The organism is Variovorax sp. 10N412 (genome assembly GCF_056394985.1).
Map to the genome: position 1 here is coordinate 113,194 of NZ_JBFTIO010000004.1, position 55,272 is coordinate 168,465.

At 64.6% G+C, this 55,272-nt stretch carries 64 protein-coding genes (2 of these 64 cut by a window edge); 49 read left to right on the top strand and 15 right to left on the bottom strand.

Annotated features, from left to right (window positions below; genetic code table 11):
- From AC1DJH_RS12485 to AC1DJH_RS12585, 21 genes are all read left to right on the top strand, one after another.
- Positions 1–313, top strand: the 3' portion of a protein-coding gene (locus tag AC1DJH_RS12485; protein WP_478185901.1) for a DUF2169 family type VI secretion system accessory protein. 1,022 nt of this gene lie to the left of the window's left edge; only the last 313 of its 1,335 coding nucleotides appear in the window; the start codon falls outside the window, past its left edge; its stop codon occupies positions 311–313.
- Positions 310–666, top strand: a complete 357-nt coding sequence (locus AC1DJH_RS12490; protein ID WP_435436276.1) for a DUF4150 domain-containing protein — start codon at positions 310–312, stop codon at positions 664–666. The genes AC1DJH_RS12485 and AC1DJH_RS12490 overlap by 4 nt, the downstream gene beginning before the upstream one ends.
- Before the next feature lie 36 nt (positions 667–702).
- A complete protein-coding gene (locus AC1DJH_RS12495) occupies positions 703–1,983 on the top strand; it encodes a hypothetical protein (protein WP_478185902.1) in 1,281 nt (426 codons plus the stop codon).
- Between the two features lie 25 nt (positions 1,984–2,008).
- Positions 2,009–2,491 (top strand): hypothetical protein, encoded by a 483-nt coding sequence (locus AC1DJH_RS12500; protein WP_478185903.1) that lies wholly within the window; start codon positions 2,009–2,011, stop codon positions 2,489–2,491.
- A gap of 25 nt (positions 2,492–2,516) precedes the next feature.
- Positions 2,517–3,545: a hypothetical protein gene (locus AC1DJH_RS12505; protein ID WP_478185904.1), complete on the top strand. Its 1,029-nt coding sequence runs from the start codon at positions 2,517–2,519 to the stop codon at positions 3,543–3,545.
- 512 nt (positions 3,546–4,057) lie between these two features.
- Entirely contained in the window at positions 4,058–4,540 is a 483-nt protein-coding gene (locus tag AC1DJH_RS12510; RefSeq protein ID WP_435436280.1) for an Hcp family type VI secretion system effector, read from the top strand.
- A 111-nt stretch (positions 4,541–4,651) separates the two neighbouring features.
- Positions 4,652–7,825 (top strand): type VI secretion system Vgr family protein, encoded by a 3,174-nt coding sequence (locus AC1DJH_RS12515; protein ID WP_478185905.1) that lies wholly within the window; start codon positions 4,652–4,654, stop codon positions 7,823–7,825.
- Positions 7,826–7,851: 26 nt separating this feature from the next.
- Positions 7,852–8,289 (top strand): hypothetical protein, encoded by a 438-nt coding sequence (locus AC1DJH_RS12520; protein WP_478185906.1) that lies wholly within the window; start codon positions 7,852–7,854, stop codon positions 8,287–8,289.
- A 23-nt stretch (positions 8,290–8,312) separates the two neighbouring features.
- Complete coding sequence (locus AC1DJH_RS12525; RefSeq protein WP_435484577.1) at positions 8,313–8,756, top strand: DcrB-related protein; 444 nt, start codon at positions 8,313–8,315, stop codon at positions 8,754–8,756.
- Positions 8,757–8,770: 14 nt separating this feature from the next.
- Positions 8,771–13,258 (top strand): RHS repeat-associated core domain-containing protein, encoded by a 4,488-nt coding sequence (locus AC1DJH_RS12530; RefSeq protein ID WP_478185907.1) that lies wholly within the window; start codon positions 8,771–8,773, stop codon positions 13,256–13,258.
- 7 nt (positions 13,259–13,265) lie between these two features.
- On the top strand, positions 13,266–13,730 hold the full coding sequence (locus tag AC1DJH_RS12535) for a hypothetical protein (RefSeq protein ID WP_435484575.1): 465 nt from the start codon (positions 13,266–13,268) through the stop codon (positions 13,728–13,730).
- Positions 13,731–13,787: 57 nt separating this feature from the next.
- A complete protein-coding gene (locus AC1DJH_RS12540; protein WP_478185908.1) occupies positions 13,788–14,285 on the top strand; it encodes a hypothetical protein in 498 nt (165 codons plus the stop codon).
- 34 nt (positions 14,286–14,319) lie between these two features.
- Complete coding sequence (locus AC1DJH_RS12545) at positions 14,320–14,862, top strand: hypothetical protein (RefSeq protein WP_478185909.1); 543 nt, start codon at positions 14,320–14,322, stop codon at positions 14,860–14,862.
- A 4-nt stretch (positions 14,863–14,866) separates the two neighbouring features.
- Complete coding sequence (locus AC1DJH_RS12550; protein WP_435484572.1) at positions 14,867–15,334, top strand: hypothetical protein; 468 nt, start codon at positions 14,867–14,869, stop codon at positions 15,332–15,334.
- 23 nt (positions 15,335–15,357) lie between these two features.
- Positions 15,358–15,693 carry a hypothetical protein gene (locus AC1DJH_RS12555; protein ID WP_478185910.1) on the top strand — a complete coding sequence of 112 codons (336 nt, stop codon included), beginning with the start codon at positions 15,358–15,360 and terminating at the stop codon, positions 15,691–15,693.
- Positions 15,694–15,702: 9 nt separating this feature from the next.
- Positions 15,703–16,029, top strand: coding sequence for a hypothetical protein (locus AC1DJH_RS12560; protein WP_478185911.1), 327 nt, complete (start codon positions 15,703–15,705; stop codon positions 16,027–16,029).
- A 17-nt stretch (positions 16,030–16,046) separates the two neighbouring features.
- Positions 16,047–16,511, top strand: coding sequence for a hypothetical protein (locus tag AC1DJH_RS12565; RefSeq protein ID WP_478185912.1), 465 nt, complete (start codon positions 16,047–16,049; stop codon positions 16,509–16,511).
- On the top strand, positions 16,511–17,011 hold the full coding sequence (locus AC1DJH_RS12570; RefSeq protein WP_478185913.1) for a hypothetical protein: 501 nt from the start codon (positions 16,511–16,513) through the stop codon (positions 17,009–17,011). Before AC1DJH_RS12565 ends, AC1DJH_RS12570 begins: the two co-directional genes overlap by 1 nt.
- An 18-nt stretch (positions 17,012–17,029) precedes the next feature.
- Positions 17,030–17,476 carry a hypothetical protein gene (locus tag AC1DJH_RS12575; RefSeq protein ID WP_478185914.1) on the top strand — a complete coding sequence of 149 codons (447 nt, stop codon included), beginning with the start codon at positions 17,030–17,032 and terminating at the stop codon, positions 17,474–17,476.
- Positions 17,477–17,544: 68 nt separating this feature from the next.
- Entirely contained in the window at positions 17,545–17,913 is a 369-nt protein-coding gene (locus AC1DJH_RS12580) for a hypothetical protein (protein ID WP_478185915.1), read from the top strand.
- 247 nt (positions 17,914–18,160) lie between these two features.
- Positions 18,161–18,433, top strand: a complete 273-nt coding sequence (locus tag AC1DJH_RS12585) for a hypothetical protein (RefSeq protein WP_478185916.1) — start codon at positions 18,161–18,163, stop codon at positions 18,431–18,433.
- Positions 18,434–18,482: 49 nt separating this feature from the next.
- Here the strand turns inward: AC1DJH_RS12585 and AC1DJH_RS12590 are convergent, their stop codons facing one another.
- A complete protein-coding gene (locus AC1DJH_RS12590) occupies positions 18,483–19,382 on the bottom strand; it encodes a LysR substrate-binding domain-containing protein (protein WP_435484565.1) in 900 nt (299 codons plus the stop codon).
- A gap of 140 nt (positions 19,383–19,522) precedes the next feature.
- Between AC1DJH_RS12590 and AC1DJH_RS12595 the strand changes: the two genes are divergently transcribed.
- From AC1DJH_RS12595 to AC1DJH_RS12610, 4 genes are read left to right on the top strand one after another with little or no spacing between them, the layout of a single operon-like run.
- On the top strand, positions 19,523–19,960 hold the full coding sequence (locus AC1DJH_RS12595) for a carboxymuconolactone decarboxylase family protein (RefSeq protein WP_435484564.1): 438 nt from the start codon (positions 19,523–19,525) through the stop codon (positions 19,958–19,960).
- A gap of 45 nt (positions 19,961–20,005) precedes the next feature.
- Positions 20,006–21,463: an efflux transporter outer membrane subunit gene (locus AC1DJH_RS12600; RefSeq protein ID WP_478185917.1), complete on the top strand. Its 1,458-nt coding sequence runs from the start codon at positions 20,006–20,008 to the stop codon at positions 21,461–21,463.
- 28 nt (positions 21,464–21,491) lie between these two features.
- Positions 21,492–22,715 (top strand): EmrA/EmrK family multidrug efflux transporter periplasmic adaptor subunit, encoded by a 1,224-nt coding sequence (locus AC1DJH_RS12605; RefSeq protein ID WP_478185918.1) that lies wholly within the window; start codon positions 21,492–21,494, stop codon positions 22,713–22,715.
- An 11-nt stretch (positions 22,716–22,726) separates the two neighbouring features.
- Positions 22,727–24,259 carry an MFS transporter gene (locus AC1DJH_RS12610; RefSeq protein ID WP_478185919.1) on the top strand — a complete coding sequence of 511 codons (1,533 nt, stop codon included), beginning with the start codon at positions 22,727–22,729 and terminating at the stop codon, positions 24,257–24,259.
- A 245-nt stretch (positions 24,260–24,504) separates the two neighbouring features.
- Here AC1DJH_RS12610 and AC1DJH_RS12615 read toward each other — a convergent pair whose 3' ends face one another.
- Positions 24,505–25,941, bottom strand: coding sequence for an HNH endonuclease (locus AC1DJH_RS12615; protein WP_478185920.1), 1,437 nt, complete (start codon positions 25,939–25,941; stop codon positions 24,505–24,507).
- 269 nt (positions 25,942–26,210) lie between these two features.
- On the opposite strand from AC1DJH_RS12615, the gene AC1DJH_RS12620 reads away from it, so the two are divergent.
- The 14 genes from AC1DJH_RS12620 to AC1DJH_RS12685 all read left to right on the top strand — a co-directional run bounded on the left by AC1DJH_RS12620 (position 26,211) and on the right by AC1DJH_RS12685 (position 39,102).
- A complete protein-coding gene (locus AC1DJH_RS12620) occupies positions 26,211–28,586 on the top strand; it encodes an AAA family ATPase (RefSeq protein WP_478185921.1) in 2,376 nt (791 codons plus the stop codon).
- A gap of 2 nt (positions 28,587–28,588) precedes the next feature.
- Complete coding sequence (locus AC1DJH_RS12625) at positions 28,589–29,653, top strand: 5-methylcytosine restriction system specificity protein McrC (protein ID WP_478185922.1); 1,065 nt, start codon at positions 28,589–28,591, stop codon at positions 29,651–29,653.
- 352 nt (positions 29,654–30,005) lie between these two features.
- The gene (locus AC1DJH_RS12630; protein ID WP_478185923.1) at positions 30,006–31,346 is read left to right on the top strand and encodes a tyrosine-type recombinase/integrase; all 1,341 of its coding nucleotides are present in this window, start codon (positions 30,006–30,008) and stop codon (positions 31,344–31,346) included.
- Between the two features lie 91 nt (positions 31,347–31,437).
- Positions 31,438–31,755: a hypothetical protein gene (locus tag AC1DJH_RS12635; protein WP_478185924.1), complete on the top strand. Its 318-nt coding sequence runs from the start codon at positions 31,438–31,440 to the stop codon at positions 31,753–31,755.
- Positions 31,756–31,785: 30 nt separating this feature from the next.
- On the top strand, positions 31,786–32,187 hold the full coding sequence (locus AC1DJH_RS12640) for a hypothetical protein (protein ID WP_478185925.1): 402 nt from the start codon (positions 31,786–31,788) through the stop codon (positions 32,185–32,187).
- Between the two features lie 545 nt (positions 32,188–32,732).
- Positions 32,733–33,005: a hypothetical protein gene (locus AC1DJH_RS12645; RefSeq protein ID WP_478185926.1), complete on the top strand. Its 273-nt coding sequence runs from the start codon at positions 32,733–32,735 to the stop codon at positions 33,003–33,005.
- A gap of 98 nt (positions 33,006–33,103) precedes the next feature.
- Entirely contained in the window at positions 33,104–34,012 is a 909-nt protein-coding gene (locus tag AC1DJH_RS12650; RefSeq protein ID WP_478185927.1) for a hypothetical protein, read from the top strand.
- Entirely contained in the window at positions 34,009–34,707 is a 699-nt protein-coding gene (locus AC1DJH_RS12655; RefSeq protein WP_478185928.1) for a DUF6475 domain-containing protein, read from the top strand. Before AC1DJH_RS12650 ends, AC1DJH_RS12655 begins: the two co-directional genes overlap by 4 nt.
- Complete coding sequence (locus tag AC1DJH_RS12660; RefSeq protein ID WP_478185929.1) at positions 34,704–35,504, top strand: helix-turn-helix domain-containing protein; 801 nt, start codon at positions 34,704–34,706, stop codon at positions 35,502–35,504. Before AC1DJH_RS12655 ends, AC1DJH_RS12660 begins: the two co-directional genes overlap by 4 nt.
- A gap of 92 nt (positions 35,505–35,596) precedes the next feature.
- Positions 35,597–35,830 (top strand): helix-turn-helix domain-containing protein, encoded by a 234-nt coding sequence (locus tag AC1DJH_RS12665; protein ID WP_478185930.1) that lies wholly within the window; start codon positions 35,597–35,599, stop codon positions 35,828–35,830.
- Position 35,831: 1 nt separating this feature from the next.
- The gene (locus tag AC1DJH_RS12670; protein WP_478185931.1) at positions 35,832–36,620 is read left to right on the top strand and encodes a hypothetical protein; all 789 of its coding nucleotides are present in this window, start codon (positions 35,832–35,834) and stop codon (positions 36,618–36,620) included.
- Complete coding sequence (locus tag AC1DJH_RS12675; RefSeq protein ID WP_478185932.1) at positions 36,617–37,531, top strand: terminase small subunit; 915 nt, start codon at positions 36,617–36,619, stop codon at positions 37,529–37,531. The genes AC1DJH_RS12670 and AC1DJH_RS12675 overlap by 4 nt, the downstream gene beginning before the upstream one ends.
- Positions 37,528–38,490, top strand: coding sequence for a hypothetical protein (locus AC1DJH_RS12680; protein ID WP_478185933.1), 963 nt, complete (start codon positions 37,528–37,530; stop codon positions 38,488–38,490). The genes AC1DJH_RS12675 and AC1DJH_RS12680 overlap by 4 nt, the downstream gene beginning before the upstream one ends.
- A 105-nt stretch (positions 38,491–38,595) precedes the next feature.
- Positions 38,596–39,102: a hypothetical protein gene (locus AC1DJH_RS12685; protein WP_478185934.1), complete on the top strand. Its 507-nt coding sequence runs from the start codon at positions 38,596–38,598 to the stop codon at positions 39,100–39,102.
- A 414-nt stretch (positions 39,103–39,516) separates the two neighbouring features.
- Here AC1DJH_RS12685 and AC1DJH_RS12690 read toward each other — a convergent pair whose 3' ends face one another.
- Complete coding sequence (locus tag AC1DJH_RS12690; RefSeq protein WP_478185935.1) at positions 39,517–39,720, bottom strand: hypothetical protein; 204 nt, start codon at positions 39,718–39,720, stop codon at positions 39,517–39,519.
- On the opposite strand from AC1DJH_RS12690, the gene AC1DJH_RS12695 reads away from it, so the two are divergent.
- Positions 39,710–40,027, top strand: coding sequence for a DUF6691 family protein (locus AC1DJH_RS12695; RefSeq protein ID WP_135148873.1), 318 nt, complete (start codon positions 39,710–39,712; stop codon positions 40,025–40,027). The two genes, AC1DJH_RS12690 and AC1DJH_RS12695, sit on opposite strands and share 11 nt — an antisense overlap.
- Before the next feature lie 7 nt (positions 40,028–40,034).
- Here AC1DJH_RS12695 and AC1DJH_RS12700 read toward each other — a convergent pair whose 3' ends face one another.
- Both AC1DJH_RS12700 and AC1DJH_RS12705 read right to left on the bottom strand, forming a co-directional pair.
- Positions 40,035–41,396, bottom strand: coding sequence for a chloride channel protein (locus tag AC1DJH_RS12700; RefSeq protein ID WP_478185936.1), 1,362 nt, complete (start codon positions 41,394–41,396; stop codon positions 40,035–40,037).
- Positions 41,366–42,316 carry a LysR family transcriptional regulator gene (locus AC1DJH_RS12705; RefSeq protein WP_055839817.1) on the bottom strand — a complete coding sequence of 317 codons (951 nt, stop codon included), beginning with the start codon at positions 42,314–42,316 and terminating at the stop codon, positions 41,366–41,368. Before AC1DJH_RS12705 ends, AC1DJH_RS12700 begins: the two co-directional genes overlap by 31 nt.
- A 120-nt stretch (positions 42,317–42,436) precedes the next feature.
- Between AC1DJH_RS12705 and AC1DJH_RS12710 the strand changes: the two genes are divergently transcribed.
- From AC1DJH_RS12710 to AC1DJH_RS12750, 9 genes are all read left to right on the top strand, one after another.
- Positions 42,437–43,552, top strand: coding sequence for a YeiH family protein (locus AC1DJH_RS12710; RefSeq protein ID WP_478186100.1), 1,116 nt, complete (start codon positions 42,437–42,439; stop codon positions 43,550–43,552).
- Positions 43,553–43,618: 66 nt separating this feature from the next.
- Positions 43,619–44,671, top strand: coding sequence for a YncE family protein (locus tag AC1DJH_RS12715; protein WP_082448433.1), 1,053 nt, complete (start codon positions 43,619–43,621; stop codon positions 44,669–44,671).
- Between the two features lie 10 nt (positions 44,672–44,681).
- Entirely contained in the window at positions 44,682–44,747 is a 66-nt protein-coding gene (locus tag AC1DJH_RS12720; protein WP_457401411.1) for a hypothetical protein, read from the top strand.
- A 36-nt stretch (positions 44,748–44,783) separates the two neighbouring features.
- The gene (sorA, locus tag AC1DJH_RS12725; protein ID WP_055839820.1) at positions 44,784–46,055 is read left to right on the top strand and encodes a SorA family sulfite dehydrogenase catalytic subunit; all 1,272 of its coding nucleotides are present in this window, start codon (positions 44,784–44,786) and stop codon (positions 46,053–46,055) included.
- A 9-nt stretch (positions 46,056–46,064) separates the two neighbouring features.
- A complete protein-coding gene (locus AC1DJH_RS12730; protein ID WP_055839823.1) occupies positions 46,065–46,745 on the top strand; it encodes a c-type cytochrome in 681 nt (226 codons plus the stop codon).
- A 66-nt stretch (positions 46,746–46,811) separates the two neighbouring features.
- The gene (locus tag AC1DJH_RS12735; protein ID WP_055839826.1) at positions 46,812–47,132 is read left to right on the top strand and encodes a high-potential iron-sulfur protein; all 321 of its coding nucleotides are present in this window, start codon (positions 46,812–46,814) and stop codon (positions 47,130–47,132) included.
- Positions 47,111–47,533, top strand: coding sequence for a DUF305 domain-containing protein (locus AC1DJH_RS12740; RefSeq protein WP_082448434.1), 423 nt, complete (start codon positions 47,111–47,113; stop codon positions 47,531–47,533). Before AC1DJH_RS12735 ends, AC1DJH_RS12740 begins: the two co-directional genes overlap by 22 nt.
- Before the next feature lie 31 nt (positions 47,534–47,564).
- The gene (locus AC1DJH_RS12745; protein ID WP_055839832.1) at positions 47,565–48,959 is read left to right on the top strand and encodes a YncE family protein; all 1,395 of its coding nucleotides are present in this window, start codon (positions 47,565–47,567) and stop codon (positions 48,957–48,959) included.
- Positions 48,956–49,558, top strand: a complete 603-nt coding sequence (locus AC1DJH_RS12750; protein ID WP_156362734.1) for an Nmad2 family putative nucleotide modification protein — start codon at positions 48,956–48,958, stop codon at positions 49,556–49,558. Before AC1DJH_RS12745 ends, AC1DJH_RS12750 begins: the two co-directional genes overlap by 4 nt.
- Here the strand turns inward: AC1DJH_RS12750 and AC1DJH_RS12755 are convergent.
- The 10 genes from AC1DJH_RS12755 to AC1DJH_RS12800 form a co-directional block, all read right to left on the bottom strand.
- Positions 49,531–50,367, bottom strand: a complete 837-nt coding sequence (locus tag AC1DJH_RS12755; protein ID WP_055839838.1) for an anti-sigma factor family protein — start codon at positions 50,365–50,367, stop codon at positions 49,531–49,533. The two genes, AC1DJH_RS12750 and AC1DJH_RS12755, sit on opposite strands and share 28 nt — an antisense overlap.
- 1 nt (position 50,368) lies before the next feature.
- Complete coding sequence (locus tag AC1DJH_RS12760) at positions 50,369–50,893, bottom strand: RNA polymerase sigma factor (RefSeq protein WP_055839841.1); 525 nt, start codon at positions 50,891–50,893, stop codon at positions 50,369–50,371.
- Positions 50,894–50,929: 36 nt separating this feature from the next.
- Positions 50,930–51,307 (bottom strand): COG4315 family predicted lipoprotein, encoded by a 378-nt coding sequence (locus AC1DJH_RS12765; RefSeq protein WP_055839844.1) that lies wholly within the window; start codon positions 51,305–51,307, stop codon positions 50,930–50,932.
- A 79-nt stretch (positions 51,308–51,386) separates the two neighbouring features.
- Positions 51,387–52,112, bottom strand: a complete 726-nt coding sequence (locus AC1DJH_RS12770) for a 2,3-bisphosphoglycerate-dependent phosphoglycerate mutase (RefSeq protein ID WP_168389250.1) — start codon at positions 52,110–52,112, stop codon at positions 51,387–51,389.
- A gap of 185 nt (positions 52,113–52,297) precedes the next feature.
- Complete coding sequence (locus tag AC1DJH_RS12775) at positions 52,298–53,089, bottom strand: ABC transporter permease (RefSeq protein WP_055839847.1); 792 nt, start codon at positions 53,087–53,089, stop codon at positions 52,298–52,300.
- Positions 53,086–53,700, bottom strand: coding sequence for an ABC transporter ATP-binding protein (locus AC1DJH_RS12780; protein WP_055839850.1), 615 nt, complete (start codon positions 53,698–53,700; stop codon positions 53,086–53,088). The genes AC1DJH_RS12775 and AC1DJH_RS12780 overlap by 4 nt, the downstream gene beginning before the upstream one ends.
- Before the next feature lie 35 nt (positions 53,701–53,735).
- The gene (locus AC1DJH_RS12785; RefSeq protein WP_055839853.1) at positions 53,736–54,095 is read right to left on the bottom strand and encodes a DUF190 domain-containing protein; all 360 of its coding nucleotides are present in this window, start codon (positions 54,093–54,095) and stop codon (positions 53,736–53,738) included.
- 57 nt (positions 54,096–54,152) lie between these two features.
- Positions 54,153–54,593 (bottom strand): hypothetical protein, encoded by a 441-nt coding sequence (locus tag AC1DJH_RS12790; protein WP_478185937.1) that lies wholly within the window; start codon positions 54,591–54,593, stop codon positions 54,153–54,155.
- Positions 54,593–55,021 carry a hypothetical protein gene (locus AC1DJH_RS12795; protein ID WP_201781861.1) on the bottom strand — a complete coding sequence of 143 codons (429 nt, stop codon included), beginning with the start codon at positions 55,019–55,021 and terminating at the stop codon, positions 54,593–54,595. The genes AC1DJH_RS12790 and AC1DJH_RS12795 overlap by 1 nt, the downstream gene beginning before the upstream one ends.
- Positions 55,018–55,272, bottom strand: the end of a protein-coding gene (locus tag AC1DJH_RS12800; protein WP_055839859.1) for a voltage-gated chloride channel family protein. Its footprint extends 1,083 nt past the window's final position; 255 of the gene's 1,338 nt are visible here — the last part of the coding sequence; its start codon lies beyond the right edge, outside the window; the stop codon is at positions 55,018–55,020. Before AC1DJH_RS12800 ends, AC1DJH_RS12795 begins: the two co-directional genes overlap by 4 nt.

A 55,272-nucleotide genomic window follows, 5' to 3' on the forward strand; every position in this document is an offset into this window, starting at 1 on the left:
GCCGGACGCATGCATCGCGCTGTGGAACCTGACCGACCCGGCCGTCACGCCCGACGGCCACCTGCGCGTGACGCTGCCCGGCCATCGCGCGCTGGTGCTGCTGCGGCTGGACAACGGCGTGCTGCTCCCCCTGCCCATGGTGACCGACACGCTGCTCGTCGATGCCGAGGGCCTTGCGCTTTCGCTGGTGCACCGCGTGTGGCTGCCGTCCGATGCGCCGGTGCGGGTGATCGAGGCGCGCTTCGAGACCGACCCCGCCGCGCCGCTGGTTCGCGCGGCATCGCCCGCCACGGCCCTGGAGCCCGCGCCATGAGCGCCAACGTCGCTGCACGCAAGCAGGGCGGCTGGAAGGTCGTGAGCCTGGCGCCCGACGTCTGCAAGACGCCCATGGGCAGCGCCATTCCGCCCGTGCCCTACCCCGTGACGGCGCAGCTCGACAGCACCACCGCCGTGGCCCGCAGCGTGCGCGCCAACGGGCACCCCGTGGTGGTGTACGACATGAGCGTGGTGCCCACCACCCTCGGCGACGCGGCGGGCGCGGCCAAGGGCGTGAAGAGCGGCACGGTGCAGGGCAAGTGCTACCCCCTGGAGCACAGCGGCACCGTGCGCGCCGAGGGCAAGCTGTTCGTGCGGCACGACGACCTGTTCTGGATGAACGGCCAATGAAGGCGCCGTTGCGCGAACGCGCTCGCAGGAGGCGCCATGGGCTTTCGTGAAGGCTGGTACGCCACGCCGTCCCAGGGGCCGCAGTCGTTCCAGTATTTCAAGACGCCCGAGCTCGTCACGGCGCAGGGCTACTTCTCGGGCAACGACCAGGTCCTGCAGTGGGGCAGCGAACAGTTTCCGCAGGGCCAGCCCGGGCGCTGGACACCCGAGCTGCAAGCGCTCGACAAGACGACGACACCGAACGACTGGTGGGACAACCCCGAGACCAAGGACGAGCCCAAGCCCAAGCCCAAGCCCAAGCCCGTGCCCTCGCCGGACGCCGCACTCGCGACCAGGGCCGGTGGCACCAATGCCAACGGCAACACCGTGGGCCCGGTCGTCGGCGAAACGCCGTCCACGCAGGTGCCGGCGCGCCAGGCCAACCCGCCGGTCGAGCCCGAAACGCCGAAGGAAGAAAGCTGGTGGGGCAGCTGGGGCAGTTCCATCACGCACACCGTGCTGGACGTGGGCGGCGTGATTCCCGTGGTGGGCATCTTCTCGGACGGCGCCAACGCGGCCATCTACGCGGCCGAGGGCGACTATGTGAACGCCGCCATCTCCGGCGCATCGGCCGCGGCCAACCTGGTGCCGGGTGGCGGCATCGCGGCGAAGGCGGGCAAGCTCGCGCTCAAAGGGGCGGTGAAGGGAGGCGAGCGCGCGGCTGTCAAGGAGGCCGAGAAGCTGGTGGCCGAGCGCGTGCTGAAGCGGGAGGCCGAAGAGGCCGCCGAGGCCACGGCAAAGGCCGGCGCCAGAAAGACAGGCAAGAAAGCCGAGGCCGAGGCCGGCGGGTCGAAGAAGAAGGACACCCAGGTCAAGAAGAAGCCCAAGCCCAAGCCGAAGTGCGGGCAGAAGGGCCCCTACAGCGACCGCGCCAAGCACGACAACGAAGGCGTCAACTGGGACCACGTGCCCTCGCAGAAGGCGCTGCTGGAGCGTGCCGCCGACATCAAGGGCGCGCCGCTCACCAAGGCCGAGAAGACCGCCATCGTCGACAGCGCGCCGACCATCGCCACGCCCGCCGCGCTGCACCGCGACCACAGCGAAACCTATGGCGGCCGGCAGCACCAGACGGTCGACGGCCTCAAGCGCCCCATGCGGGACGCGCAAGACCTGCAGCGGGCCGCGAAGGAGAACACCGACAAGATCCTCGCGCAGATCGACAAGTACGACCCCGGCTGCAAGGGCAAGTACCGCGAGGCCGCCGAGGAGATCACCCGCATGACGCACGACGAATGGACGAAGTGGCTGAAGAAGGCCATGAAATCGGCTAGAAAATGACCGCCAACGCACAGGAGCGCAACGCATGACACTGAACGACCTACTGCCCCTGCTCGGGCACTCCGAACTCGACGCGAACCTCGAGCGGCTTCTGAAATCCGCCGGCGCGAGCGTTCAGTCGCTCTCCGCCAAGACGCTGCGCACCGAAGGCTCCGACGCCATCGAGCTCAAGGCGCTGGGGCTGGAGCTGGCCTTCTGGGAGCGCGAGGGCTACGAGCGCAAGGTGGGCGCCCCCAAGGACGCGGGGCAGGCGATCTTCGTGGCAGCCTTTGCCTACGGCCGCGCCAGCAAGAGCTTCAAGCCCTATGCGGGCCCGGTGCCGTTCAGCAGCGGCCCCATTGCCACGCGCGAAGACGCGCTGCGCGAGTTCGGCACGCCCGAGCTCACCGAGGAAGACGACGACGTGGTCGAGTGGGACCAGTGGACCCGGCAAGGCCTGCAGCTTCGCGCGACCTACCAGGACGACACCTCGCTGTGGAACCTGTCGTTCTCGGTGCCCTTCAAGTAGTGCCTCGCGCGCTACGGTGCTGCCGATGACCCGCCCGCCTCACGACTTCAACATGGCCTTCGACACGCCCGGCGACCTGCTGGGCCACGCCTGGGAAAGCGCGGGCGTGCAGGCGCTGGTCCAGGGCTGGGAGCAGCTCGGGTGGATGAACGACGAAGACCTGAACCAGGCGCGTGCCGACCACCGCCTGTGCCTGATGGACCGGGGGCGCGGCATCTACCTGTTCTTCACCGATGCGGACCGCCACGAGGCGCGCTACGGCGCGCCTTGCAGCAAGGGCAGCCTGGTGCTGAGCCGGGTCTCGCTGCTGCTGCACTTCAACGCGCCATGGACCCCGTATGCGGGGCGCTTGCCGCTCGCGCTCCACGCCGGGGACATTGCCGGCGACGTGCTGCAGCGCCTGGGTCCGCCCGCCGAACTGTGGCGCGTGGGGCTGAACGTGTCGAAGGCCCGGTGGTCGTCGCCGCTCGCCGATGTGGAGGTGAGCTTCGAGCGCGGCACTGGCCGGCTGAGGCTGGTGACGATGACGCGGCCGCGCGTGGCACCCGCGCTCGCGCGTGCGGTGCCCTCGCCCGAACAGTTCGCGCAGCAGTTCGGCCGCCCGCTGGCCGAACTGCAGCACGACGCGCGCTTTGCGCCGTTCGCGCTGGGCAGCAAGGCTCGCGAGATTGCCACGTACGGCGAGGCCGATTGCGCGCGCGAGCTCGGCATCGAGCTCTACTTCAAGCCCGGTGCCGACATGGCCGACGCAGTGCCCGCCGCCCCTCGCAGCGCCGAGCCCTGCCTGAGCGGCGTGCGCTACCGCGCCGACCTCGACTTTCAGAGCAGCGGCTACACAGGCCCCTTGCCGTGGGGCCTGCTGATGAGCGACACGCTCGACGTGGCAACGGCGAAGGCCGCGGCGCGCCCGTTCAGGCAGGTGCTGGACCCCGACGACGGCTACCAGCTGTGGCGCACCGACCTGTGCGACGTGCATGTGCTGCACAGCTTTCTGGAAGACCGCATCTACCGCGTCACGCTGCTGGCGCACGGGTGCTACGAACAGGCCGCGTGACACGTCTGCAGTGCTTGTGCAGTGACGTCTGCAGAGTCTGTAGTGCTTTTTGCGCATTACTTTCGGCACTGGCCGCGCCCCTGCGCATCGCCTACCGTTCGGGCCTTGCAAGCCCGAGTGCGCGCCGACCACCACCACCCCACGCGCCCTTTGGCTCATCGCGTCTTCGCAAGACGCGGCAACTTAAAACTTATTGTTTTGTTTCGCGCACGCGCTGAAAAAATCGACAAAAAAGATCAGCGTCACGCGTCGATAAAACAGGAAAAGTTTGTTAAAAACCGAACGCCATGTCACGCATGCGTTGCGATTCGAGCGAACGGACAGTGGGCAAGAATGAATTCGAAGGCGCGATGTAACGCTAAAGCGTTGCGCCTCGCAAAGGGCCCCGTGCCGCTGTGTCACCAGCACCCGGGTGCCGTCAAGGTTTGTTTTAGCTGTCGTCTTCCTGCAAGGGAAGGCGGCTGGTTCCACAGTGCCCGGCCGGGCACGCAACAACTGAGGGAGTTGATCTCATGGCAGTAGACATGTTCATGCGCGTCGAAGGCGCAGGCGGCGAATCCAAGGACGCGAACCACAAGGAGTGGAGCGACATCAAGTCCTTCGCCTGGGGCGCGACCCAACCCGGCAACATGGTCAGCGGCGGCGGCGGCGGCGTGGGCAAGGCCAGCTTCAACGACCTGCAGGTGCTCGCGCGCATCGACAAGGCCGCACCCTCCGTGCTGAAGAACTGCGCCAGCGGCAAGCACCTGTCCAAGGTCGAGGTGTCGGTGTGCAAGGCCGGCGGCTCGCAGATCGAATACACCCGCGTCACCCTTGAGGAAGTGCTCGTCACCTCGGTGCAGTACACGGCAGAGCAGGGCTCCGACGTGGTGCTCGTGCAGTACGCCTTCCAGGCCGCCAAGGTCAAGCAGCAGTACTGGGAACAGACCGACAAGGGCGGCAAGGGCGCCGAGACGGTGCTGGGCTGGAACATCAAGGAAAACAAGGAAGCCTGAGGCTGCCTTCGTTGCGTTGATGCCTCGCGCCGCGGCATGACCGGGCGCGGGGGCGGTGGCATTGCAGTTGCCTTTGCACGCCGCGCGTGTTGTCCAGGGAGCAGTACAAGAATGAATCGAAGCTTCATCGCCCACAGTGCGTGGGGCGAGCGCCTCAAGTTCCGTTCGATGACGGGGCAGGAGCGCATCTCCGCACTGTTCGAGCACCGCGTGCGGCTCGTCGGCGACGTGCCCAACATCCCCGCAAAGAGCATGCTGGGCGAGGACATGAGCATCGAGGTGAACCTGGCCACCGAGCTCGGCGGCCCCGGCAAGCGCTTCCTGAGCGGGCAGGTCACGCGCTTTGCCTACGTGGGCAAGGACGACGGCGACATGTGCGTCTACGAGGCCACGCTGCGGCCCTGGCTGTGGTACGCCACGCGGCGCTCCGACTTCAAGATCTTCCAGTTCAAGACCGCGCCGCAGATCCTGCAGGAAGTGCTCGCGCCCTACGGCTTCGCCATCGATGCGCGCCTGAGCGGCAACTACCGCACCTGGGAGTACTGCGTGCAGTACTCGGAAAGCGACTTCAACTTTGTCAGCCGGCTCATGGAGCAGGAGGGCATCTACTATTTCTTCTCGCACACGCAGGGCAGCCACCAGCTGGTGCTGTGCGACGGTGCCGACTCGCACACGAGCCTGCCTGCCGGCCCGGTGAAGGTGCCGTACCACGCGGGCGTGCTGGCCGCGCAGATCCTGGAGCAGGACTTCATCGACACCTGGGCCCACGCCGAGGACATTGCCTCGGGCAACTTCGCGGCCGACGACTACGACTTCAAGAAGCCCAACGCCGAGATCGACACCGTGCGCCAGCAGCCGGCCGGCCACAGCCGCGACAGCTTCGAAATCTACGACTGGCCCGGCGGCTACACCGAACTGGGCGACGGCGAGAACTACGCGCGGCTGCGGCTGGAGCAGATCGCCGGGCGGCGCGAACTCGTCAGCGCCGAAGGCAACCTGCGCCACATGGCGCCGGGCTACCTGTTCGAGCTGGCGCGCCACCCCAACGCCGAAGACAACCGGCGCTACCTCATCGAAGCCGTGCGCTACGACTTCCAGGAGAACGCGCTGCGCGTGGCCGGCGCGGTGGACGCGGCCTACAGCGAATCGACCAGCAGCACCAGCTACCGCCAGACCTTCGAGGTGCTGCCCGACAGCGCGCCCTACCGGCCCGCACGTGTCACGCCCCGGCCGCGCACCACCGGCCCGCAGACCGCCGTGGTGGTGGGGCCCGCGGGCGAAGAGATCCACACCGACGAGTACGGCCGCATCAAGGTGCAGTTCCACTGGGACCGCTACGGCCAGCGCGACGAGAACGCATCGTGCTGGATCCGCGTGTCGCAGACCTGGGCCGGCAGCAACTACGGCGCCATGCACATCCCGCGCATCGGGCAGGAGGTGATCGTCGACTTTCTGAACGGCGACCCCGACCATCCGATCGTGACGGGCTGCGTCTACAACGCCGCGCAAATGCCGCCGTGGGAGCTGCCGCGCCACAAGACCCAGACCGGCTTCCAGACGAACTGGAGCAAGGGCGGCGGCGGCAAGCACATGCTGCGCTTCGAGGACAGCGCGGGCACCGAGCACATCGAGCTGTCGACCGACCACGGCAACACCCACCTGCACATGGGCTACCTCATGAACCAGGGCTCGGGCGTGCAGCGCAGCTACGGCTTCGAGCTGCGCACCAACGAGTGGGGCTCCATCCGCGCCGACAAGGGCCTGCTGCTGACCACCTACACGCAGGACTACGCGCAGCGCACCTCGCGCGACAACCCCGACGGCCATGCGCACATGGGCGCCACGCTGGCGCAGAGCAATGCGCTGATGCAGGCCTCGGGCCAGGCCGTGGCGGCCACCAAGGCGCTGGTCGGCGCCATGGCGCAGGGCAAGAACCAGACGCTCAAGGGGCTGGTGCAGGGCGTGCAGTCCGCAGGGGGCGCATCGCAGGCCGTGGCGGCGCTGGCCGCCGGCGGCCTGGGCGAGGCGGGCGTGTCCGACAATGCCGACCCCGCAATGGCCGACGCGCAGCAGATGCTCGACCTGTCGCGCAAGATCGACAAGCCCGTGGTCTCCATCGTCAGCCCCGAGGGGCAGACCATGATCAGCCCCAAGCCCATCGTGCTGAGCTCGGGGCAGAGCGTGTCGGTGCGCGCCAGCTCGGCCATGACGCTGACCACCGGCGCGCAGCTCACGCAGCTGGTGGCCGGCGGCATGCTCACGCAGGTGAGCGAGGGCGGCCAGGTGAACGTGGTGACGGGCGGCGACATCGTCTCGCATGCGAGCGCCGGCGCCATCAACCTGGTGTCGAAGGCCGACGCCTCGGTCACGTCCACCGAGAGCAACGCCAACGTCACCGGGCGCAAGTCGGTGGTGATCCAGGCGGCCGACCAGGACGTGTTCGTCACCGGCAAGACCAGCATCTCGCTGATCTGCGGCAAGGCCTCCATCGTGCTGCTGGCCGACGGCACGGTGCAGATCAACGGGGTGAAGGGGCTCGTCAACTTCACCGGCGAGCTGGACCAGCGCGGCGGCAAGATCTTCCTGAACTGCGAGGCGCCCATCGGCAGCCAGGCCGAGGAGGCCGTGATGGAAGACGGCGTGCCCGTGGCGCCCGCGGCCGCCGTCACATCGGCCGAGGCCGCCGAGAAATCCGCGCCTGCAGCCGCGCCGCCGGGCTACGTCACCACCGGGCTGGGCAAGGGCGTGGACGCCATCGCGGCCCGCTCGCCCACGCTGCAGCGGCAGCTCAGGTACTTGAAGAGCCACGGCTGGAGCATCGGCTACGGTCCTGCGGGCGGCGGCACCTATGCCGACACCAACTCGCGCGGCAAGAAGATCGTGATCGACAGCAACAGCGCCGACAAGCCCTACACGGCCGCCGCCTCGCTGTCGCACGAGGTCGGGCACGCGATGTACTCCTACGGCTTCAAGCCCAACACCTCGTCCAAGACCGCCTTCGTCAACAGCATGCTGGGCTCCGAGGGCGAGGCCGCGCTCAACCAGATCCAGGTGCGGCGCGAGGTGTGGCGCGCCGCCAAGGTCGACATTCTGCAAAGCGCCGACCCGCAGAACGTGGCCGCCTTCAACGAGGCCTACAACATCCTGAACAAGGGCGGCACCCGGGCGGCCGCGCGCGCCGCCGCCGGCCGGTACTACGGCACGCTGAGCACATCGACCACCGGCCAGCAATACACGCAGTACTACGGCGACGCCTACGACAGGCGCTTTGCCGGCGGGCACTAGGCCATGACATTCCAGGAGACGCCCCCGTGAACCCGACGGCAATGACCCTGTGGCAAGCGATCGATGCGCTGGCCGCGCAGATACCCTTTTCCGCGCAGAAGGTCGGCCACACGCTGTCGACCACCTTCAACGACACGCACGCCGCGGGCAGCGACGTGTTCCAGTTCTTCGAGGGCACGCCGGTGCGCCTGGCGGACGGCACGGAGCTGTCGCGCATCGACCTGCGCATCAAGCGCGAAGGGCCGCACCCGGGCTTTCTGGTGCTGGACCTGCAGGGGCGCTGCGTGCCGCTGGCCGAAGTGCGGCAGCACCATGCCGCGCTGGAGATCACCGACGTGCCGCGCGGCCGCTCGCTCGACGAGTCGACCAGCTACACCGCCACGCTCGGCTGGGGCCGGCTGTCGTTCGGCTTCACCGAGCGCAACCCCGACTGCCTGGCCCACGTGGCCTTCGACCCGGCCTAGCGCACACCCAGAAAGCAGCTCGAATGAAGTACCACATCCAGGAAGGCCGGTTTGACGTGCCCGACGACGGCCGCATCGACCGCTCGATGAACGTGCTGGCCATGCCCGACGGCGCGGGCACCACGCTCATCGTGAGCCGCGATGCGCTGCGGGCGCAGGAGAACCTGGCGCAGTTCGTCTCTCGGCAGATGAACGACCTCACGCGGCAGGTGAGCCAGCTGAAGGAGCTGTCGCGCGACGAGATTGCAGTCGGCCCCGCCGTGTTGAACCTGCGCGCCATCGAACTGGCGACCCAGTTCAAGCAGAACGGCCAGGCCCTGTACCAGCGCCAGGCCGTGTTCCTGCTGCCCAACGAGCGCGACGGCAAGGCAGTGCTCATCCTCACGGCCAGCAGCCCCGTGCCCTTTGACGCCGAGGCGCTCGCGCTGTGGCAGCGCACGCTCGCGAGCTTTGAACCGAGGGCGTGAAGCGCGCATGACCCATGGCCGGTAAACCCGCGGCGCGGCTGCACGACCCCATTGCCCACACCAACGCCCACGCGCGGTTCTGGGCCAAGTTCGCGGGCGGGCTGATCGGCGGCATTGCCGTGGGCTTCGCGGTGGGCGTGGCCGCCGCCGCGGTGGTCGGCACCGGCGGCCTGGCGGGGCCCTTGGTCGCGGGTGCGATCGTGGTGGGCGCGCGCATGGCCGGCGGCTACGTCGGCGCGAGCCTGGGCGAATCGATTGCCGATGCGCTGGTGCCCGAGACGCTCACCGTCACCGGCATGGTCACCAGCGCCTCGCTGGACGTGTTCATCGACAGCAAGGCCATCGGGGCGGCACGCGCGTCGCCCGACATGCCCATGGACACGGTGAGCTGTGCCAAGGACTCGCCGCAAGTCCTGCTGGCCGAGGGCGCGGAGACCGTGTTCGTCAACAGGGGCGTCGCCTCGCGCAAGGACGACCAGACCGAATGCGGCGCCAAGGTGAGCGAAGGCTCGCCCACCGTCTTCATCGGCGGGCCGACCGCGCGCGTGCGCGAGGTGGCCGACGAGGTGCCGCTCATCTCCAAGGTGCTGGTGACCGTGTTCAACCTGGTCATGATCTACCGCGGCCTGCGCTGCCTGCCCAAGCTTGCGCGCCAGGGCAAGAACGCGCTGCCCTGCCTGATCGAAGGCGCGGTGGGGCTGGGCATGGGCATCCACGGCATGGTCAGCTCCTTCGGCAACCCGGTGCACGCGGCCACGGGCGGCAAGTTTCTGGGCGGCGAGAGCGAGCTCGACTTCACCTTGCCCGGGCCGCTGCCCATTGCGTGGCAGCGCTTCTACAGCAGCCACGACCTGCGCCGCGACGGCGCGCTGGGGCAGGGCTGGAGCCTGCCTTATGCGATGGAGCTGCGGCTGGGCCACGACGCCGCTGGCCAGCCCACTGTCACGCTCATCGACGAGCAGGGCAGGCCGCTGGTGCTGCCCGACATCGAGCCCGGCGAGCGGCAGTACAGCCTGCGCGACGGGCTGGACCTGTGCCGCACCGAGGGCGGCCACTACTTCATTCACGTGCCCGGTGGGCTGTTCTTCCTGTTCGAGGCGCAGGCCGAAGACCACCCGCGCGCGCAGACGCTGAAACTCGCGCGGCTCGAAGACCGCAACGGCAACTTCATCGACCTGCGCCACGACGCGCAAGGCCGCCTGAGCCAGCTGAGCGACAGCACCGGGCGCCTGCTGGCGCTCGACTACGCGGGCGACAGCCGGCGGTTGAGCGGCGTGCGCCTCGCGGCGGGTGCGCCCGGCGAGCTGCCCGGCCTGCTGGTCGCCTACCGGCACGACGCCGAAGGCCGCCTGCTCGACGTGACCAACCGCAACGGCGAGGTGGTGCGCCGCTTCGGCTATGACGCCCAGGGCCTCATGAGTTTCCATGCTGATGCGGCGGGGCTGGAGTGCCACTACGAGTGGGGCGGTGCAGCCGAGGATGCGCACGTGGCCCGCCACTGGACCAACGACGGCGAGAGCTACACCGTGCGCCGCATGCCGCCCGCCGCGGACGATGCGCTGTCCCATGGCCAGACCCTGGTCGTCGACCAGCTCGGCCGCGAGTTCACCTGGCACTGGAACGCCGACCAACAGGTCACCGACTACATCGACGCGCTGGGCCGGCACTGGCAAGCGCAGTACAACGAACTTCGCCAGCTCGTCGCCATCACCGAGCCCGGCGGCGCCACCACGCGCTGCGCGTACGATCCCATGGGCTTCGTGAGCAGCCGCACCGACGCGCTCGGCCGCACCCAGAGCACCGGCTGGACCGAGTTCGGCGAGCCCTGGCGAGAAACCCTGGCCGACGGCAGCGCGTGGACCTATGCCTACAGCGACCAGGGCAACCTGGTGCGCGAGACCGATCCGCTGGGCCACACCACCGAATACAGCTACGACCGGCGCGGCCTGCCCATCGTCATCACCGACGGCAAGGGCGGCACCAACCGCATGGCCTGGAACGAGTGCGCGCAGCTCGTCGCGCTGACCGACTGCTCCGGCAAGACCACGCGCTACGCCTACGACGGCTGGGGCCATCTGCAGACCGTGACCGACGCCGCGGGCCAGCGCACACGGCTGACCCACGACGCCATGGGGCGGCTGCTGTCCGTTTCGCAGCCCGACAACAGCCACCAGTCGTTTCGCCATGACGCGGCCGGCCGCATCGTGGCCGCCACCGATGCGCTGAGCCGCAGCACGCAGTTCGCGCTCGGCCGCCGCGGCCAGCCGCTGGCGCGGCAGGACGCCGAAGGCCGCCGCATTGCGTGGCACTACGACAGCGCCCAGCGGCTGCAGTCGCTGGTCAACGAGAACGGGCTGCACTTCGAATTTGTGCGCGACGCCGCCGACCGGGTGGTGGAAGAGCGCCGCGTGGGCGGCACCCGCGTGCTGGTCGACTACGACGCCCAGGGCTGGCCGGTGCGCATCACCCACGTGCCGGGCATCGGCGACGACGACCTCGCACTGGGCAATGGGGACGGCGATGGCGACGGTTCCGAACCGCAGCGCGCGGCCGGCCCCTTGCGCACCGAGCTGCTGCGCGACCCCGTGGGCCGACTGGTCGAGAAACGCACCGCGAGCCACCACTACAGGTACCGCTACGACGCGCTCGACCGGTTGACCCAGGCCGTCAAGCTGGAGGTGGTGCGCGCCGGTGCACCCGACGAACTGCGCGCGCTGCATCGCACCGAGTTCGCCTACGACAAGCTCGGCCGGCTGGTCGCCGAGACCGCCGTCGACGAGCTCACCGGCGAAACGCACAGCCTGAGCCACACGCACGACGAGCTGGGCAACCGCACGCAGACGCTGCTGCCCGCGCTCGATGGGCACGCGGGGCAGCAAGGCGTGCAGCGCGCGCTGAACTACCTGTACTACGGCTCCGGCCACCTGCACCAGGTCAACCTGTCGCAGCAGCGCGGCGAAGCGCCTGCGGTGCACCAGCTCATCAGCGACATCGAGCGCGACGACCTTCACCGCGAGGTGGGGCGCAGCCAGGGCGCGCTGCACACCCGCTTCGCGCTCGACCCGCTGGGCCGCCGCGCCGCGGCATGGTGCCGGCCCGGCGCGTTGAACACCGCCTTCACCCCCCGCGACAACGCCTGGCGCCAGGCCATCGACAACGCCGGCACGCCCGAGGCCCGCCTGCTCGACGGGCTGATGAAGGAATACAGCTACGACCCCGTGGGCGAACTGCGCCAGAGCCGCCATTCGCTGCAGGGCACCACCGCGCACCGCTACGACGCCACGGGGCGCATCGAAGAGAGCGTGCGCAGCGCGGCCAACAGCGAACGCTTTGCCTACGACCCGGCCGGGAATCTGCTCGACGCCTCGCTCGCCGGCCTGGCGCCGCGCGGCGCCGCGCCGGCTCATATGCCCGGTTATGTGCGCGACAACCTCGTGCGCGTGTTCGAGGACAAGCGCTACAGCTACGACGGCCACGGCCGGCTGGTCCGCAAGCTGTCGGGCAGGCACACCGCGCAGCGCTTCGAGTGGGACGACGAGAGCCGGCTGGTGGCCGTGCACACCACGCGGCGCCCGAACACGCCCGAGGCCACCACGCAGGTCACGCGCTTCGACTACGACGCGATGGGGCGGCGGGTGGCCAAGCACGATGCGTTCGGCAGCACGCGGTTTGTCTGGGAGGGGATGCGGCTCATCGAGGAGCGCCGAGGCGCGCAGGTGGTGAGCTATGTGTACGAGGCGGACAGCTATGAGCCGCTGGCGCGGCTCGATGCAGAGGCCGAGCACGTCCAGAGCGCCTCGGTCGCACAGGTCTTCCACTTCCACAATAACCTCGCCGGCCTGCCGGAGGAACTGAGCAACAGCGACGGCAACCTATGCTGGCGCGCGAGCTATCGAACCTGGGGGGCGACAGTTACCGAGCACTTGGAGTTCACGTCGCTGAATGGCCGACCTGTCAGCGCTGCCGAGGAAACAACGCAAGCCGTCGCGCAGAACCTGCGCTTCCAGGGCCAATATCTCGATCGGGACACCGGGCTGCACTACAACACCTTCCGGTTCTACGATCCGGACATCGGGCGGTTCATCAGTCCGGACCCTATTGGTCTTTTGGGCGGGAACAACCTGCACGGCTATGCGCCCAACCCCGTCTCATGGATCGACCCCTGGGGCTGGGCACCCAAGGCGCCGTTGTCGCTGCCCGACGGATACAGAGGGAGAATCGACCGATTCAATACGGGTGCCGGCTCGTCTTTTGAAGTGCATGTGTACAAACCCAACGGTCAGGAGGCTGGCATCTACGGACCGGACGGCTTCTTCAACAAGCACGGGACCGTCGGGACCGACGTGAAAGTCACCCCGAAGGTCTCCAACGCTTTGAACGGCATCGCGGTCGATGAGTTGAGAAAGATGGGAAAGCTTCCCGCCAGGGGAACGCCCAACAGCCGCATTGCGGCCAGAGAATATTCGGCACGCGTGCGCAAGAGCGGGCTCGCAGGATGTTGATCAAGCTATGAAAATTATCAAGTTCAGTGAAACCACCGATGGCTACTCGATGGACAGTTCCGCCTACCCGGCTTACGTGCAGCAGGTACGCAGCGTGGTGCCACGGGACGCCCTTGAGTTCATGAGCGCGGCGTGGCATTACGACCACCGCGACGAGCGGTGCCCACACGATGCCAGGCTGGAGCAACTGCTAGTCCGGGAGTTCGAAGACGGTGACTTCCGGGCGAACGATATCGAGATTCACTTGGCCGGGGCTTATGGGAAACGCATCACGCTGCACTACAGCGACGTGCAGTCTTACGCAGTCGAAAAAACCAAGAGCGAATGGCCTGCGGCCGACTGTTCGCACGGCGATTGGCTGATCGACGAAGTGCTGCTGCTTGAGGACGGCTTTCTGGGCCACGAAATCGTCTTCACGAACTCGGTAATCAAGATCAAGCACAAGGATGTCAAGTACGCAGTGGCCCCATGACGTTGATGCCGCTTCAGGCCTTCGCGAACACCCCATGCGTACCCGACGCCGCGGCTCATGCATATCGAATTGAGAGCCTGTCCCCTGCGGCTGGCTCGGGAGCTATCGCCTCGTGCCTATAACCCCGACGAGGACGATGTGCGATCCATCGTGATGGATGTCTGCGACGTGCTCGATGGGTCCGCGGAGTTCCTGATCGCCGGGTTCGGTCAGGCCCGATGGCCTGTGGATGTGCGTACAGATCTCGCCGTATTTTTAGAGCAGCTGCCCGATGCGGTGCAAGCGCTTCGGGCGCGAGAGCGCGCAGTGATCGATTTGTACGAGCAGGGCATCGAGCGGACACTCGAATTTCTCCCGCAACGCGACAGATGTGCAGTTCGCTGTGTCAGCCGAACCGATTGGACCCCGTACCCGGAAGTCGAGGAACTGGACATCAAGGCGCTCGAAGACATGCTGCTTGCCGTGTGCACCGAGTTCCTGAATGCGCTCGGGCAACTGGCACCCTCCCTGGCCGCCCATCCATGGATCGTCGAGTGGCGGCGAGCCATGGAATGAACACGTTCGGCGCGCGAACCAATACAGGAAAGAAATGAACGGTCCGGATGCTTTCCCTGAAGAATGGCGCTCTGCGCGTGAGGCGGAAAGCCTGTCGCTCGCGCGCAGACACGACCTCAAGGCACGGAGCGACTTCAAGGAAATCATCCTTCTGGCCTTGAGCACGTTGTCCGAGCAGGATGCCGCGCTGAGGTTTCTGAGGGACGATGCCCTCGGGCTGAGCGATGCGCAACTGATCGACATTGCCCCGGTAGTCATGGACATTGCCGTGGACGGAAACATCGACAACCTCGTCACGGCAAGGGCCGTGCTGCAGCAGTACGCGTCTCATTTTCTAGACAGCCGAAAAATTGTAGAGATGACCTTGGATCGCCGACTCGACGGCTATCTTGCGAGCGAAGACGGTTTTCTGTATCGGAGGCTGGCAGAGCTTTTGGTGGCTGCCGATTTCCCGGATGCTCTGGCTAAGCTGATGTCGGTCTGCAAGGACAGCAGCAACCCGGACATTGCCGAGATACACGACGATCTCCTGAAGTCCATTGCGCACCGGCCACGCCAAACCCAAAGAAAGGCGTAAAGCGTTGAAGCAAACCATCGCCGCGCATCTCGACCTGCTGCACTACCTCGAGCGAGGCGCTGTGCATCTGGCCGCTGGCATGAGCACGTCAGAAGAGACAGCATGCGCGCAAGAGTCCGACGAGCAATGGCGCACGGGGGCAGGGGTCGTCTACACCTTCGATTACGACGGCTGGAGCCTCAACCTCCACTTCGACCCCGAAAAGAATTTCTCGCACGACACCATCGACTTCTTCGGCCATTGCGATCTGCCCGGTTTCTCGGACATTGCCGGGCCCTCGCAGGCTGCCAGCGCCTTCGAGGGCGCGACACGCTTCGACCTGGGCGACGAGCAGGTGGTGCTGCTTCCCTCCAGTGTCACGGTCCATTTCCGCAAAGAGGAGGGCGACGTGCAGGTGCTGACGAAGATTGCCGGCGCTCTGCTTCCGCACGGCGCGCTCGCTGACTACTACCGCTCGATGCAGCGGCGTTGAGTGCGGCCACCATGCAAGCGCCCATGACGCTCGAAGAACTGCGCGAGGCTGCGGCAAAGCTGCCCACCATCTTTTCGCTGCACGAAGAGTTGCGCCTTATACGTGGCCTGCGGGCACTGGACCTGGCCGACATCGAGAAAGACCTGCCTTCTTTCATCGCACTCGTCGAAGCCGTTCAGAGGTCGCATGCGGACAACGGAATTTTCGAGATGCGTGAAGCTGAAGAAGCGCAGACCATCGGCTTTTTCAACTGGCTCAAGACGCTCGAGACCAAGCTGGGTGTGCCGCTGACCAGCTACGCCGACGGGCTGGACTTAACGTGTGCCGAACTGGCCAGGACCATGCCCCGACGACAATAGCGGGGACCCATGCTCGACATCTACTTCGTCCCACCTTCATGCAGGGCCATGCCCAGGGATCCGCGCGGGCTGGCGCTTGCGGGCGCCATCGACTTCGATGCGCATCGCGCCTTGGCCGCTGTGTTCGACCAATGCAGGCAAGCGGGCGCCAACCTCACGTACTTCGACGACTCGCTGCTGCGCCCCGAGCAGGTCGTGACGATGCAGCGTGTGTTCGACGCGAACACCGGCGCGCTTGGCGCAAATCGCGGGCAGATCGCGGCGTTCAAGGCGATCCGCGGGATTCTTGACCGCGCCGCAGAACAGGGCATGGGGCTTGCGGCGTTCCGCGACTGAGGCCGGAGACGAGCAGCTTGAAGATCGTCCAGTTTTCCGAGACCGCAGACGGCTACGCAATGGACAGCTCGGGCTACCCCGCCTACGTGGCGCAGGTCAGGCACCGGGTGCCGGCGGATGCCCTCGCGTTCATGAGCGCGCCGTGGCACTACGCGCACAGGGACGAGCGATGCCCGCACGACGCGCGCCTGCACAAGCTGGTTGTGCAGGAGTTCGAAGAAGGCGAGCTTCGAGCGAGCAGCATCGAAATTCACCTCGCTGGCGCGTACGGCAACCGGCTCTTGCTGAGCTACAGCGACGTGCAGTCGTATTCGGTGGAGAAGACGAAGAGCGATTGGCCCGCAGGCGACCGGTCGCATGGCGATTGGCTGGTCGACGAAATGCTGGTTCTGGAAGATGATTTTCTGAGCCATGAGATCGTCTTCACGCACGCCGTGATTCGCATCAAGCACCGGGACCTGAAGTACGCGGTGAGCCCGTGATGTCGATGCTTCCACCGTTCATCCTGGATGCGACAGCGCAGCCCATCGGCTGCGTGCGGGACTATGCAAGGTTGGTCGCCGGCCTGGGCACTGCGCTGTCGAACGCTTCGGGCGTAGCGTTCGTTCTGGACGACGACATGAACTACAACGCCGCAAAGTCGCTGACGTGCAAGCTGTCGGGCCAGGACGCGGTGTTGAAGAGGCGCTTCGAATTCGAAGTTCGCTTCTACATCTCGTCGAAGGCGCCGCTGTTTGCCGTTTACTGCTTCGACAGCAAGTGGGGCATGGTCGACCAAGGCAATGTCAATCACCCGATCGATCCGGCGAGGTTGCCCGAAGCGGCGAGGGCTTCGATCGACAAGGGCCGGGCCGTGCTTGCGGCGCAGGGTCTGCAAGAGGTGGCGCACGCGTATTTCTTTTTGCCTGCACCGGGCTGCACCACGCAGCTCGACGGCTTGCCGGCGACCGTGTTCGAAAGCCTGTTCGCCGAAATCGTTTGACCGGCCCCTGCACTTGCCATGACGCCGACCATCCAGAAACTCGAAGCCTTCGCCGCAGCAAGAGACTTCGAGCCGCTGCCCGATGCACCCACTCGCGAGCTCGGTGATGTGCTCGACGCGTTCGGCGCGGCCCATGTGCACGCGACAGGCCACGGCCCCGCCAACGATCTCTACGCGCACCTTGTCGAATGCACATTCGGCCGTGCCTTGCAGGCGCGGTTCTTCATTCGCTTCGACCTTCGGGTCTTCGTGGTGCTGCCCTATGCGCTGTCAGGCGGCGCGTGGCAGCTCAGCGCGGGCCATGCCGAACTGCACGCGCTCTGCACGCCGCTCGTGAAGGTGCTCGAAGCGCGGCAGTTCGAGCAAGTGGCGTTCGAGGCTGCGATGCAGCCGCTGTCGGGCACCATGCTGCTCAAAGGTTTCGTCGACAACACCTTGATGGCCTATTTCTTCGAGAGCCTTTGAGGCGCGGCCGATTTCCAAGAGAGCGATGTTTCGAGCGAGGGGCATCTCCAATCTGGACGGAAGCAACAATGAACCGCAGAGCACCAAGGCCGCCAAGCGACCCAGACCAGCATGTCAGTGCCGCCATCCAGCGCATTCTGGACAACAAGAACGACGAGGTCGAAGGCACCTTCTGCCATGCGCTGTTCGAAGAAGGCTTCTTCGACGATGCGCTGCTCGCCGCACTCATCGACGACATGGAACTTGTGCTGGGCCAGGACGCGGTGAGCCCCGCGCATGGCAGGGTCATCAGCTGGGTGGTGCTCAGCACGTCGAAGTGCTTCTTCTCGCACTTCGATGCCAACGATCTCTACAAGATCAAGAACTTCGACGAGGCGCTTTACGCGCGATGGTGCGACCACCATTTCGAGCGCTTGCGCGGTCTGATGACCCGCTAGCCCACGGGCCCATGTTTTGGTTTCCGGATACGGGCAAAGTTGCGCGATTGCGCATTTCTTCGCTGCCCCGAGGCTTCCATTGCGCCGCTTCTCTTCATACATTGGATGACCGCCGCGCCTCACGGCGGGACATCGAAGCACCATGCAGCGATGTCGATGTGAGGCACAAAAGGCGACGGCCAAGGTGCGCGAACACCCTGACCGTCTGACCACTCAACGTGCAGATCTTTGGTAAGGAGCACATCAAATGGCTGATCGAATTATCGCCGGGCAAAACACGCCCTCATCCGACGACACCTCCCACGGGCCCGACGCGTCGGACATTCTTGAGAACAAGTTGACCCAACTGCAATCTCTGCTGAGTTGCTGCTACGGCGACTGGAGCGAGTGGTTCGAAGGCATAGGGGAGCGGCACCGGGACAACATCATGTGGCTCGCGTCCGATCTGGCGGACGACATCGCCCGGCTTGCCCAAGAGGTCTTGAAGCGCCTCAACGCGGTGGACCAGCCAAGGGCCTGAGGCCATCGGCGTGCGGCAGGCGTCCTCGATGCTGAGGTTCGCCTCCGCATCAGGCCATTGCGGTCGGAATGTGCTGCACGAGGTGGTCCACCAGCGACCGCACCGAGGGCAGCATGCCGCGGCGGCTCACGTAGACCAGGTGAATCGACTGCTCTGCCGTGCCCCAGTCCTTTGCCACCCGCACCAGCGCGCCGCTCTCGAGCCCGCGCCATGCAATGCGCAGCGGTAGCAACGCGATGCCCACGCCGCCCGCCGCGGCCTCGAACTGCACCGTGTAGTCGGAGCAGAGCAGCCGGGGCCGGTGCTGCAGCTTCGCGGTCCTGCCGTCGGTGGCGACCAGGTTCCAGCTTTGCTCGGCGCCATCGTGCAGCCCGCTGATGGTGTGCTGCGCCGGCACCTGCGCGGGTTCGACGATCGGCTCGCGTTCCGCCAGGTAGGCCGGGCTCGCCACCAGCACCATGCGCCCGGACGCGATGCGCCGGGAGATCAGGCTGGGGTCTTCCAGGCCTGCGTCGCGCACGCGCAGCGCCACGTCGACCCGTTCCTCGATCAGGTTGACCAGCCGGTCCGTGGGGTCGATCTCGACGCGCACATGGGGCTGCTGGCGCATGTAGTCCGCCACGATGCGGGCCAGGTAGAACTGCGCAATGGAGACGGGGCAGGTCATGCGCACCGTGCCCGACGGCGCCGCGCGCAACTGCTCGACCGCCAGGCGGGCCGCGTCGGCCTCGACCATCATCGCCGCGCAGTGTTGGTAGAAGGCCTGCCCCGCCTCGGTGAGGGACAGGCGCCGCGTGCTGCGCTGGATCAGCCGCACGCCCATGTGCTCTTCGAGCAGCGAAACGCGCCGGCTGAGCTTGGACTTGGTGATGTGCGTCACGCGCTCGGCGGCGCTGAAGCCACCGTGCTCCACGATGAGGGCGAAGTACCGCAAGTCGTTCAGGTCCACGGGGCTGTCCTGTTTTTCGTCCTAGAAATAGAACAATCCTTCATGAAATGGCTGTCTTATCAAGGATTGCTGCCATCCGTATCGTAGCCTCATCAGCAACCGGCCCTGCCAACCAGGGCACTTTCAAAGGAGCTACGTTCATGGACCCCCGCCTGAATTTCTACAAAGCCGGCCCCGAAGCCATGAAGGCGATGAGCGCGCTGGAGCAGCGCATCGCCAAGTCCGGCCTCGACAAGCCGCTGGTCGAGCTGGTGCGCCTGCGCGCCTCGCAGATCAACGGCTGCGCCTATTGCATGGACCTGCACAGCAGCGACGCGCTGAAGGCGCACGAAGACCCGCGCCGGCTTGCAACGCTTGCCGTCTGGCACGAGTCGCCGTTCTTCAGCGACCGCGAGCGCGCGGCGCTGGCCTGGACCGAAGCGGTGACGCTGGTCGCCGAGACCCATGTGCCCGATGCCGTGTGGGACCAGCTGCGCCCGCAGTTCACCCCCGAAGAAATCGTCGACCTGACCTTGCTGGTCGCAACCATCAATGCCTGGAACCGCTTCGCGATCGCCTTTCGCAAGCTGCCCGCCTGAAGCGTCACCGACGCATCCGCTCGACAACCGCCACGAAAGACCGCCATGAAAGCCACTGCACTCGCCTCTGCTCTCAGCCTTGCCCTTGCAGCAAGCCTGCTGACGGCCTGCGCCAGCACCGGCAACCTGGAGACGCACGGCAAGCCGCTGGCGGTGAATGACCTGGCCGCGCAGCGCAGCCTGGCCGCCGCGCCGCTGTCCCCTGCGGCCTGGCCGCAAGACGACTGGTGGGCGCCATGGGGCGACCCGCAACTCGACCAGCTGATGCGCGACGCGCTCGACGGCCAGCCGAGCCTGCGCATCGCCGATGCCCGTGTGCGCCAGGCGCAGGCCGTGGCCGGCGTTGCCGGCGCCGCGCTGCTGCCGCAGGTGAACGCCACGCTCAAGGGCACGCAGCAGCGCTTCAGCGAGAACAGCATCTACCCGCCGGCCCTGGCCGGAAAGGAGCGGTCGATCAATGACGGGCAGATCGGCGCCAGCTACGAGCTCGACTTCTGGGGCAAGAACCGCGCCGCGCTCGATGCGGCGCTCGACCGCGCCCACGCCGCGCAGGTCGACGCGCAGGCGGCGCGCCTGGTGCTGACGACGGGCATCGCCCGTCTCTACCTGCGCCTTGACACGGCTTACGCGCAGCGCGACCTGGCCCGCGACACGCTGCGCCATCGCCAGGAGATCCTGGCGCTGGTGAAGCGCCGCGTGGCGATGCAGATCGACTCCGCCCTGGAGCAGACCCAGGCCGAAGCGGCGCTGCCCGCGGCACGCGCCCAGATCGCCGCGCTCGAAGAAGCGATTGCGCTGGCCAACAACCAGATCGCCGCCCTGCAGGGCAAGGGCCCGGACGCCGGCCTCGCCATCGAGCGGCCGCATCTGGCCAGCGTCGGGCCGGTGGCGCTGCCGACCGACCTGCCCGCCGAGCTGCTGGGGCGCCGCCCGGACATCGTGGCCGAGCGCTGGCGCGTCGAGGCGACCACGCAAGACATGGCGGTGGCGCGCGCGGGCTTCTACCCCAACGTCACGCTGAACGCCTTCGTGGGGTTCCAGAGCATCGGGCTGGCGGACTTTCTTTCTGCAGGAAGCCGCATGCTGGGCATCGGGCCCGCCATCTCGCTGCCGGTGTTCGACGGCGGCCGGCTGCGCGCCAATCTCGCGCTGCACCAGGCCGACCACGACGCGGCCATCCAGACCTACAACGCCACGGTGATCGCCGCGCTGCACGACGTGGTCGCGCAGCTGGTGTCGCTGAAATGGTCCGCCGACGAAAGCGCCGAGCAGGACCAAGCGCTCACCCTCGCGCGGCACGCCTACGAACTCGCGCAAGACCGCTATCGCAGCGGCCTTGCGAGCTACCTGCAGGTGCTGGCTGCCGAAACCCAGGTGCTCGCGCAGCAGCGCCAGGTCATCGATTCCGCCGGCCGCCAACGCGAGTTGCGGCTCAACCTGATCCGCGCGCTCGGCGGCGGCTACGTGCCGGCCGCTTCGCCTGAACCGCACGCTGCGTCCTGAAGCCACCCTTTCCTGAAGGAACACCGCCATGAATGCCAACCTGAATGAACCGGTCGCGGCCTCGCCCGTGCCATCCCCCGCGCCCATCCCCACACCTGCACCCGCACCGTCGCCCGTGCCCAACGCGGTCGCCAAGCACCGCTTCTCGCCCGCCCTCGCGGCAGGTGCCGCGGCCGTCGCGTTGGGTGCCGTCGTGGCGGTCTACGCGGCCTCGCTCGGCCTTCACGGCGAGACCACCGAAGACGCCTTCGTCAACGGCAACGTGGTCACGGTCACGGCGCAGGTCGGCGGTGTGGTGACGGCGATCGAAGCCGACACCACCGACCACGTCATCGCCGGCCAGCCGCTCGTCCGCCTGGACGATGTGGACGCACGACTCGCGCTCGACCGCGCCAAGGCAGGGCTGGCCCGGGCGGTTCGCCAGGCGCGTGCGCAGGTCGCGGCCGCGGGGCAGGCGGGCGCGACCGTCGAACTGCGGCGGGTCGAGTTGTCGCGCGCGTCGGCCGACCTGGCGCGGCGCCGCGAGGTGTTGGCCAGCGGTGCCATTTCGGGCGAGGACGTGCAGCACGCCGAGGAGGCGATGCGCGCAGCCCAGGCCGGGCTCGACGTCGCGCGTCAGCAGCACACCGGCAGCACGGCGCTGGTCGATCGCACGTCGATCGACACCTACCCCGACGTGATGGCCGCCGCCGCGCAGGTGCGCGATGCGGTCATTGCCGCCGCCCGCACCGAAGTGCCGGCGCCGGTGAGCGGCCTGGTCACCAAGCGCACCGTGCAGCTCGGGCAGAAGATCAATCCCGGCGTGGCGCTGATGTCGGTCGTGCCGCTGGACCGTGTGTGGGTCGACGCAAACTTCAAGGAGTCGCAGCTGCGCGACATCCGCATCGGCCAGCCGGTGGCCCTGACGGCCGACGTCTACGGTCGCGGCGTTGTGTTCCGGGGCACGGTGATCGGGCAGGACGCCGGCACCGGCGGCGCCTTTGCGCTGCTGCCCGCGCAGAACGCGACCGGCAACTGGATCAAGGTGACCCAGCGCGTGCCGGTGCGCATTGCGCTGGACCCTGCGCAGATGGCGGCGCATCCACTGCAGTTGGGGCTGTCGATGAAGGTCACGGTCGACACGAGCCAGCGCAACGGGCTGCGGTTTGTCGACGCCGGCGGGGCCGACCACGCCGACCGCAGCGACGTGCTCGGTACGCCGCTCGCGATGGCCGACGCCGAAGTGCGCGCCGTGATCGATGCCAACCGCTGAAAGCCGAGGCCATGAACAACAAGACAACTTCCAACGGCCTGCTCTACGCGACCATCTTCCTGCTGTCGCTGACCGAGTTCTTGCAGGCCGGCATGACGGCCTTTGCCGCCGCGCCCATCATGGGCGAGCTGGGCATCAGCCCCGAGGAATTCAGCCTGGTCGCGGCGGTGTATGCGAGCGTCGCGATCTTCGCGATCTCGATGCAGCGCTGGTTCGTCGAGCGCATCGGCGCCCGGCGCTTCATGCAGATCAGCGCCGCGATCTCGGTGCTGGGCTCGCTGCTGTGCGCCACGAGCGTGGACTTGCAAAGCTTCCTGGCGGGCCGGGCCTTGATGGCGCTCGGCGGGGGTGTCTTCTTCACTGCTTGCCGCTTGATCATTCACCACACGCTGGCCGGTCCGAAGCGTTTCGTCGGCATCCGCTGCCTGGCCAGCGGCCTGGCCATCGGCATCGCCGCGGCGCCATGGCTCGCGTCGATCAGCGTCGCGCATGAGACCTGGGTTGCAATCTACGGGTTGCTGGCCGCACTTGGCGTTGTGGTATTCGTGCTGGCCGGTGTGGCGCTTCCCGCAGCGCCGATCGGCCCGGCGCACACGCGCTCGCAGGCCGGCCCGTTTGCGCAGCTGCTGCTGATCGGCTCGAGCTTCTTGCTGTTCTATGCGCTTCAGCGTTCGTACTACGACTTCTATGGCAACGCGTCATCGGTCGCGCTCATTTTTTTCGCCGCCATTGCCGGCCTGCTTGCCTGGCTGTGGCACCAGCACCGCAGCGAACGGCCGCTGCTGCGCGTTCGGCAGATGCTGCGCCTGCGCTACTTCGTCGGCCTTGGGCTGTTCTTCTTCGCCTACCTGATGCTCGGCGCGAACAACTACGTGGTGCCGATGATGTTGCAGGGCACGCTGGGTTTTGCGTGGGAGACGGTCGGGCACATCGAGGCGCTCGGCTTCGGCCTTGCCCTGTTCACCTGGATCGTCATGTCGCGCCTGCTGCCGCGCTACCCGGAGCCGCGCAAGTTCCTGGTGGTCGGCTTCGCGTCGCTCGCGCTGTTCGGGTGGCTGCTGACGCGCATTGAAACGGGGGCCGACGTGTGGCTGCACGTGCTCCCCGCGCTCGCCTTCAACAGCATTTTTCTGCTGACCGTGCTGCCGGTGACCGCGATGCAGACCTTCCGCGACATGGAGCGCGACGAGCCGGTGTTCTCGAACGCCCAGCAGCTCAAGAACATGATGGCGCAGGCAGCCACCGCGCTCGGCATCACGCTCGCGACGCTCGGTCAGCAATGGCGCGGCGCCACGCACTGGGCCGTGCTGGGCACCGAGGTCAACGCCTTCAACCCGGTCTATGAAGCGACGCTGCAGAGCCTGCAACAGGCACTGGCGGCGAGCCTGCCGGCAGGCGAGGCGGCCAAGGTGGCACTCGCGCGGGTGGCGCAATTGGTGGCGCAGCAGTCGTCGATGCTGGCGAACATCGATCACTTCAGGGCGATTGCGGTGCTGGGGGTGCTCGGCGTGGTTGTGGTGGGATTGCAGCGGGTGTTCCGCTGAAGGCTCCCAACGGGTCGGACGCGTTGGGGGTTCTTGAGAACAGGTTGACGCTGGTGCAGTCGCTGCTGAGCTGCTGCCGTGGGGACTGGAGTGGATGGGTCGAAGGAACAGGGGAGGGGCATCGGGACCCATCATGTGGATGGTGCCCGGTCTGGCGGGAGACACCGCGAACTTGTTCCAAGATGCCTTGAAGACGGTGAAGTCTGAATAGCCGAGCTTCTGGGTTTCAGATCGCGCGCTTCGGGTCATGCCTCTTCGCGTGGGCTCGCTGAGTACCAAGCACAAGAGGTCGCGTGAACTTCGAGTGCCTTCGGGCTTGGCGCTTCTCCTGGGTCGTCAGGCGTTGCCACCCGTCTGCCTTGAAGCGACGCGTACTCTGTTCCGATCAGTTTGGGGCTGATTTCAACCACTAGGCTCGATGGATCGATGCGCAGCAAAAACAGATCGAACAACGTATGAATGTCTGCGCGCAGAAGTAGGCCGTTCGAAACAACATTCGTTAGGTCACCAAGATAGGGGTGGATATGCGCAGCTTCGAGTACATCAACCAGATTGCAGTCGGTGAGACAGCATCGATCGCCATAGGCATTTCGCAGCGCATCTCTAAAAGCTGATTGCCCACGTCGACGCACGACGGCGGCGAGGGTTTTGGATCTGGCATCTTCGATATCGGTTGGATCAAAGACACCTGCTTGTTCCGCCTCTCGTTCAGCCTCCTTCAACTCGAAGAACAATGGGTCTTCGATCTGTCGAACCTTCAGCTTCTTGCCGACCAACGGACGATACAACTCCCAAACCCCGTGGCGTCCAATGTCGTACAGCTCGTAGATGGTCTGTCGGCCATGTCCTTCGCGATAGATTCGGTCGTATTCGCTGCTGCTATCCGTTCTACGTGGTCGTACGTTCACGCCGTACTGACCACGCGACGCGCTGTTGACCGAAAGCATGGATAGGTCCGGAAAGAAGTTGCCCAGTTCGAACTCGGGGTGCTTTGCGAGCACAGCCCGCTTGATTTCTGCCATTGAGGCGGTGCCGCCGAGTTCAATCAACCCATCGAGAACGATTTCCCAAGTCCTTTTGCTTCCGTAGCGATAGGGTCCATTCGGCTGCTCCGCATCTAGCCTTGGCTGCTCGTTGAGCAGTGACATCTCGTCAATTGTTGGCAGTAGGTGCACTAGCGTAGCGACGTCGCGGATACTGAAATCACCGACCTCGAACTCGCATGAGACGCGTGGTGTAAGGCGAAACCACAATGCACCGGCGTGTTGAATGTCATGGGCAAGCATCGTGCAATCAAAGACGGCGTTCAAGGCTGCAGCCTTGGTCTTCAGGTCTTTTAGGAAGCCAACGATCGGAATCCCTTCTTCGAGCGCGATGTCTAACCGATGGCGGTGTGCTTTTTTGGTTCCGGAATCTGTGGCCTTCGGCATGCCGGCCAGCTTGTACCAAAGCTCACCGGTTTGCCGGTCACGTTGTATCGCAGGTATGCGACGTGGTTGCCCATCGTTGTCCGACGCTTCAAGGTAGTAATTCCAGATCGTCGTTACCAGCACCTTCGCGCCATCCTCCTCGGCGGTGCTCATAACGACGTCAAACGCTGACCACTGTTGCCCAGCCTCTATCGCGCCTAGCTCTCCAAAGGCGTCGTTGTGTGAAGTATTGAAGTCAGGGTTTTCGCTCATGACGATGTCGGGGAATTGATATGGGCTCGGAAAATCTGCCTCTCACCAGAGCTTGTTCGGCAAGCCTCACTGGGGGTTTATGCGGTTGCGCGACAAGGCAATTGCGTTGGACTGGAGTGAAGGGGTACTAGCGGTTCGGGATCGGAGATAGAAGTTAAAGTCTGTGTCCAATAGTTAACTCAGAGGCGAGTATGAGCCGTTACTGCGGGAGGGACGACTCCGCGCCCATCTTGAGCGTCGCGAACCATTGGAGGGACCAGGCATTCCTCTTGGATGGCTCGGTGTTTGATGACCGAGCCCTGTGGACTGTTGAAGGCTTGGAAGCGTTGGAGACTCACTTCATCCGAAATCTTGATGAGGGCGACGGAACGTTCATCGCGAAGCTTGAAGGTCAGCTGAAGACGACATCGCCTTTCGTAAAGCAGCTCGCGGCGGAGATGCTTTGGCTCATGTTCCTTTGTCCGAGCAACATGGGCGCTGCGAGGAAGCGATCGACTATCGGAACTATTTGGCAGTGGTCAGGGGAAGAGCTGCCGTCATCTGCGGCGGCCTTTCTCTCTGATGCAGCCCTAGGTGGCATCGGGAGTGCTGGCCCCGGCTTTAATAATCACCGTTGGCGAGAGCTCACTTTTTGCATCAACACAATGCTGCGTTTCAAGCGGCTTCCGGTTGCAGAGCGGACGTTGCTCCTCGCTGATGGCTGGGAGTTTGCGAAATGGCTGTCAGATGTGCCCGACGCCACGGCGAGACAATTCCGGCACATGCTGCTGTTCATGCTCTTTCCAGATGATTTCGAGCGAATCTTCGGAAGGCTAGATCGTCGTGCGGTCGCCGTAGCTTTTTCTGGGTTTAGCAATCAGGCTGTGAATGCGCTCTTACCCTTGGAGCTCGACCGGACACTGCGTCGAGTCAGAAGCGAGCTTGAGGAAAAGCACGGCACAACCCAGTTGGATTACTACACGCCCCCATTGAAAGGCATGTGGCAGCAGCAGGACTTTCGGACCGCCACTCAGGACATCACTGCTGACCACGTACTTCTGGCCATCGCCGAGATTGATAGAGAAGGCATTGATCCAAAAGAGGAGTCAACGGGGTACGACCTCTTGTACGCCGGTCATCGCTATCCGCCGAAGCTAGTGCTGTCGTTGGCTGCGAAGTATGCAAAAGGAACAGAGTTCGATCGATCTCAGTTCACAGGAGGCGAGGACTCATCGGCATTTAGATTACTGCGCTCACTGAGCTTTGAAATCGTGCCTAAGGCAGTGCTGCCAGACATACTCAAGCGCTTTTTGACGCAGGCTTCAACCGGATCGGCTCTGGCCGTGAGTGGCTATCCGACGGAGTACAGGGGTCTCCAGGTAAAGGTGAGTTTTGGCAAGGGTGTTTTAGCTCGGGTCCCATGGATCGCATTCTTGGGCGCTGGTCATGTACCCACCAAGGGCAGCTACCCAGTATTGCTTTACTACCGAAAGGCTGGTTACGTCGTTGTCGCGTATGGCGTTAGCGAAACACACGATACCGCTCCGTTCTGGCGCAATTTGGATTCGACTCCAACGATCGAACAGTATCTAGCGACCCAAGCTGCGATGGAGCCCGAGCGATACGGGGACTCCTACGTCGCGGAAGCTTTCTCAGGAGATCACCTCGCCGACGTTGATCAGATCGCTGCTGCCATCGACAAAGTAATCGATGAGTACAAGCCCCTTTTGCTGGCTGCGCAAGACGGGAGTACCGTGAGTGATGTCGTCGAAGAGGAGGTGGAAGACGAGCTGTATACGCTGGACGAGGCGCTAGAGGGGCTCTTTATCGACAGGGATGCTTTTGGAGCAATTGTTCAGCGGCTGAGGTCAAAGCACAACGTCATATTGCAAGGGCCACCTGGGGTCGGGAAGACCTTCTTCGCTCGGCGGCTAGCGCAAGCGTTGGTGGGAAGTCGATCGAACGTACGAGTTGGTGTCGTGCAATTTCATCAGACGTACTCCTACGAAGACTTTGTTCAAGGGTATCGACCTACTGGAACGGGTTTTCAGTTGAGGAACGGTGTGTTTTATGACTTCTGCCGTAGAGCTGCCGCAGATTTAGACAAGGACTACGTCTTCATCATCGATGAGATAAATCGCGGCAATCTCAGCAAGGTTTTCGGCGAACTGATGATGCTTATTGAGGCCGACAAGCGAGACCCAGCGTGGGGAGTGCCTCTTACCTATGCGACCAGTCTAGACGAAAAATTTCACGTACCTAAAAATGTCTACTTACTAGGTCTGATGAACACGGCCGATCGCTCGCTAGCGATGGTCGACTACGCACTAAGGCGGCGTTTTGCATTCATTGATCTTGAGCCTGGATTCAGCTTGCCTCAGTTCGAGGAATACATGAGAAACGCTCGAGCATCTGAGGAGCTCATTCATAGAGTGGTACGCGACATGCAACTGTTGAATGCCGAAATTGAATCGGACCGTGCAAACCTAGGACCCGGTTTCAGGATTGGGCACAGCTATTTTTGCGGTGGCCACGGGCCGGATGGCGCCACCACCGACTGGTACAAGGACGTCATCGAAACGGAAGTGCTGCCGTTGCTGCGTGAGTACTGGTTTGATGACCCTTCGAAGGTCAAGCAATGGGAGAGTCGGCTACTGGGAGCCTAGGCATGGAGCAGCCACGAATTCCCATTGCGAACCTCTACTACCTTCTTTGCTACTCGTGGGACCAGTTGGAGCAGGGTGAGTTGGTCGATGTGACGAAGTGTCCATCGACTGAGCTCGTGGACCTGTTTGCATTGGTCCTTTGCACTGGCGTGAATCATCTCGCTCGTCGAGGCTTGGAGCAAGGCTATGAGGCCTACTCAGAAGAGCTGCGCAGCCCGCGCGGCCGGATTGATGCGCTGGGTTCAGCTCGGCGATTTTTGACTGTTCATGGGCGGGCAGCTTGTCAGTTTGATGAGCTAACAGTAAATACGCACAACAATCAAGTGATCAAAAGCACGCTGGGGCTGCTCTGCCAATCCACAGAGTTGCACCCATCGCTCCGATCAACTGTGACGAAGGCATACAAGAGCCTTTCAGGGATAGCGTCCCCTGCGTTGACCGCGCGAAGTTTTGGGAAGGTTCAACTGCATTCGAACACACGGTTCTATCGTTTTCTATTGAATGTATGCGAGCTTGTATTTCGCAGCGCGCTGCCGAATTCGAATTCGGGGGATATACGCTTTCGCGACTTCGTGCGTGACGAAAGGGCAATGGCGCGTGTATTCGAAAACTTCCTTTTCAACTTCATAAAATGGGAGGTTCGAGGCATCACCGTGAAGCGGGATAGGATTGGCTGGGACGCTGCAAGTGATAGTGACCCCGGGCTATCGATGTTGCCTTCCATGAACACGGATATCTCGGTGTACTCCCCTGCGGGGAGGTTGATCATTGATGCCAAGTACTACAGCAGTTCGGTGAGCTTCTTTCGAGACAGCATCAAGTACCACAGCGCAAACCTCTATCAGCTGATGAGCTATCTGACCAATGCGCAATCTCAAGAAGCCGAAATTGTGCGTGGCATGTTGATCTACCCACGCGTAGACCGAACGTTGCGAGACAGCTACGTTGTTCAGGGACACCCGCTGACGATCGCTACAGTGGATCTTTCGCGGGACTGGTTTGAAATCCGCGCTGAATTGCTTGAAGTATTCGAGGCGGCGATATCTGCAGGGACTGTATCTGTGTAGTTAGTCCGAGAAACTGAGGCAGCCCAGGGTGCCGTCTTTGAGTAGTTTTTGCTGCCGAATGTGACCTGCCTTTTGCCTCTCTTGCGGGCAAAAGAAAACCCCCGCTATCTTTTGGATAGCGGGGGTTTCTTTAACGACTTGGTGCCGGAGAGATGAATCGAACACCCGACCTTCTCATTACGAATGAGCGAGATAGCAGATTTCGGTGTGTTGATCTTCATTCATAATTTCATCGTTTTCATAGGAGAAATCGTATCCAGATACGAAAACGGATTCTTCAGCGTTGATCTAGATTGCAAAAAATCTCTTACATCGGCGTTACATCGAAACCTTCTCATCGCACAATCGATGCATGGGAAAAATTGCTTTCACTGCGCCACGGGTTGCCAGCTTCAAGTGCCCGGCTGACAAGGCCCAGGCCTTTCTATGGGATGCCAAGGCACCGGGGCTTGGCTTGCGAGCTACACCACGCGGCGCGCCGGCCTTTGTGTTCCAAGGCGTCTACGAAGGCAAGACGCTGCGCCTGACGATTGGCGACGCCGGAACATGGCGTCTGCCGGACGCGCAGGCGAAGGCACGCGAACTGCAATGCGTAATCGACGAAGGCCGTGATCCTCGAATCGTAAAAGCCGAGGCGACCGCGAAGGACGTAGCAGAGCGCTCTGCAGAGCGGCAATCGACAGTGACGGTGCGCGAGGCATGGTATGAATACATTGCGCGCGGGCGGCCGAAAAAGCGGGCGGCGTGGAAACCTCGCTACTTGGCCGACCTGAAGAAGATGGCCGCGGCCGGCGGTGAGCCGAAGATTCGGGGGAAGGGGCTGACGTTGCCCGGCCCGGTTGCCCCGTTGCTCGACTTAAAGCTCAAGGACTTGACGCCGAAGGTTCTGCGCGCGTGGAGTGTGAAAGAAGGCGAGCGCGGCGTGGCGCAGGCAGCGCGCGCTATTCAGGTCGTCTCGGGATTCTTGCGCTGGTGCGGTACAGAGGACGCCTACGACGGTCTTGTCGATCCGCTTGCTGCTCGTGATCAGAAGGTGCAGAGCGCGCTGCCGTCATCGTCTGGGTCTCGCCGCACGGACGCGCTTGAAGAAGGCCAGCTTGCCGCGTGGTTCGCTGGCATTGAGCAACTACGAAATCGCACAGCCGCCGCGTACCTGCAAGGGTTGCTGTTAACCGGTGCGCGCCGCGAAGAGCTTGCGGCATTGAAGTGGTCGGATGTCGATTTCCGGTGGAAGAAATTGACCATCGCCGATAAGGTTGGCGACACGCGCACTTTGCCTCTAACGCCATACCTCTCCAGTCTTTTTTTCCAGTTGCCGCGCATCCGCGAAAACCTGTACGTGTTCGCCTCACCGAACGCGAAGGCAGGCCGAATCGCCGACCCGCGTAGTGCACACGCCGACGTGTTGACGCATGCGGGAATCGGTCACGTAACCATCCATGGACTGCGGCGCACGTTCGCTCTCATGGGTGAGGCAGCAGGGTGCCCGGCGGGCGCTATCGCGCAGGTCATGGGTCATCGGCCGGGCAGCATGAGTGAGCGCTACAAGCCGCGCAGCATCGACCACCTTCGGCCCTTTATGGATCAGGCCGAAAAGTTCATCGTGACGACCGGCGGCGTGCCATTCGACTTCGACGCTGATGCCGAAGGGCACTTGCAAAAAGTCATCTCGATCGTCGGCAAAGCCGCCTGACTTTTCACGCCGCTCGCCCGGACGAGATTTGCGGCGCCTCGCGTCATCAGGGGCACCACGCAAGCAACCTCAATTCTGAAATGGAACCACCATGAACAATTTGCAAGCCCCGTTGACGGGCGACTGGGTAGCGGGATTTACCAGCGACGATGCCTGCGAGATGCGTGACAGCATCGCGGAAAAAATGGCGCGTATCGCCGAGATCATCGCGGCGAACCGGCACGGCCTAACCAGTGCGGCGCTGGCCGAAGTCGATCTGCTGGTGCGGTTGGCCGGCCTGGAGGCCGACAGCACTGCGGGCGACGTCCACGCCGACTTGAACGCCGCGTGGGGGGTGCGATTCGTCGCAAACGAAGTTGAGGCGCAGGCGTTGGCTGCAAGCGCGATCGACAGGGCGCGGGGGCTCTAAGGCATGTCTTACCAGTCGGATGCCAGCTTCTTGGCCGCGCTGATCCGTGGTGTGGCCGACCCGCTCGCGCCCGGAGTGCTGGGCCGCGTGACGATCATGCGCGCGCGGTATAGAGGCCGTGACAACGCCGGCATGATGGACCTGATCAACCGAGCGGACGAAGCGCTGGCCACGGCGCAGGTGGCCGAAGACCGCGCATTCCTTGAATCGCTGATCGACGGCTCCGGCGACTTGCTGTCGCTCGATGCGTTCCCGCGCATGGAACACCTGTTCGCGAAATACGCCGAAGGCAGCGATATGTTCGTGCTGCTCGAAAAGGCCGTCGAGGCATTCAGCACCGCCGTGCAAGAAGCTGCCACGTGGGTACAGGCTGGGTATGTGATCGAAGTGGCCCGGTTCGGTGCGGCTGACGACGAGTGGTGCCCCGACTGAGCTTCGGCATCAATTCCGCTCAACGGGATCTGACGCGGGCAAGCAAACCGAGGCCATGCCGATATGGTGGCGCGGCATAAAAACAGAGCAGGATTTGCTGGACGCCTTTTGCAGAGTTTTGCTCCGCCGTGCCATCAGACGCAGCCGCCGGCCCCGTTTTTTCAGGCCACGGCGCAAGGACTGCGGCGTGCTGATGTTTGCTGCAGTTGACGCACATGATTTCTGACCACAAAAGTGGTCGCGCATTCCCAACGATTCTCAAATAGGAACCTATGTAACTAAAACGCTTGATATCTTGGCGCGTTCGTCAACAGAGATGAACTTAAAGCCATGGCTTGCAAAACAAATTCGGAATACCTTCCGCTAGATCAGCTCAACCGCCCGACCGTCACGACGGAAGAAGCTGCGTTCTATCTGAACCGGAAGCCGCAGACACTGCGTGCTCACGCCAGCCGAGATACGGGGGTCGTCAAACCGCTGCGCATCAACGGGCGTCTGGCTTATTCCGTCGCCGACTTGCGCCGCGTGTTGGGGGTCGTAGCGTAATGGTCAACGGCCACACGATCATCGGCACGCTCGGCCGCCCCGAGGCCGTCACACCATTCTTCGACCTGCTCGACGCCGCAAAGCCACCGTCGGTCAATCCCAAGACGCTTGCTAACTTCGCCGCTCGCTTCGCGCTGGCGGGCCGTGAAATGCGCTGCATCCGGCGCGAACAAGCGCGTGTGTTCTACGAGGTGCGCCACCACACCGGCAGCGTGACGTGCAGCACGCTGCACGACCTCAGCGGCCTGCTGGCGCGGATCGGCGGCAACTAATGCGCCGGCCAAGTTTCCAGTTCTACCCCGCCGACTGGCGTAACAACGCAAACCTGCGCCGCTGCTCGCCCGCTGCACGTGGCATCTGGATGGATGTCATGTGTGTGCTGCACGACAGTGACGAGTACGGCGTCGTGCACTGGCCGCTCGCCGACCTCGCGAACTCGGCGAATGCGCCCATGAGGCACATCAAGGAGCTAGTCGAGAAGTCTGTTTTGAAAGGTGCGGAAAAGCGGCTCGAAGCGCCGTTCATCTACACCCCGCGCAGCGGTCGAAAGGTTGGCGAGCCGGTCACTCTCGTGGAAGCACAGGATGGCCCCGTCTGGTTTTCGTCGCGCATGGTGCGGGATGAGTATGTCCGCACGATTCGAGGCGAATCTTCACGCTTCGGTGAGGGCAATGGTGCTGCACCCAACAAGACACCCAAGGCCGCACCAAAGCCCCCCTTTGGTGACGGCTCTTCGTCTTCATCTTCATCTACACCTACAGGTTATTCCGTTCCTTACGGAACGGGCGGCGCTGCCGCCGGACCCGCCGGGCATGCACCTGCCGAGGCCATGACCGGAAGCCAGCTTGCCGAGAGCTACATCGCTGTCGGCGCACGGCTCGCGCCCGACGTGATGGAGCCGCGCAAGCAGGAAGACAAGGCCGCGCTCTGGCGTGCCGCGAAGTCGGTGCTCTTCATCGACGCCGGCACGCCGCTGGCGAAGGGCGGGGAGTTGGTCGGGAAGCTGGCCCGCGACTACGGCGAAACCGTCCTGATGAACGTGCTGGTCGCGCTCTGCACCGAACGCCCTGCAGGCCCGGCCGCATGGCTCAAGGCCGCCTGCCAACTGCGGGCCGGCGAAATGGGCCGCAGCAACAAGCAAGCCCGGCTCGAAGCCGCCAACGACAAGGTGGGCGCCGGCTTCCTGTCCGGCGACACCGAAACGCCGGGCGTGATGTCCCCACTCGAAGCAGCCAACGATTCCGTAGGCGCCGACTTTTTGAACGGAGCAACCCAATGAACGATCTCGACCGCCCCAAGTTTCTCGCGCTGATGAAGGGCGTTTTCGCCCTGCACCGCACGCCATTGTCCGATGCGCTGGTGCTGATCTACTTCCGCGCGCTGGCCCGCTACACGTACGACGAAATCAGCAACGCCTTCGACGTGCTGACGGCCGACCCGGAAGCCGGCAAGTTCACGCCGAAGCCCGGCGACGTGACCCGCGTGATCGAGGGCACCCATGGCGACCGCAGCATGATCGCGTGGGGCAAGGTCTATGAGGCGATGTCGGCCGTCGGCGCGTATCAGGACGTGGTGTTCGATGACCCGGCGATCCACGCGGCCGTGCAGGATGCCGGCGGCTGGGCGAAGCTGTGCCGGTCGGAGCAGAAGGACATCGGCTTTGTGCAGACCACCTTCGCGAAGGCGTACCGCGCGTACACCGGCCGCGGCACGTTCGACTACCCGCGCATCCTGTCCGGCGATGGCGGTCCGGATCAGGCGCAGCGCTACGCGTCCAGAGGCCTGCCGCCGCCTGCCCCCGTGTTCGTCGGCAACCCGGCCATGTGCCAGCAGGTCTTCGAAGGCGGCAATGCCGCCGGCAAGGTACAGATTAGCGGCCTAGTCGCAGTGGCTGCGTTCGCAATCCCGCACCGCAAGTTGGAACAGGATGACCAATTCGACGTGCCCACGAAGCTGATCGGCGGTGCGCAATGACACCCGACGAAAACCACACGTTCGACGAGATCGCCAAAGCGCCCATGCTGTCGGGAGCGCTGGGCATGTTCGCAGGCTTGGTTCACGAGCCAAATAATTTCCCCGCTGCGAACGACTCCGCAGCGAGCGATCCCGATGCGACGCGGGTCAAGCGGGCACGCCCTGCCGCGCTGGCGACCGTCGAAGAAAAGGAGGCACTCCGGGCTGTGATCGGCCCGCGGTTGGTCGCCGCTCGGAAGCGGGCCGGGCTCGGCCAGCACGAACTCGCCGAGATGCTCGGCCTGCAAACACCTGCGCCTTTGAACCACTGGGAGCAGGGACGCCGCGTTCCGCCGCTGACGTGGCTGATCGAGGTTGCTGACGCACTCCATGTCTCGTGCGACTTCTTGCTCGGCCGCTCCGAGGACGACACCCGCGACCCTGCAGAAAATCTGCGTCATGCAATCTTGGCCGGCGTGCGCGCACAGATCGATCGCGTCGCCGAGATCACCACCGATCAGGTCGCGCGGCATGTCCGCTTGGTTGGCGCCGATGTCCAGACGGTCGGCGGACTTCTTGCCGCGGCCGACAAGCTGCTCGATGCGCAAGCCGCGTGGCAGCGCTTGAACTTGGAAGCCTTCGAGGACCAGCTCGGCAGTGCCTCGGTCGTGGCCGCTTGCACGGTGCTGGAAACCGCCGTTGTTGGTGTGCCTCAGAAGCTGCGACTCCGCGACGCGCTGGATAACGACCTGCGGCTCGCACTGGCAAATCTGCGGTCTGCCGGTCCGAAGCTGCCCGGCGATGACGACTTGCAGTGACCGGAAATCCATTTCGGAAAAACGGGGTCAGTGTCTTCTTGCGTGCCGCGCAGCATTGACACACATCGCAACCAACCACCTCCAAGCGCCACATGACCATTCAAAAAATCCAGACGGAGGACGACCTGCTCACGGCGAGTGAAGTCGCATCCGAAATGCTCGACGGTCTCGTGACCACTCGAACTGTCGAGTCGTGGCGCAGCCCGCGCCGCGCGCAACCCTTGGCCTTCGTGAAGGTCGGTCACCGCCGCTTCTACACGCGCGGTGCCGTGCGTGCATGGCTGGCCGCCAACACCGTCACCGCCGCGCCCGCCACCAAGGCCTGACATGCGCAGCGTGCTCGAAACGATCGCCATCCCCGTCCGCCAATTCTTCACTTTCCGAACCGAGACCGCAGCAATGAAGACCCAATTCCTGAACTTCACCACCAGCCCATTGACGCGCGCGCTGCGTTGGAGTGATTCCGAGATCGACGGCATCGATGCCGCATTCCGCGACGCCCACGTTCAGTCGGCGGCCGGCGCTGCGCTGCTCAAGCTCGCACGCCTGCAAGAAGTGGGCGGCCTGCGCAGCCTGATCAGCGCGGCCGTCAACGACGCGCTTGAAGATGTCGAAAGCGTCGGCCGCCTCGGACCCGCAGCGGTCACCGAGAAACTGCGCCAGTTCTGCGAGCACATCGAAGAACAGATCGTTTCCTGCCGGGAGGACCGCACCGAGCACGATGCGATCGCGAAGGCAGCACGTCAGCGCCACCGCCCGCTTTTGCTCGCCGTTTCCCAACGCGCCAATTCGCTGACGGGCGAACTCGAACAGATCAACCGCGCCGCCGATGCCGAGAAGCGCGCCCACGACCTGCCGGGTGGCGCTCCATCGCGCTATCGCACCTTGAAAGCGGCCGGGTTGACCGACGCCGAGATCGCAGCCATTGAGCCGACGGCCAAGTCGCCGGAACTCGTCGCTGAATCGCGCGCCGCTCGGGTTGCCGAGATCAATGCCCTGCTGCCGCTGCTCAAGCGGTTCTCGGACGACCCGCTCCACGACGCGGCACCGCTGGCCGGCATACCCGAGTTCTCGGAACTGGTCGCCGACCGTGACGCCCACGAGGTGACGGCGTGAGCATCAACAAGAAGACGGCCGCAGGTCCGAGCAAGTGCGTGCCGGGGAAGTCGGCGGTGACGGGGGTGGTCACCAAAGTGCAAGAGCGCTGCGGCCTCTCTGTGCGCGAGGCGGCGTTCGTCGATCACTACCTCGTGAGCTTCGCGGTCGGCCGGTCATATATCGAAGCTGGCTTCAAGGCGAAGACCCCGCAATCTGCGCGCGCGGCGGGGTCGCGATTGTTAGCTTCGGTTAACGCCCGTCGGTATCTCGCGCAGCGGTCCAAGGCGATGTTCTCTCGGCTGGAGGAAGAGCAGGACGCTGTGTTGCGTGCTCTCACGTACGTCGCCTTTGCTGATCCGCGCGAGTTGGTGGAGTACTGGCGCTTCGCGTGCCGCCACTGCCACGGGAAGATGCACCGCTACCAGTACACGGCGGGCGAGTGGGACAAGCTGATGACCGCGCACACCGAGAAGCAAGAGAAGGCGGCCGAGGGCGGCATGCCGACTCCGAAGGCGCCCGATCAGAAGGGCGGAGTGGGCTACAGCATCAGCGCGGAGCCGAACGACGATTGCCCGGAATGCGGTGGCGTCGGGGAGGGCCGCACGATCGTCAAGGACACGCGCCACCTGTCGCCGGCCGCGCTGACGCTGTACGCGGGCACGAAGCAAACGAAGGACGGCATCGAAGTCCTGATGCACGATCAAATGCGGGCGCGCGAAACGCTGGCGAAGATTCGCAAGATGTTCGACGACTCCACGACCATCAACGTCAGCATCAACGCCGCCGAACTCGATGCCCTTTACGGCGAGGCAATGCGTAAGGGCGCTGAGCGGATGGCGACCATGCGCAACGAGCGGTTGGCGTACCGCGAAGCGCGGGAGAACGGACTCGGTGCAACCGGCTTCGTGCCGTCGAAAGCAAGCGCATGACGGCACCGCGCATCGGGAACGCGGTTTCCGGCTTGAATCGCATCCGCCAGGACGAACTCGATTCACGACGCCGTGCGACGACCATCTTGCAGCCGGCTGAAGTGTCGGGCGGACTGTCGGCGGCGCGGCTGCTCACGACGACGCTGGGCGGCCGAGTCCGACCCATCACACCCTCCGACCTGAAACAGTTCCGTCAGACGGTCGCCAAGCTCGGCGACAAGGCGCGGCAAGGCATCACTGCCCGCGAGGCCTTGAGCTTGTCGCGCGTGATCGATATCGACCGCGCGAAGCAGGAGATCAAATATTCGATGGTGGCACGCCTGCAGGCCGGCAAGGTGCATCTCGTGACGAACAGCGGGCCGCGGTCGAAGGTGACGCGCCATCACGTCGTCGTCGAGTTCGCGCAATACCCCGCCGCGCTAGCCCGGCCCGGCACGCCGAGCCAGTCGGCCCAATGGCTCGCGAAGGAAGGCACGCTGAAATTCGAATGTGATTGCGAGCACTTCCGCTACGTGCTGCGCTACATCGCATCGGCCGGCGGCTGGGTCGCCGGGCGCCATGAGGCCGGGTTTCCGAAGCTGACCAATCCGACACTGGACGGCGCGTGCTGCAAGCACCTGACGCGCGTGATGGTTGACCTGCAGTCGAGCGTGGGCCTGCGCCAGCAGATCGCCAAGATGATCGAAAGCGATCGGGCTCGCATCGACCGCCCCGGCAGGGCGAAGGCCAAAGTGTTCACCGTGGATCAACGCACCGCCGAATCCATGCTGCCGAAAAACGCCCGCCGCATCTTGATCCGTCCCGAGCAGCGCGGCGCGAAACTGCCGCCGGCCGCCAGCGCCTCCGACATCCGCAAGGCCATGGCCGTGTACGCCGGCCGCACAGACACGAACTCCGCAGCCATCGCGCGCGGCCTGCGGGCGCTGCTTTCCGCCCACCAAGGCGGTGCTCGTGGATAGCGAACGCCTTCTGCATCAAGCCGCACGCCTGCGCGCGCTCATCGTCATCCGCCGCGCCCGAATCGGCGGCCAAAACAATTCAGCAATCGACCTGGAGCAGCACTCATGCAGCACGACAGCTACTTTGAACCCGAGCCCGACGCGACTGCCAATGCTGTCGCCGCCGAAATGTTGCAGCGCGTTGCGCTCGACGACAGCGGCGCACTCTTCGACGACAACGACCCGGCGACGTGGGCAGAAGCTGACGCCGCAACGCCGGAGATCGTCTCCCGCGGGCAAGTGCGTTTTCGCATCATCGACTCGGACGCAACCGATCTGGCTGTTGCCGTCGGCGCGATCGAACCCGGCGCGCGTGGACTATGCCTGCGGGTGGAGTTCGAGGCGGGCAGCGAAGCGCCTGCGCCTGCCATCGGCGAAGTCGTTGTGATTTCCACCGATGCACCGGGTGTCTCGCTCACGTTCGGCGTCTGGGCAACGCACGCGGACCTCAACGACCCGGCCGCGCCGGAACTTGCCGATGCCGTGCCGAACGACTTGCTCGACGCCATCGGCCGGAATCAAGGGCTTCTCGTTCAGGCGCTTGACGACGCAGATGGTGAGGCCGTGCAGTGACCAATTCACGAATCGCAGCAGGTCTCGCTCATCTCGCTCGCGGCCGCGATGTGCTAGCCGCTGCCGACCGCATCAGTGCTACGAGCCGTGTGTACACCGCGCAGCCCCGGATCGCGCCACGTCCGGCAAACGGCGCTAACCCCGTGATTCCCACACACCAGAAACACCGAGTGTGATCACATCGCTTTCAAAAAGCGACGCCCAAGAATTTTTGGTCGGCAAAATTATCCAGCCGAACGCCTGCAAGCTCGGCGCCGAGCAATAGAGATACCGCGCGCTGCCGTGAATCGATCAGCGTAGCGTCCCCTAGGCTTGCTACGGCGTCACTTCAGACTCAGCGATCAAATGCGGCCCTGCCAGAAACCTCTCGCCCGCGCTCCGCACTCGGCTGGCTGCCAGCGGCTAGTAGCGGTCTTATGGCGCCTGACGGCGAACTACTGATACAGACTGACTGCAGTCGGTCGACCTGGCCCGATCAATGTCGGCGCTTGCACAAAGCAGCATCACGCTGGCCCCTCGCGCGCGCAAAACTTCGGCCTGGTTCGCCAGCGGCACTACATCGATGCCCAGTTGCTCCATCAACGTCGCATTGCCGATGGCAAGGGTCTTGACGCTCACGACGCCCTTGATTCCGATTCCCGACGCGGAGTCAAATTGCTCGGCCTTGTCCAACTTCAGCTCGCGATCCCTTCTGGGCGAACCAGTGAGATGGCCAAACGCGCGAGCGATCGACCGCCTGGCGTTCGGCAGCCTGCTGTTCGGTGTCAGTTGGGGCCTTGCGGGCTTCTGTCCTGGACCGGGTCTGGTGGCGCTCGGAATGGGGGAAAGCGAGGCGCTTGTCTTCACCGCCGCGATGCTCACCGGAATGATCGTCTTCGAAGGCATTGAGCGTCGCAAGTCGCTGCGTGCAGAACCCGCGATCTAACACAGGCTCAGGGATTCGGCTTCCGCGCCATCGGCGATTCGATCGGATTGCCATAGAGCGGTCGCGCGCCGAATTGTGTGCTGATGGCGTAGGCCACGCCGCAGGCTAGCATCACGGGAACGGTGAGCTGGAATTGATTTGTCATCTCCAGCACCATCACGATCGCCATCAGCGGTGCATGGGTGACTGCGGCCAGCACCGCCGCCATGCCGACCACCGCGAGCAGACGCGGATCGCCCACCCACACCGCCGGCAACCAGAGCGCCGCCACTTGGGCCAAGACACTTCCAGCGGTCGCCCCGACGAAGAGCGATGGCGTGAACACACCGCCGATCGCGCCGCTGCCCGAACTCAGCGTCGTCGCCACCACTTTTGCGAGCAGCACCCACGCGAGCCATTGCCAGGCGTGGTCACCGTGAAGCACCTGCGACACCACGCTGTAGCCATTGCCCCAGACCTGCGGCACCCAGGCCGACAACAGGCCCACGAGCAAGCCCCCGAGTCCCAGGCGCAGGACTGGCGTACGGATGCGCGCGAACCAGCTTCGCCCTGATTCCAGCAGCGCCAGCAACCCCCAGCCCAACCCCCCGAACAGCACGCCGGCGAGTAAGGCGATACCGAGGCTCGTCGGTGCCATGACGACAGGCGGAACGTCGTAGAGCGGTTTGGGTTCGACCAGCCAGTAGATCAGTGAACTGGCCGTGGCCGACGCGATCAGCACCGGAGCGACCGTGTGGCGCGCGAGGAAACCGAGCGCCAGTTCCAGAACGAAGACGACGCCCGCAATGGGTGCGTGATAGGCCGAGCCGATGCCTGCGGCGATGCCGCACACCAGCAGCGTGTTGCGTTGTTCCGGCGCCGTCGCGACGAGTCGTGCCAGCCGCGCACTGACCCAGGCAGCCAGTTGGACCATCGGCCCTTCGCGTCCGATGGAAGCGCCCGTGCCGACGGATAAGAGCGCGGACACGGTGCGTGTCAACGTCGTTCGATCGTTCAGGTCGACTCTTCCTGCGCGCGCGGCATCGATGTAGTCGAGGTTCGCCGCGCCGCCCGGGCCCCGCCTGGCCCAGGCCGTTCCGCCTTGCAGGACCAGCCCTGCGAGCAAGCCGCCCAAGGTGCAGACCAGCGCGCGGTGCCAGGGCGACAACGACAACGCGGCTTCGACCAGTCCGCCGCGCTGACCGGTCGCGAGTTCCTCGACCCATTGCGTCAACCACCGGAAGCCCAAGACGGCAGCCGCAGCGAGCGCGCCCGTCACGGCCGCCCACCACCAGACGCGCAACGTTTCGGCAGCCGGTCCCATGGCCCACAGGCGCGCACGACCGCGTCTGGGAGACGCTACTTCTTCGGGAAATTCGTTGGCAGCCACGGGGATTCCATTTCAAGACGCTCGCAGTGCGCCACGAAGCGTTGCAGGTTGCCCGAAAGGCGCTTTTTCTGATGGTGCACCAGATAGAAGCGGCGAGTCAGACGAGGCAACGTGGTTCGCAGAACGACCAGTCTGCCGAGTGTCACCAGGTCCTGCACCGCGCACAGCGACAGGCAAGCCAGCCCGAGGCCTTCGGCCGTCGCCTGCTTGATCGCCTCGGTGCTGCCCGGCTGCATGTCGCCGTCCAGGTGGTGGAGGTGCGGCAGCAACACGTGCTCCACGGCCTCGCGCGTGCCGGAACCCGGCTCACGGAGCAACCAGCGTGCCTGCCGCAAGGCCTTCAACGGAACGCGTGCCTGCACGCCCTCCTGCACCAGCGCATGCGTCGGTGCAGCCACGATGACCAACTCGTCCTGAAGCCATGGCGTCACTCGAAGCTCGGCCTCGTGGCAGGGCCCTTCGATCAGACCAATGTCGACCTCCAGGCGGGTCACGGCCGCAGCGATGTCGCGCGTGTTGCCGATGACGACATCCACTGCGGCACCGGGCCACGTCCTGCTGTAGCCGGCGATCAGCGCCGGCAGCACGTAATTGCCGATCGTCGTGCTGGCACCGACGCGAAGTCGCGTGACCAGCGGCGCGGTGTCAGCGCCCGCGCTTCCGAGACCGAACCGGCTTTCGATCTCCTGTGCGCCGTCGAGCAATGACCTGGCTTGCGGCAGCAGCGCACGGCCGTTGTCGTTCAGCAGCAAGCGCTTGCCGATGCGGTCGAACAGTTGGGCGCCGAGCAGGCTCTCCAGTTCGTTCAGTGCGCCACTGGTTGCCGACTGGGACAGTGCGACGCGCTCACCGGCGGCCGTGGTGCTGCCGGTGTCCGCCACGGCCGTGAAGATCAGGAGTTGACGCAATGTCAGGCGCATCCAAACGCTTTCGTTACCTGTTCGATGGCTAGGTTATAGCGGAAGTATCCGTTTGTCGGATAGATCGTGCCGGTTCAAAGTTCGTTCATGCCTTCCGAAAACGACGTGATGGAGAAAACGATGCACACCGCCACTTCCGCAGCCCACCTGACGCACACCCCCGCAGCGATGCACCGTGTACGCCTGTTGGTTCCTGGTCTCGCACTCACGGGCGCTCTGGCTTTCGTGTCGATCCAACTGGGCAAGATCGGCTGGCTGCAGTCCAACGGCATCAGCGCGCTGACCCTGGCCATCGTGCTGGGCATGGTGGTCGGCAATACCGTCTACCCCCGCATAGGCGCCGCGGCCGGCGGCGGCGTGACCTTTTCCAAGGCCAACCTGCTGCGCCTGGGCATCATCCTGTACGGCCTGCGCCTGACCTTCCAGGACATCGGTAACGTGGGCTGGACCGGCGTCGCGATCGACGCCACGGTGCTGTGCAGCACCTTCGGGCTCGCCTGCTTCCTCGGCACCCGAGTCTTCGGGCTCGACCGCAAGACGGCCATGCTGATCGGCGCCGGCAGTTCGATCTGCGGCGCGGCAGCTGTGATGGCGGCCGAACCCGTCGTGCGCGGTCGCGCCGAGCAGGTGATGGTCGCGGTGGCCACGGTGGTGGTGTTCGGCACGCTGGCGATCTTCCTGTATCCGGTGCTGTATCACCTGGTCGCTCAATACCGGCTGTTCGACCTGTCGCCGACCGCTTACGGCGTGTTCGCCGGCTCGACCATCCACGAAGTGGCACAGGTGGTCGCTGCCGGTCGTGCCGTCAGCGAGCAGGCTGCGAACACCGCCGTCATCGCCAAGATGGTCCGCGTGATGATGCTGGCGCCGTTCCTCATCATCCTGTCGGCTTACCTCTCCCGCTCCAGCGCCAAGGATGCCGATGCTGTCGACGGCGGCGACGAAAGCAAAGCCTCGCCACGCGGCGGCATCGTGATTCCCTGGTTCGCCCTCGGTTTCGTGGCGGTCGCCGGGCTCAACTCGCTCGCGTTGCTGCCCCATGCGGTGGTGACGCAGGTGATCGACATCGACACCGTGCTGCTGGCGATGGCCATGACCGGCCTCGGGCTGACGACGCACGTCTCGGCCATCCGCAAGGCCGGCATCAAGCCGCTGGCGCTGGCGGCCGTGCTCTTCGTCTGGCTGGTGTGCGGCGGCTTCGCCATCAACGCGGGAATCACTGCACTCCTCAAATGACAGGGCGGACCTGGAATAAATCGCCCCCGCCATTCGTCCATCCATCCAGACAACCGAAAGAATCTCATGAAACTCCGTCCTCTTGCACTCTCGCTGTGCCTCGCCCTCTCGACACTCGCCTCGATCCCTTCGACGGTCACGGCACAGCCGGCGCCTGTCGCAGCGTCCGCAAGTGCGACGCAGCGCTGGACCTTCGACGGTGCCATCCACAACAATTCGCTGGCGCTCAGCCCGGACGAGGGCACGGCCGTGGTGTCGTACAGCGAACGCCCGGACGTCGTCGTCTACGACCTGAAGACCGGCAAGGTGCGCAAGGTGCTGGATGGCTTCGTGACGCCACGCAACATCGTGTTCGCGCCGTCTGGCGAGTTCTTCTATGTTTCGGACAGCAGCCTGGGCACCGTGGCGAAGATCGCCACGTCCAGCCTGAAGACGGTCAGCAGCCTGCCGGCAGGCCCCGGTGCCTTCGGCACCGTGCTGAGCAAGGACGGCGCCACGATGTACGTGAACAACCAGGCCGCCAGCACCGTCACGCGTTTCGATCTCGCAAGCGGCGAACCGCGCGCCGTCATCACCGGCTTCGCGCAGCCGCGCCAGGGCGTGCGCCTGAGTCCCGACGGATCGGCGCTGTACGTCACCAACTTCATGGGCGACAAGATCACCATCGTGAACACGGCGACCAACAGGATCGACGGCGAGATCACCGGGTTCAACAAGCTGCGCGCGATCTCAGTCACCGCCGACGGCAAGACGCTCTTCGCTGCGAACAGCGGCAGCAACACCATCGCGGTCGTCGATCTGGACAAGCGCGCCATCGAGTCGACGATTCCCGTCGGAAAGGACCCGTATGGTGCGGCGCTGTCGCCCGACGGCAGGCGCGTCTACGCCGGCAACCTGGGCGACAACTCCCTGTCCGTCATCGATGTAGCGAGCAAGAGCGTGGTCGCCACCATCACCGGATTCAAGGAGCCGCGGCAAGCCATCGTCTTCACGCGCGACGGCAAGACGGCCTATGTTCTGAACGAAGACTTGGGAATCGCCAAAGTGGACTTGGCGAGCAACCGTGTGGAGGCGACGCTGGCTGCGCCTGCGGCAAAGATGCAGAAGGCCGCGCCGTGAAGAAGCGCTCGTGGACTACCTGAGATCGCCTGCAGCACAAGCAATCTTCGAGAAGTGGGGTTGGAAGACACCCTGAATAGCCACTGTATTTATCTAACAAACGAGACAAACCATGAGATCAGGTCGCGAAGCCACACCCACCGCGCAGCACGACGCCAAGCGCCCTCCATCCCGTCGGCGCTTCGTCCAGGGCGCCGGTCTTCTCGCGCTGGGTGCGTCGCCGCTCGCCGCGCTGGCGGCTGGTCGCGATACTGGCGAAGGCGTGACCTTTGCCGACGGACCGCGCCCCATGGTGACGTACCCGCAAAAACGGCCGCTGATTCGCGTTCACACCCGGCCGCCGCATCTGGAAACGCCGTTCTCAGTCTTCAACGAAGGGCCGATCACCGCCAACGACGCTTTCTTCGTGCGTTACCACCTGGCCAACATCCCGCTGGCGGTCGACCCTGCTACCTACCGGCTCACCGTCAAGGGAAAGGTCAACACGCCGCTGAACCTGTCGCTGGCCGATCTGAAGGCATTGGCAGAGCCTGTGGAAGTGGTGGCGGTCAATCAGTGTTCCGGCAACAGCCGCGGGTACTCGTCGCCGCGCGTCTTCGGCGCCCAGCTCGCCAATGGCGCGATGGGCAATGCCCGCTGGGTCGGCGTGCCGCTGCGCAAGGTGCTCGAGAAGGCGGGTGTGGCTGCGGGTGCCCGGCAGGTGACCTTCAACGGCCTCGACACGCCGGTGCTGCCCGCGACCTCGGACTTTCGCAAGGCGCTGGACATCGAACACGCGCTGCAGGACGAACCGATGCTCGCTTGGGGCATGAACGGCAAGGACCTTCCGTTCCTCAACGGCTACCCGGTCAAGCTCATCGTACCGGGCTACTTCGGCACCTACTGGGTCAAGCACCTCTCGGAAATCGAGGTCATCGACCATGTGTTCGACGGCCATGACGCGCTGTTCATGACGACCGCCTACCGCGTGCCCGACAACGACTGCCAGTGCGTGGCACCGGGTTCCGCAGCGGCGAAGACGCGGCCGATCTCGACGCTGCCCGTGCGCAGCTTCATCACCAGCGTCCAGGCCGGTGGCATCCTGCCTTCCGCTCGCTCGATCGAACTCAAGGGCATCGCCTTCGATGGCGGTGCCGGCATCAAGACGGTGGAAGTCTCCATCGACGGCGGCCAGAGCTGGAAGGCGGCGACGCTCGGCAAGGATCTGGGGCGCTTCTCGTTTCGGGAATGGCGGGCACCGGTGAGCTTCGCGAAGAAGGGCCGAGCCGTGCTCATGGTCCGCGCGACCAATCAGAAGGGCGAAGGCCAGCCTGCCACGGTGGACTGGAATCCGGCAGGTTACCGCCGCCATGTGGTCGAGTCCACGCCGGTCACCATCGCCTGAGGACACGCCATGAAAACCACCACTTTTTTGGCCCGCGCCGTTCTTGGCTGCTGCGTGTTGATCGCGTTCAACGCGTTGGCCGCGCCGCCCGACATCAAGCTGCAGCCCGACACGTCGAAGCTGCGCCCGTCGAAGCTGCCGGGCTACGCCATCGCGATGCAGAAATGCGCGATCTGCCATTCGGCGGACTACGTCAACTACCAGCCACCCGGCATGACGCAGACGCAGTGGACCGCCGAGATGGCCAAGATGCAGCACACCTACGGTGCGCCGATCAGTGATGACGAAGTCAAGCAGTTGGGTGCCTATTTGGCGGTCGCCTACGGGTCTGCGAAGGCCACAGACGCCAGTGTGATCGCCGCATCCACACCAGCGTCTGCGCCGCCCGCTCCGCCAACGTCACCGGGTGCTGCGGCCGCGCCACCAGCTGGTGGCGGGAGTGTCAACGTCCAAGCGCTTCTTGCGAGCAACGCGTGTCTGAGTTGCCATGGCCTGACCCAGAAGATCGTCGGTCCGGGCTATCACGACATCGCCGAAAAGTACAAGGCCGATCAGCAGGCGCAGTCGAAGCTGGAGGCCAGCATCCGTGGCGGCAGCGTCGGCAAGTGGGGCAGCGTGCCGATGCCGCCTTTCGCCGCACTGAAACCCGAAGAGGTGAAAGCGCTGGCTGCGTTCGTCTTGAAGCAGTAAGCACGCCCCCGATCGCCGGAGCGATGACTCCGGCAACGACTAAAAACCCCCCACGAGATTAAAAAAATGACCCCCACGAATCGCCGCTTTTTCATCTTGCAAGTTGCCGGCGCGGCAACTGCGCTGTCCGTCTCCGCCGCCCACGCACAGTCCGGTGGCCCGAAGCTGGCCGAGACCGATCCTCAGGCCGTGGCGCTCGGCTACAAGGAAGACACCACCAAGGTCGACGCCAAGAAATTCCCCAATCACGCGGCCAGCCAGAACTGCGCGAACTGTCAGCTGTTTCAAGGCAAGCCCAAGGAAGCGACGGGCGGCTGCCCGCTGTTCGCCGGCAAGCAGGTCGCTGCTGCGGGCTGGTGCAGCGCATGGAACAAGAAAGCGGCATGAGCAGCGGCTTCGTTCGTGCGGGGTTCCTCGGGTTGCTGGTCGCAGGGAGCACGTTGACGCAGGCGGCCGACATGCACGCGCACAGTATGAAAGCCGAGGGCGTCGTGCCTCCCAGCTTCATGGCCAGCACGGCCAAGCCCTTCGATGCGCTGATGGGCGATGCCATGGCCGTAATGGACCACGACATGCGCACCGCACCCATGAACGGCCAGCCCGCGCACGACTTCATGACCATGATGATTCCCCATCACCAGGGCGCCATCGACATGGCCAAGTCGATCCTGCTCAACACGCAAGACCCGGAAGTGCGCAACCTCGCGCAGGGAATCATCACCGAGCAGTCCAACGAGATCCGGCTGATGCAGGCCTGGCTCGCACGCCACGCATCACCCGCCAAGTAGTCGCTCCAGACACGTCGAAGAAGGACCTTTCATGAATTCACTCAAACCCCTTGTCCTTGCCACGGCGCTGGCCGTTGCATCTTTCGGTGCATCGGCCGCTTCCAATCCCGGCGACCGCGTCTACACCGCAGACCAGAACACCAACACGGTGTCGGTGATCGACCCGAACACCAACACATTGCTCGGCCAGATCAAGCTGGGGAACCAGCGCCCCGACGTGCTGTCGCCGATCTACAAGGGCGAGATCAACGTTCACGGCCTCGGTTTCTCGCCCGACCACCGCGCGCTGGTCGCCATTGCCAACGGCTCGAACTCGGTGACCTTCATCGACACGGCGACCAACAAGGTCAAGGGCGTGACTTACGTCGGCCGCTCGCCGCACGAGGCCTTCTTCACGCGCGACGGCAAGGAGGTCTGGGCCGTGGTGCGCGGAGAAAACTACGTCTCGGTGATCGACGCGAAGACCTTCAAGGAGAAACGCCGGATCGAGACCGCGCCGGGTCCCGGCATGGTGCTGTTCACGCCGGACGGTGGGCGCGCCTTCGTGGTGTCGAGCTTCACGCCCGAAGTGGCCGTGGTCGACACGCGCTCGTACAAGATCGTGAAGCGCATTCCGGTCGTGAGTCCGTTCTCGCCGTTCCTGCAGTTCACGCCGGACGGCAAGGAAGTCTGGATGGGCCACAAGGACGTCGGCAAGGTCACTCGCATCGACGTGAAGTCGATGGCGGTGACGAGCGTGATCGACACCGGCTTCATCACCAACCATCTCGGCTTCGCCAAAACCGCGCGCGGCACGCTGGCTTACGTCGCCGTGGGTGGCGAGAACGTCGTGAAGGTCTACTCGACCGATGGCGAGGCGAAGCTGCTCAACACCATCGCGACTGGCGCGCTGCCGCATGGCGTCTGGCCATCGGACGACGGCACGCGCATGTACGTCGGACTGGAGAACGGCGATGCGGTCCAGGTGATCGATACCGCCAGCGACAAAGTCATCGCGGCAGTGCCGATTGGACAGGCTCCGCAGGCGCTGGTCTACGTTTCGAACGCCGTGCCGTCGGGTGCCGGCACGGACAACCTGAAGCCGCTGGCGAACGCGGCGCCGGTCAACATTCCGCTCATGCCCGATTCCGGCGACGCCAAGGGCTTCGTGGTGGCACGCAATTTCGGCGTGGTCGATGCGCTGGAACTGTTCCTCTACAAACTCAAGCCGGAAACGGTCTACAGCATCTACGTGGGCGATCAGAAAGTGCCCGTCGCCAGCTTCAAGACCAATCCGATGGGAATGGCCGACGGCACGGCGATCGGCGAAATCCGCGAGGTCACTCGTCTGCAGTCGGAAGCCAATCCGAAGACCGCATCGATCGTGGTCATCGAAGGCGATGGGCCGATGGATGCAGCCAAGGTGGTTCTGCGCAGCCCGATGTGATCCAAGGCCCGCGCATCTTTCGTTACGTCGTGCGGCAAGACCGCGGCGGGTCGCCGAATCCTTTTCACGGCTGGTGCTCGCTCGCTGTGTGCAAGCCGCAGATTCGTCGCTCGGCACGTGTCGGCGACTGGATCGTCGGCCTGCGCAGCCGCCACAACGACCAGCTCGTCTACGCGATGCGCGTCGATGAGGTCATGGCGCTGGGCGACTACTGGGCGGACCCGCGCTTTGTCGCCAAGCGACCTGGCGGCGATGGCCCCCCGGACAACTTCTATCGGGCGATGGCGAACGGCTCGATAAAGCAGGTGGCCAACACGTTGCACGACGACAGCGAGGCCGCGCGAGACATTGCGGGCCTCAACGCCCTGGTGTCGTGGCATTTCTGGTACTTCGGCGACCAGAGCCCACCGCTGTCGACCGATCTGGTGCACCTGACGCATTCGGGCCAGGGACACTCGCTGCACCGGCGGCGTCGAGCGGATGACGTCGCCGTGCTGCAGCACTGGCTGGACCACTGGCCGATGGGCCGCAACGGAAATCCCGTCGATGCCTGGCCCATCGGGCGCCAAGACTACTTGTGCACTTCGAGCTGGCTGTAGACCGCCTCCGCGACCCGCAGCATTTCGGACTTGCTGTCGCCTGAAGAGATGGCGTAGCCGAATTCCTTGTCGACCCAGTAGAAGACATTCACCGGGCCATCCTGGCCGAACTTGAAGGCCGTCTCGCGTCCGGCGTCCTCGCGGGTGACGTACAGCGTCAGACGCTCGCCCTTTGCGCCGCCGAACATGAACTGCGCCACCGGCCCCTTGTCGCCCGGCAGCAGCCGCCCGCCGATGAGCTCGTAGCCCAGGGCGCGCAGGTCGGGTGGCTTCACTTCGGTGCCCATGCGCTTGGTCAGCCAGGTGACGAGTGCCTGCTCCTGGTCGGCGCCGACCTCCACCGGACGACGCACGTCCGGGCTGTAGACCACGTGGGCCACGGCTGCACGGTGAGCGAAACCATTGAGCGTGCCCACTCGCGCCGCCGCCAGCGTGGCACTGCGCTGCAGTTGCCCATCGTAGGCGCCACGGCCCCACCAAGCCGACCCGGTGCTGACGACCGCGATCGCCACGCCGGCTGCCAGGGAGCGCCACGGCCATTCCTGCCAGCCCGCCCCCGGCGCCGGCTTCAGCGGCAGGCGCAACGGCAAGGGCTCGGACAGGACCGGGTCGAGCAACTGCTTGAGCGCCAGATTCTGGGCACGCCAATCGTCCACGCGCTGGCGTTCGGCCGGGTGGGCATCCAGGAATTTATCGATTTCGACATGCCGCGAAGAGTCCAGAAGCTGGTCCGCGTAAGCATGCAGATCGGCTTCGGTCACCGGCTTGATGCCGTCGGTGGAAATGGGTTTGAGTGGGGGAGAGTCCATGTCACTTGATCCTGCGCAGGGGCGCGGCAACTTGGGCTGATGGCGCGCGGCCTTGCAGTTCCTGTCGCAGCTTGTCACGGCCGCGCGCCAGGCGGGACATCACCGTGCCGATGGGCACGCCGAGCGCGGTGGCGGCTTCTGCATAGCTCATTTCTTCGACTGCGATGAGCAGCAGCACCTCGCGTTGCTCCACGGGCAGCCGCTGCAGGACGCGGTCCAGGTCGCGGACCTCGATGCCGTCGGACTGGCTGGCTCGTTGTGGGATTTCGGGCAGGTCGTCGCCCGCGCTGTCCTCGGGTCGCCTGCCCTTGGCGCGTACACCGTCGATGAAGTGGTTGTGCATGATGCCGAACATCCAGGCGCGGATGTCGCCGCGTTTCTGCCAAAGCGAGAACCGACTCCAAGCCCGTTCCAGCGTGTCCTGCACCAGGTCGTCAGCTCGCTCGGTGTCTGCCACCAGCCCGCGCGCGTAACGGCGCAGGCTGGGAATGCAGGCGACGATCGAGGCTTCGTCCTGTGCGCGCATGGGATGAAGCGTCGTGCTCTCTTCCGTTCTGGTCGGTCAGGGCTTGATGACGTGCCAGACGTTCTTGAAGTTGTCGCCAGTCATGTCGCCGACCTTCATGTCGGACTTGTACAGGTACACCGGCTTGCCCTTGTAGGCCCACTGCTTGGTGCCGTCGTCGCGCACAACGATGGTCATGTCGCCTTCGGGCTTCGCGTCCGCTTCTGCCATCACCGGTGGCCACAGTCCGGCGCACGGGCCGTTGCAGGCACTCTTGCCGCTGCCCGCCGTGTCGTTGTCGAAGGTGTAGAGCGTCATGCCGCTGGTGTTGACCAGCATGCCGCCGGCTGTCTTGACAGGAGCGGCGGCCATAGCGGCGCCAGAGGCGAGCGCGGCGAGCGCAAGAATCAGGGTGGGCAGAAGGGAAGATTTCATGGGAAGTCCTGTGGAAGATGGAATTGGTCAGAGTTGACATCCAGACAGACGCTTGGCCGCCTGCGTTTATTCCGCTGTCTCAAAGAATTTTTGAGATGGGCGCCAGCGCAGATGGCTGCCAGATGCATTGCAGATGCAGTGTGCGACCAGCGCCTGACTCATAGGCACGCATTTCGCCGTTGGCGATCTCCAGGCACGAGACCGCTTGTTCACTGAGTTCTTCAAGCTGCATCACCAGCGCCCGCAGGCTGTTGCCATGACCGACGACAGCTACCGTTTGGGCCAACGCCAATGATGGTTCGATCAGTTCCTGCCAGAGCGCGGTCACCCGCAGAACGGTTTGCGCGAGTGATTCCGCCAAGGGCAGGGGTTCCAGCCCTGCGCAGGGTGGTTCCATCGATGGATCCGTCGCCACCCGACCGACATCGTCCTGAGTCCACGGCGGCGGTACCGCGCGGTACGACCTGCGCCAAGCTTGCACCTGATCGGCACCGTACCGCGCGATGGCTTCGGCCTTGGATGACCCCGTCAATGCACCATAGTGCCGCTCGTTCAACCGCCAGTCGGCTGTGCGTGGCGCCGATGGACTTCCCGCTGCGAGCAGCAAGCAGTCGACAGACCGTACGCAACGGACCAGCATCGAGGAGAAGACGCGGTCGACGACCAGACCTGACCGCCGAATCGCACGGCCGGCCTCCTGCATCTGACGCACACCCCGCGGCGTGAGGCCCACGTCGGCCCAGCCGGTGAAACGCTGTGCCAGGTTCCATTCGGACTCACCGTGTCGGATGAGCAGCAGTTGCACCTGCGATCGTGGCGCCGACACGTTCAATTGCCCTGCCTGTCGGCATGCGGATCCAGTGGCGTGGGTGTTCTCAGCCGGGCCATCGAACGTCGCAGATGCAGCGTCGATGCCCAAACGAGCGCGCAAGCAAGGTGCCTGTTCATGATCTTCTTTAGATTCGGGATTTTTGAAACATGATCTGAGTGTTACTTCAGTCGATCTGCGCGCAGGCGCTGTCGGTCGTCGGTGACGGCCCTCGCCGCCAGATAGACCGCGCCCGCCGACGCGAGACCGCCGGCGCCTGTGAGCAGGAAAAGCAGCAGGATCTGGTATTTCACGGCCTCGAGTGGATCCATGCCGGCCAGCAACTGCCCCGTCATGATGCCGGGCAGCGTGATGACACCCGCGGCCGACATCTGGTTGATGATCGGAATCATCCCGCGGCGGATCGCATGGCGGATCGGTGCGGCCAGCGCTTGGTGGATGCTGGCGCCGAGCGCCAGCTGCGCCTCGATCGCCGGGCGCCCGGTGCTGATGCCTTCGAAGAAGCTGTCGAGACCCAGGCTGGCCGAATTGAGCACACTGCCGAGCACGATGCCCATCAGCGGGATGGCGTAGCGCGGGTCGTACCAGGGCTGCGGGCGGATCGCCGTCATCAATGCGAGCAACACGGTGGCGATGCTCGAGAAGCCGACGACCACCGCCGCGATGCGGTGACTCCCGGCACCCTTGAGACGCCGAGTTGGACGCACTGCGACTTCGCGCGCGGCCGCCAGCAGCATGAGCGCGACGATCCCGAGAGTGGCCGCCGGCGACGCCGCCTGGAACACGAAGCGCAGCACCAGGCCGACCAGCAGGAGCTGGACGACCATGCGGGTAGCGGCCCAGAGCACCTGCCGATGCAACTGCAGGTGCAGGAGCACGGACGCCAGGGCGTTGATCAGCACCAGCAACGTGGCGAGCGCCACGTCCGTGGCGTGAAGATGGATGGTGCTCATGGCGCGTGCAGCTTGCCGTCGCGCATCTCGAAGTGGCGATGGCTCATCCGCACAGCCTGCTCACGCGAGTGCGTCACCATCACGATGCCGAGGCCGGAGCGGAGCTGTTGCAGAAGCAGGGATTCCATCGCCAGCGTGGAGGCGCCGTCGAGCGAGGCCGAAGGCTCGTCGAGCAGCAGCACGTCGGGCTCCCGCACCATCGAGCGGACGAGCGCCAGGCGTTGACGCTCGCCGGTCGAAAGGCGTGCGATGTCGGCGTCCAGCAGGTCCGGGCTCAGCCCGAGCGCCGCCATCAGTTCGGCGACCCGGCTCGACGCGGCAGACGGAAAGTGGGCTGCCGGCGTTGACGCCCACCAAGCGGGTTCGGCTGACTGGTAGATCACACGACCTCGCCACGCCGGCGCTGCAAACGTCTCCCGGCGTTTCCCGGCCAGGTTCACGCCGCCGGTGCCGGGGTCCATGTCGGCGATCAGGCGCAGCAGGACGCTCTTGCCCGATCCTGATCTGCCGAGCACGCAGACACATTCGCCGGCGTTCAAGGCCAGATCGAACGGACCGCCGAACGGCGACGCAAGACCGGAGATCGCCAGCAAGCAGTTGTCGACAGTCATTCGTAAACGGTCCTCGGCGAAGGTCAACGCTGCGGTCAATCGCCGGCATCAGTGGCATCACCGGCCAACGCGGGCGGCGTTGCTTTGCCGATCCGCCCGTAGACCATTGGCACCTGGATGTAGAACACCGTGACCGGCTCAAGCGCAATCGCTGCAAGCAGTCGTTCGGCGACCTCTTCCGTGGCCGATACGGTCACCGCCACAGGCTGCTGGGCCAGTTCGAAAAAGTGAGTGGAATGCATTTTTCCGGCGGATCCGAAACCCGTAGCCGCGCCCATCAAGCTTCCGCCCAACGCACCGTTGTCTTTGGCAAATTGCAAAAGCCAGTCTCCCATGGGGGTGTGGTCGTGTCGATGTTCCTGCTCGGCAAAGAACGTGATCTGGAAACCCTTCATGATGAACTCCTGGTGAGCGTGAACGAAAAAGAGAAACCGATGCCGTGACTGGCACTCTCATGAGCCACGTGCCGTTGATGGCGGCACTGGCGGTCGGCACGATTGGGCGCTGGTTGGCGACTCCGACTCGCCGTCGGTCATTGGAAGCTCGCAAGCGAAAAGAACGGCCCGCACCTTGCCCAACTCCTCCGCGTGCTCCTGCATGAAGGTCCGAAGCCGAGTTTCAGAGTCAAGCAACTCCAGACATTGCGGATGTCGCAAAGCATGGCCTTCAAGGTGGTGGTGCGTGAGCCGCTCCCCTGGCAGGTAGCCCGATCCGATGGGGTACAGCAAGGCTTGCTGAATGCCCGAGCGACGAGCAACCTCCAACAGATGCTGCGCCAGCGCGGGCGCGCCCAATCGGTGCCAGAAACGCGTGGCCTTGGCGCGGCTGTTGGCGGGAAAGTACAGACGCAAAACGGTCAGGTCGTACGTAGGAGTGGAGGCCTGAGTCGTCATTACTTCGTCTCCTGCAAAACGACGTCCTGCTTCTCCTGCTTCTGCTTGCGCCGGAACTGAGCGATGTCCGCCTGCCGAGGGTTTTTGGGCAAGGATTGGCGATGCTTGCCGGGGCGGACGCGCTGCGCGTGGCAGATGAACGCCCGTAGCTGCATTTCGGTGTCGATCAGCTCCAGGCACTGCGGATGCAGCATGTGGGAGCCGTCGATCTGGTGATGTGTCACGCGCTCTCGTTTGAGGTGGTCCGATGTGACGTGGTAGAGCAGCGCCGACTGCAGGTGCGCGCGCTTTGCCGAGACCAACAGTTGCTGCGCAAACCCTGGAACGCTCAGGTGATACCAGATACGGGTTGGGTTCGCATGGCTGCCGGCTGGGAAATACAGCTGCAGTGCCATCACCGTCGACGGATAGTTTTCAGCGCGACTCATGAGCGGTCATCTCTGGTTGCGGAGACGTGCTGGGTCTGCTGCTTTTTACGGAATTGCGGGACATCGGCGATACGCAGTTCCTCTGGGGGACCGCCATGGTGTTTGATGTGGCCGACGCGCTGCGAGTGGTAGATGCCGGTGTGGCCGGAGCAGAGGTAGCTGGTGATGCAGCCGATGGCTGCGAGCGGTCCGATCTGCGGCCCAAACAGTTCGATTGCCATGACGATGGTGGCCAGTGGCGTGTTGGCCGC

Excerpts from the sequence above, each read along its gene's own strand:
- AC1DJH_RS12495 (WP_478185902.1), top strand. The coding sequence starts at position 703 with ATGGGCTTTCGTGAAGGCTGGTACGCCACGCCGTCCCAGGGGCCGCAG.
- AC1DJH_RS12755 (WP_055839838.1), bottom strand. The coding sequence starts at position 50,367 with ATGGACTCTCCCCCACTCAAACCCATTTCCACCGACGGCATCAAGCCG.
- AC1DJH_RS12580 (WP_478185915.1), top strand. The coding sequence starts at position 17,545 with ATGAACCGCAGAGCACCAAGGCCGCCAAGCGACCCAGACCAGCATGTC.
- AC1DJH_RS12515 (WP_478185905.1), top strand. The coding sequence starts at position 4,652 with ATGAATCGAAGCTTCATCGCCCACAGTGCGTGGGGCGAGCGCCTCAAG.
- AC1DJH_RS12630 (WP_478185923.1), top strand. The coding sequence starts at position 30,006 with ATGGGAAAAATTGCTTTCACTGCGCCACGGGTTGCCAGCTTCAAGTGC.
- AC1DJH_RS12570 (WP_478185913.1), top strand. The coding sequence starts at position 16,511 with ATGTCGATGCTTCCACCGTTCATCCTGGATGCGACAGCGCAGCCCATC.
- AC1DJH_RS12575 (WP_478185914.1), top strand. The coding sequence starts at position 17,030 with ATGACGCCGACCATCCAGAAACTCGAAGCCTTCGCCGCAGCAAGAGAC.
- AC1DJH_RS12765 (WP_055839844.1), bottom strand. The coding sequence starts at position 51,307 with ATGAAATCTTCCCTTCTGCCCACCCTGATTCTTGCGCTCGCCGCGCTC.
- AC1DJH_RS12680 (WP_478185933.1), top strand. The coding sequence starts at position 37,528 with ATGACGGCACCGCGCATCGGGAACGCGGTTTCCGGCTTGAATCGCATC.
- AC1DJH_RS12710 (WP_478186100.1), top strand. The coding sequence starts at position 42,437 with ATGCACACCGCCACTTCCGCAGCCCACCTGACGCACACCCCCGCAGCG.
- AC1DJH_RS12745 (WP_055839832.1), top strand. The coding sequence starts at position 47,565 with ATGAATTCACTCAAACCCCTTGTCCTTGCCACGGCGCTGGCCGTTGCA.
- AC1DJH_RS12645 (WP_478185926.1), top strand. The coding sequence starts at position 32,733 with ATGGTCAACGGCCACACGATCATCGGCACGCTCGGCCGCCCCGAGGCC.
- AC1DJH_RS12735 (WP_055839826.1), top strand. The coding sequence starts at position 46,812 with ATGACCCCCACGAATCGCCGCTTTTTCATCTTGCAAGTTGCCGGCGCG.
- AC1DJH_RS12600 (WP_478185917.1), top strand. The coding sequence starts at position 20,006 with ATGAAAGCCACTGCACTCGCCTCTGCTCTCAGCCTTGCCCTTGCAGCA.
- AC1DJH_RS12650 (WP_478185927.1), top strand. The coding sequence starts at position 33,104 with ATGTGTGTGCTGCACGACAGTGACGAGTACGGCGTCGTGCACTGGCCG.
- AC1DJH_RS12685 (WP_478185934.1), top strand. The coding sequence starts at position 38,596 with ATGCAGCACGACAGCTACTTTGAACCCGAGCCCGACGCGACTGCCAAT.
- AC1DJH_RS12740 (WP_082448434.1), top strand. The coding sequence starts at position 47,111 with ATGGAACAAGAAAGCGGCATGAGCAGCGGCTTCGTTCGTGCGGGGTTC.
- AC1DJH_RS12615 (WP_478185920.1), bottom strand. The coding sequence starts at position 25,941 with ATGAGCGAAAACCCTGACTTCAATACTTCACACAACGACGCCTTTGGA.
- AC1DJH_RS12555 (WP_478185910.1), top strand. The coding sequence starts at position 15,358 with ATGACGCTCGAAGAACTGCGCGAGGCTGCGGCAAAGCTGCCCACCATC.
- AC1DJH_RS12510 (WP_435436280.1), top strand. The coding sequence starts at position 4,058 with ATGGCAGTAGACATGTTCATGCGCGTCGAAGGCGCAGGCGGCGAATCC.
- AC1DJH_RS12760 (WP_055839841.1), bottom strand. The coding sequence starts at position 50,893 with ATGCGCGCACAGGACGAAGCCTCGATCGTCGCCTGCATTCCCAGCCTG.
- AC1DJH_RS12670 (WP_478185931.1), top strand. The coding sequence starts at position 35,832 with ATGCGCAGCGTGCTCGAAACGATCGCCATCCCCGTCCGCCAATTCTTC.
- AC1DJH_RS12540 (WP_478185908.1), top strand. The coding sequence starts at position 13,788 with ATGCATATCGAATTGAGAGCCTGTCCCCTGCGGCTGGCTCGGGAGCTA.
- AC1DJH_RS12525 (WP_435484577.1), top strand. The coding sequence starts at position 8,313 with ATGAAGTACCACATCCAGGAAGGCCGGTTTGACGTGCCCGACGACGGC.
- AC1DJH_RS12635 (WP_478185924.1), top strand. The coding sequence starts at position 31,438 with ATGAACAATTTGCAAGCCCCGTTGACGGGCGACTGGGTAGCGGGATTT.
- AC1DJH_RS12790 (WP_478185937.1), bottom strand. The coding sequence starts at position 54,593 with ATGACGACTCAGGCCTCCACTCCTACGTACGACCTGACCGTTTTGCGT.
- AC1DJH_RS12665 (WP_478185930.1), top strand. The coding sequence starts at position 35,597 with ATGACCATTCAAAAAATCCAGACGGAGGACGACCTGCTCACGGCGAGT.
- AC1DJH_RS12505 (WP_478185904.1), top strand. The coding sequence starts at position 2,517 with ATGACCCGCCCGCCTCACGACTTCAACATGGCCTTCGACACGCCCGGC.
- AC1DJH_RS12785 (WP_055839853.1), bottom strand. The coding sequence starts at position 54,095 with ATGAAGGGTTTCCAGATCACGTTCTTTGCCGAGCAGGAACATCGACAC.
- AC1DJH_RS12530 (WP_478185907.1), top strand. The coding sequence starts at position 8,771 with ATGGCCGGTAAACCCGCGGCGCGGCTGCACGACCCCATTGCCCACACC.
- AC1DJH_RS12595 (WP_435484564.1), top strand. The coding sequence starts at position 19,523 with ATGGACCCCCGCCTGAATTTCTACAAAGCCGGCCCCGAAGCCATGAAG.
- AC1DJH_RS12795 (WP_201781861.1), bottom strand. The coding sequence starts at position 55,021 with ATGAGTCGCGCTGAAAACTATCCGTCGACGGTGATGGCACTGCAGCTG.
- AC1DJH_RS12545 (WP_478185909.1), top strand. The coding sequence starts at position 14,320 with ATGAACGGTCCGGATGCTTTCCCTGAAGAATGGCGCTCTGCGCGTGAG.
- AC1DJH_RS12715 (WP_082448433.1), top strand. The coding sequence starts at position 43,619 with ATGAAACTCCGTCCTCTTGCACTCTCGCTGTGCCTCGCCCTCTCGACA.
- AC1DJH_RS12560 (WP_478185911.1), top strand. The coding sequence starts at position 15,703 with ATGCTCGACATCTACTTCGTCCCACCTTCATGCAGGGCCATGCCCAGG.
- AC1DJH_RS12490 (WP_435436276.1), top strand. The coding sequence starts at position 310 with ATGAGCGCCAACGTCGCTGCACGCAAGCAGGGCGGCTGGAAGGTCGTG.
- AC1DJH_RS12605 (WP_478185918.1), top strand. The coding sequence starts at position 21,492 with ATGAATGCCAACCTGAATGAACCGGTCGCGGCCTCGCCCGTGCCATCC.
- AC1DJH_RS12655 (WP_478185928.1), top strand. The coding sequence starts at position 34,009 with ATGAACGATCTCGACCGCCCCAAGTTTCTCGCGCTGATGAAGGGCGTT.
- AC1DJH_RS12660 (WP_478185929.1), top strand. The coding sequence starts at position 34,704 with ATGACACCCGACGAAAACCACACGTTCGACGAGATCGCCAAAGCGCCC.
- AC1DJH_RS12500 (WP_478185903.1), top strand. The coding sequence starts at position 2,009 with ATGACACTGAACGACCTACTGCCCCTGCTCGGGCACTCCGAACTCGAC.
- AC1DJH_RS12610 (WP_478185919.1), top strand. The coding sequence starts at position 22,727 with ATGAACAACAAGACAACTTCCAACGGCCTGCTCTACGCGACCATCTTC.
- AC1DJH_RS12730 (WP_055839823.1), top strand. The coding sequence starts at position 46,065 with ATGAAAACCACCACTTTTTTGGCCCGCGCCGTTCTTGGCTGCTGCGTG.
- AC1DJH_RS12585 (WP_478185916.1), top strand. The coding sequence starts at position 18,161 with ATGGCTGATCGAATTATCGCCGGGCAAAACACGCCCTCATCCGACGAC.
- AC1DJH_RS12705 (WP_055839817.1), bottom strand. The coding sequence starts at position 42,316 with ATGCGCCTGACATTGCGTCAACTCCTGATCTTCACGGCCGTGGCGGAC.
- AC1DJH_RS12625 (WP_478185922.1), top strand. The coding sequence starts at position 28,589 with ATGGAGCAGCCACGAATTCCCATTGCGAACCTCTACTACCTTCTTTGC.
- AC1DJH_RS12535 (WP_435484575.1), top strand. The coding sequence starts at position 13,266 with ATGAAAATTATCAAGTTCAGTGAAACCACCGATGGCTACTCGATGGAC.
- sorA (WP_055839820.1), top strand. The coding sequence starts at position 44,784 with ATGAGATCAGGTCGCGAAGCCACACCCACCGCGCAGCACGACGCCAAG.
- AC1DJH_RS12775 (WP_055839847.1), bottom strand. The coding sequence starts at position 53,089 with ATGAGCACCATCCATCTTCACGCCACGGACGTGGCGCTCGCCACGTTG.
- AC1DJH_RS12780 (WP_055839850.1), bottom strand. The coding sequence starts at position 53,700 with ATGACTGTCGACAACTGCTTGCTGGCGATCTCCGGTCTTGCGTCGCCG.